Genomic DNA, 54,523 nt, shown 5'->3' on the forward strand with positions numbered 1-54,523 from the left:
ATTTCATAACGGGCTCCTGCATCTGCGCATTATGTAGCGCGCAGCGCATTATGAGGGAAGGGGAGAGGTTTTTTGATTATGTTAGGGTATAACGCGTAGCGAAGTTTGTTTTTACAAAATTAAATGAATGGTAAATTTTTTTTGTTATACTTTTAATGTCCGTTAGTATCCTTCTGATAATCACTCTAATAAGAATGTATAATTGGGGGTAAATATGAATTTTCTTAGTGCTTCAGTTGTTTTAACATTAACACTATCATTTAGCGAGCTAGCGATTGCCCAGACAAATTGGGATGCCATTTTTGAAGAAGCCAGCCTAAGTCATTTGTCTCCCGATGATCAGGCAAAAGTAATTAAAATGTTAGGTCTAGCATACGCCGCCGGCCGTCAAGATAGCGCCCCGACCAGCGCCAACTATAAGTCAAACTCGACATGCCCAACGAGCACCCGCAAGTTAGTGGAAACAAGGATAGATGGTGAATTCGAGGGTTGGGATGGTGAAACAATTTTCAAAATGTCAAACGGACAAATCTGGCAACAGTCGGAATATAATTATCATTACCGCTATGCTTATCGGCCAGAAGTATTTCTGTTTAAAGATAATGGACGGTGGAAGATGAAGGTTGATGGAGTAGATAAAGCGTTAGGCGTGGAATGTCTCCAATAGTACACTAAACGCATAGCGGCAACGAGCTCTAGCCCTACCCGGCATTCATGCCGTAAATTTTGGTCCACTGGATCAGAATTTTGGCCGTTGGCCATCCGAAGCTCCGCAGGAGCGAAGAATGGTGCGCGATACTGGGATTGAACCAGTGACCCCTACAATGTCAATGTAGTGCTCTCCCGCTGAGCTAATCGCGCTTATCCATTCGATAATTTCCATCTGGCGCAATACCAGCCGGAAAGTGAAGCGGTGATATATCGCCGCGCGCCGGAGGGCGCAAGACAAAATGACCCTTGTTTACAGTGTAAATCTAGCGCGCCAGATAAGTCTAGGCCGCGATAACGCGGTCAATTTCGCCGACGAGTTGGCGCAGATGCACGGGCTTGGATAATACCGTCGCGCTTTGCGCCGTCTTGGGATCCTGCATCGCCACAGCGGCAAATCCGGTAATGAACATGATCTTGATACCCGGAGAGAGAATCTCAGCCTGTTTGGCCAGCTCAACGCCGTCCAGACCGGGCATCATGATATCGGTCAATAAGAGATCAAATGCGCCGTCGGCAAATTTAAGCGCGCGCAAGGCCCGCTCGCCATCGCTACAGGCAATGACATGGTGACCGGCTTTCTCCAGCGCCTTTTCAAAAAAGCGCCGCATAGCGTGATCATCTTCTGCGTATAATATGGTGGCCATAATCCCCGTTTGATCCCTTCACGTAACCTCAAGCTACCTATTACGTTCCACCAACGCTATTAAATTGTGCCGCACTAGAACATTAGCGACTGTTGGTTAGACAGTTTGCAAATGCCTCGCCAGTTGACGGGACTATCACGGGCGAGCATGAATAATTTATGACCAATTTGCACTTAACGCCTCAAAATGCGCGATGCAGCAAGAGGATTGCCGCCCGTTTGGTCAAGATTGACCGCGGCATTGACCCGGTGCTTGAAATCACGTCGCCGCAGAGCGGGTCCGGCCCCGTTGTTTTCGCCGCGCCGCATAGCGGACGATGCTATCCTGAGGCTTGGCTGCGCAGTTGTAAGCTTTCTGTGGACAGATTGCGCAGTGTTGAGGATGCCTTCGTAGACCGGCTTTTTGCCGGTGCGCCATCACACGGCTCGGCGCTGCTGTGCGCACGGTTTCCCCGCAGCTATGTTGATGTAAACCGCGCGCGCACCGACCTGTCTCTTGGCCAGCGGCGTGATGGGCATGGTCCCGAGAGCGCCCGCGCGCGCGTTGGTCTTGGCGTTATTCCGCACTCCATCGGGGCTAATACGCCGATTTACAATATCCAGCCCGCCGAGATGGAAATCGAGCATAGGCTGGAGCATTATTATGATGTTTATCACCGCGCACTTGATAGGCTGATGGGCGATACATTGCGCGCGCACGGGCAGACGCTTCTAATTGATTGCCATTCCATGCCCGATAGCGGCGCCATGAATGGTCGCCGCGCAGATATTGTACTGGGCGACTGTTTCGGCACGTCCTGCGCGCCGCATATTATTGGACATGCCGCACAGATACTGCGCGAAATAGGATACAGCGTTGCCATTAATCATCCCTATGCAGGCGGATATATTACCCAGCGCCACGGCCGGCCACATGAGGATTGCCACGCGCTGCAGATCGAGATTAACCGCGCCTTATATATGAATGCGGTGACGCTGCGCGCGACGCGCGGCTTTGGGATTTTGTCGCAAAATCTGGAGCGCTTTATCGCCGCGATGACCTCAGATTTTCGACATGTAATTCATCCTATTGCCGCAGAATAAGGACGCAAACTGCGAAAACTCTCTTAAAAAGCGAACAACCCTGACCCGTTTGGCACGGCGCTTGCTCCCCCAAGAGGCGAAACACTCATTTGGGACATAGCTATGACAAGCGATATTGATCTACATGTTGGCAAGCGCCTCCGCCGCCGTCGCAGATTGCTGGGCCTAACCCAACAAAATCTGGCTGGCGAGGTTGGAATTCGGTTCCAGCAAATCCAGAAATATGAATGCGGCGCGAACCGCGTTTCTGCAGCCCGTCTGTTCGAGCTCTCCGAAGCTTTGCGCGTGCCCGTGCAGTATTTCTATGAAGGCCTATCCGAATTTGCGGCCCATGATGCGGACTTGGATCCGGAGATATTAGCCCCGGACGTCTTATCCAAAAAAGAGACCATGGATTTGATTCGCGCCTATTACGGTATGGGTGAGGGGCCGCGTAAACATCTGCTCGACCTCGCCAAGTCGTTATCCCAAAAAAGCGCGGGCGTGCCTCTGCTCTCAAGCGCGGTTTAAAATATATGATAACGCAATTAAAATTGATGAGTTTTAAGGGCGTATTGATGCTGGTTTATGGCGGGCTGTGCGTGTTAAGCGCCGCCTATGGAGCTTTATACTACACCCGATTATAGCGTCCGCCTTGATTTAGCCCGCAGACTGGCCGACCGGGCGCGGGAGTTGACGCTGCCCCTATTCGCGAATCCCGGCGCCGCACAGAATAAAGGCACAGTTTCCGATTATGATCCGGTCACGCAGGCTGATATGGATGCTGAGCGGATGATGCGCGACATGATCCGCACGGATTTGCCGGATGACACCATCATAGGCGAAGAATTTGACGATCATATCGGCAGCGGCACGTGGAGCTGGACTCTCGACCCGATAGACGGCACGCGCGCATTTCTGGCCGGCGTCCCGGTGTGGAGCACGCTCATCGCGGTCAGCTATAATGACACACCTGTTATTGGTCTTATCGATCACCCCGCTCTGGCGCAGCGCTTCGTCGGTCATGGTGGTAAAGCTTACCGCGAAGACGGGAGCGGCACGGCGCAAATAAGGGCGCGGCCCTGTAAAGATATTCGCGACATTGTTCTGGGCTGCACAGAGCCGCTGGCCATGTTCAGCGCGGGTGAGCGCGCCAGCTATGAGATGATCCGGCGCACGGCGCGGTTCTCGCGGCTGGGGCTGGACGCTTATGGCTATGCAATGCTGGCCAGCGGCCGGATGGATATGATCCTAGAAGCGCTTCTCAAACCTTGTGACGTTCGCGCCCTTATTCCGATTGTCGAGGGCGCAGGCGGCATTATCACAGGCTGGCACGGGGAGTCGCCAATTCATGGCGGACGCGTTGTTGCGGCGGGTGATCCGGATATCCTGGAGCAGGTCTATCCGTATTTACGCCGGGCGATGGACAGCTAAGTTTAAATCCGCTGCTCGGACAAAAAGACGTCAAAGGCTTCGAAGAACTGATCGCGGAACTGGTCCTGCTCCAGCAGGGTTTCATGCAGCGCGCCTTGAATCATCAAAAACTCTGCCCCGGCTTTTTCAGCGAATTTTTTTATATCCTCGGCAATGACAATTGGGTCTGCACCGGGCTGTACGATAAGCGTCGGGGCCTGCAATTTACGGGCATTGGACACAACCTCGCGCATGGCGCCAACCGCGCCGCGTATCCAGCCATAGGTCGGTCCGGCCACCCGCACATTATCGTGCAGATCAAAATAGCTGCGCCACAGCTCGTAGCGTTTGCGATCCGACGTCAGCTTATTACCCTTAAAATCAATCGCGATACCGCGGCTTTGCGGCTGCATCGGGATAGGTCGCTTGGACAAACCGATAATGGATAAAAATGATAAAATCTCAGGGACGCCCGGCTGTTCCAATCCGGCCAAGCTTAACATAGGCGCGTTCATAATCGCGGCGTCAGGATGAACCATGCCGCGCAGCATGGCTTGCAGTCCGATACACCCGCCCATGGAATGACCGAGCATCACATGCGGCCGGGGGAGCTCTTCTTTGTAAGTGCCTAAAAGCTCGACTAGATCGCGGGCATAGTCACCGAATTTGCGCACGTAGGATTTAAGCGGATCCTCCAGCAGCCGGGTCGATAACCCCTGTCCACGGTGGTCCATAATAAAGACGCAAAACCCGCGATTACGCAGGTCTTTGATCGTCTCTAGATATTTTTCAATGAATTCCGTCCGGCCCGGAACAAGAATAACCGTCCCGCGAGGCTGAGGATTAAAGCTGGGAAAAACGGCCGTGCGGATATCCAGCCCGTCAACCCGCGCAAAGCTAAACGCCGCGTCTTCGGGAATGACAACGCCGGGGACGTCAACTCTAGGGGCCGGGGTCACGCGCATGGCGTAATGGCCGGGCGAAAGAGCCGCCCGGCGCGCGGATTACATACCCGCGAAAAGAGATTGCAAGCCCATGGCCACAGACATATCGCCTGCCACTTTAAGCTTACCGGACATGAAGGCCATCATCGGGTCAAGTTCGCCCTCAGCCAGTGCAATGAAATCAGCTTTGTCGACGCTGATCGTGCAATCGGCGTCAAGGTCTTCGGTTGAAACTTCGGTTCCGGCGGCATGAACCTGCCCGTCATCACCAAAATCAAACTTCACAGATTTGTCAAGTCCGCCGGCTTTAGCGACAGCTTCGCGCATTTTCACGGCGATTTCTTCAGTAGTCATAGATCCTCCAATTTAGCAATTCGTCTGCCTGTGTGCTTGGCGTGAATATGGTCATCTTGTCGGCAAAAGCAATGGGGCCTGCCGACAGAAAAATGAAACCTGCCTATTCAGCTTTGCGAAATTTCAGCGTCATACGGTCAGATTCGCCAATCGCTGCGTATTTTGCGTGATCAAATGCTGGATCGGCTTCTTCGCCGCGACCGGCGTTTCGTCCGACAGGGGGCAATGTCCAGACGCCAAAGGGGTGATCCGCCGTGTCATTTGGATTGGCGTTAATGTCTGATCTTTCGACCAGTTCAAATCCGGCCTCTTTGGCCATGGCGATCACATAATCTTCCTGCACATAACCACTGCGCGCCCGCGGATCCTGTTCCAAAGTGGCGGGCAGGCGATGCTCGACAATGCCCAGCGTGCCGCCCGGTTTCAGACCGGCATAAAATGTTTCAAAGGCTGCTTCCGCATAGCCGCCACCCATCCAGTTATGGACGTTACGAAAGGACAGGATCATGTCGGCTTGAACCGCCGTGCCATCGGCGTTCATTAAAGGGCCGATATCTTTGCCGAATGTCACGGTCGAAGCATCCGGATATGAGGCGCGGAAATTTGCGTTACCGCTTTTGGCGTAGTCGCTGGTTTCAGGAAATAATGCCGCCGTATATGTTCCGCCTGTTTGCGCCGCATATGGCATCAGAACGGAGCTATACCACCCCCCGCCGGGCCAGATTTCAACAACATTCATGCCCGGCTTCAAGCCCATGAATTCAAGGGTTTGCACCGGATTGCGCCACGCATTTCGCTCTGTGAATTCGCCTCTTGTCTCGTCCATAGCAATGGTCTCGAGAACGCTGAGCTGCACGGCCTCCGGTGTTTCAATTTCTACTGTCTGCGCAGGTTTTACGTCAGGCGTTTCGTCTCCGCCACACGCCGTTAAGGTCATGGCGCAAGCCGTCAGTAATGCGGCGCTTAATTTTGATGTTAAGGTCATAAATATCTCCCGATTTGGCGTGTTTTAGCGCAACGCTATATCAAACCCTAGCGTTAATTTTGGGTTTAGTTGTCTACAGCTATTGCCCTTGAAACCCGAAATTGATCTCCCATTTTAAGTTATGCAGAGGCCGCATTGTGCGGATCTGCGCCGCGCAGCACGGGTCGCTTTTGGGCCCGATATGCGTAAGGCCCAACCCGCCGGGGTCTTATGTTGGCGGGATGTGAAATTGCTAAAAAGGATATCACAATGCGTAACACTTATGATTTTTCACCCCTTTACCGTTCATTTGTCGGGTTCGAACGTATGGCCAATATGATTGACCAGGCGTCCCAGGATAATTCGCCCAGCTACCCGCCTTATAATATCGAGCAAATCGACGAGGACAGCTACCGTATTGAGCTGGCCGTCGCTGGTTTCGGTCAGGACGAGCTGAAAATTGAAAGCCATAAAAATGTGCTGACAATCTCTGCATCGCGCGAAGGCGATGAGTCTGATGCCGAGCGTAAATTCGTCCATCGCGGTATTGCCGGACGCGGTTTTGACCGTCGGTTCCAGCTCGCCGACCATGTTATTGTAACGGGAGCCGACTTGGTTAATGGCCTTCTGGTTATCGATCTGCGCCGCGAGCTTCCTGAAGCGATGAAGCCGCGCACAATTGCGATCGGCGAAGTGGCGGCCAATGACAAAAAATTAACCGGCAAGACACCTTCTGGAAAGTCCAAAGCTGCTTAATTGACTCAACAGCGTGATTAAGCGCCCTTCCCCCGGGCAGCACCGCTGATTGAAGACGACCCCGCGCTCCCTCCCGCGCGGGGTCGTCGCATATTTGGGGGTTCACTTTCGCGTCCATCTCCGTGGTGCGGGATGTTAAGTTTGTTTTTTATCTCACTCTTTTGTCTCTTATCTTGTTATTAGAAGGGCGTCTGTGCGGGACTTTGAAAAACAGGATTACCTTTTACGCGTTAGTGTTGTTTCGTTTATCAAAGTCCCTGCCGTCCCTCCGGATGTGACCCCGCAGTTTCGACATGCGCCCTTTTTCACAAAGACGCAGCACAGCAATGTCTTTGCCAGCGGCTATGAGCCGGGGTTTGCCGTTCTAGCTCTCACTGGCGGGAGTCCGCGCGGCACGTTAAGCCACAGATCATCCCAACACCGCCTCATCTCCAGCCAGCCAACGTACGCTTGCCTGCCCAATGAGATAAGAACAGCTTAAAGATAGGGGCAAAGTGAGAGGCGGGGATTGTTTTTTGTTTATCCACGAAATTGGAACGCCCAATTCTCCATACCGTCATCCTCGCTGGGCACCAGCGAGGATGACGGTAATTGGAAGAGCGGCTCGAGATTCATCCCCGCTCAGACCGTGTATTGCGCAAAATTTAGCCAAATGATTTCGCTTTGCTCTATCTGACAGGCGTCAGCCATTACGTAAGAAATTATAACACATTTCGTATAGTCAAATTTCAGAAAACTCTCGACTTCCTTTGACGCTGCGCGGCTTCCCGCCTAAGAACAGTGGGAATAATTTCGAGGAAATAATCATGACCAAACTTGCCCTTATTCGTCACGGACAGAGCGAATGGAATTTGCAAAACAGATTTACGGGCTGGGTCGATGTTGACCTGACCGAGAAAGGCGTCGCTGAGGCGCAGCTCTCCGGAGAACTGCTTGCCGCAGAAGGGATTGACTTCGACGCCGCCTATAGCAGTGTCCAGAAGCGCGCCATAAAAACGCTGTGGTACACGCTCGAAGCGCTGGACCGTTTATATCTTCCTGTGACGAAAGACTGGCATTTGAATGAGCGTCATTATGGGGGTTTGACCGGTCTGAATAAACAAGAGACGCGCGACAAGCACGGCGACGAACAAGTCCATATCTGGCGGCGTAGTTTTGATGTTCCGCCGCCGCAAATCACAAAAGAATCCGATTATCACCCCATTCACGATCCGCGATATGCGGGAATTCCCGAAGCTGATCTGCCGACGGGAGAGAGCCTGAAACTGACGTTGGACCGCGTTCTGCCTTATTTTGACGCCCACATCGCGCCGCAGATTAAAGCTGGTAAAAACCTGATCATAGCCGCTCATGGGAACTCGCTTCGCGCGCTGCTTAAAAGTTTATTTGACGTCGCGGATAATGATATTCCCGGATTTGAAATTCCCACAGGAAATCCGCTTTTGATCGATATCGCTGATGGCACTCTAAAGGTCACCGCGGCGCGCTATCTGAATGCGGAGCGGGCGAAAGACTTGCCGCCGATCAAGTGAGCCCGGATTATTTGAAGCCTGCCGATCAGGACTTTATGAATGCTGCCATCGCGGCCTCTCTCTCGCAAGCGGGCCGCACGGGCGAAAACCCCAATGTCGGTTGTGTAATAGTCAAAAACGGCGTCATTATTGGCCGCGGCGCCACAGCTGATGGCGGGCGTCCACACGCCGAGACGCTAGCCCTCGCGCAGGCCGGCGCGGCGGCGCGCGGCGCTGATGTCTATGTCACTCTGGAGCCTTGCTCTCATTTTGGACAAACGCCGCCTTGCACAGATGCGCTTATTCAAGCGGGCATACAGCGGTGCTTTATTGCGCTGATAGACCCTGACCCGCGCGTTAATTTTCAAGGCGCGGCGAAATTGCAGGAAGCGGGTATTGATACCTCAATCGGCCTCTGTGAAATATCCGCTAAAGAGGCCATGTCTGATTGGCTCAAAAACCGCGCCTAAGCGCCCGCGTTAACTATTTATTAGGCGCATCATCCCAAATGTTTAACGGAATTTAAGGATTTAGGGGAGGGCCGCCTGTGCGCGTGTCATGGTTAGTCGGGACAGCTATCGTCATCGGGGGTGTGTCCACGGTTGGGTTTGCGCAAAACGCCGGACAAAGCGGCAAAACAGACGACCCTTATAAAGCCTATTATGCCGGTCCGGCGCCGGCTGACACACAAGCCCTGCAGGGCGGTCCGCTCGCGCGGCCCATGCCGGCGCAAGTGCAGCGCGATATGGGATATCAAAGCCCGCCAATTACTCCCGCGCCTGCGCCGCAAACCTCCGGTGGATGGATGCCAAGCTCCGCCGCGCCTCCGCAAGTCTCCGGGTCCGCTTCAGCATCAAGCTCTTCCGGCACTTCATATACTGGTGGCGGCAGCTATATCCCGCCCGCTAAACCATCGTCCCCGTATTCAGGACAGGCCGCCACAGGCGGCACATATTCAGGACAAACCACATATGGCGGTTATCCGGCAGGAGTCACGACGCAACCAGCCCCCGCGTCCAATTACGGGGGGCCGAATTACGGGCGCCAGACAAATGGAGCGCAAAATTATAATTCCGGCCCTCAATATGCAGGTCAAAATTCAGGTCCTATGCAGGCCCCGCCGCCCATCCGCTCACAGCCGCGCTGGTGGAACCGCCTCGGTTTTGGCAATGTGCAGGTTAAGACGGACGGTCATCTGAAAATGGGTCTGGCGGGCGTATCGCGTGATGAGACGACATCGGAGTTGACCGCGGACGGTATGGTGCGCACGGAAGTGTCCGCCATAACCCAAAGCGGCATTGAATATGGCGTAAAGCTTAAACTGCGCGGGCAGCGTGACCGCTATCGCCGCGGGTTTGGCGGCTCGACAATGGTGTTTGGCACAAATGGGTGCCAGCCGGGAATTCCGGGATGCGCGACTGTGACACTTGCGGGCACGCCGCGCGCCGCGCGCGGGCATACCAGCCAGCTTTATACATTTGGTCAAAATGAGCAAAAAGAGCACACTCTGGCGCTCGAAGCCGCTAATCTGTTTGTGCGTACGCCTTATGGCGACTTTACCGCAGGGCGTGATGACGGCGCAGCCGCGCTGTTTAGCAGTCAGGCTCCATCGCTTATGCCGCTGGCGCGCGTCTCTAACCGCCGCACGGATTATTCCGGTCTGGATATGACCAAGACTGTCAATGATGCCTCCGGATTTGCCGAAAAAGTGACCTATACCAGCCCGCGTCTGCTCGGCGACACTATCGGCGTTGGCGTACAAATCGGCCTGTCTTACGCGCCCTCTACAGAAGCTTGCGGCGTTGATTATTGCGTGCGCGGCAATGACAGCAATAATCCCAATGCGCCTCTCTCGCCGCAACTTGATGACGCGGTCGAAGCCGGTATGGCGCTGTCGCGTAATTTTAATAATGGGCTCAGCGTCGAGGGCACAGCCAATTACGCAAGAGCCAAAGATACATCCGGAATCTCAGAATTTGACGATTTGCAAAGCTGGGGGCTGGGACTGACGGCCAGTTACGGACAGTTCGCGTTCGGAACATCGTATCTATCGTCCAATAATGGCTGGGCCGCGGACGGGGATTACCGCGCCGCAGATGTCGGTCTGACATGGAAGCCGTCAAATTGGGGCGTAACAACCGGCTTTGGCTATGCCGAAGATGATCTGACCGGAGTGACCGGACGTTCGGCTTTGCTGGGCGTGTCTTATGATTTTGACCGCTACACCATCGGCACGGGCGTTCAATATACGGACCGTGATGTTCCGGTCTCCACCGGATTTGTTGTTAGCCAAGAGACGCAGGATGCAACATCTGTCTTCATTGAGGGTGCGGTTAAGTTTTAGTCTGCGTCATTTAAAAACATAGACACGCCGGCGTAACCGGCGGCTCCCGATCCCGACATATGCGGCAGGGTGGCACGGTTTATACCGCCCAAAGCGATCACCGGATGTGAAGACAGGCTGGCGAGGTTTATAAAGCCGCTAACCCCCAGCGGCGTGCCTGCGCTCGGACTTTCACTTTGAAAAACAGGCGACAGGATGACCGCGTCCAGCGGGGCAGCATTGGCTTCAATAATCGAGTCCATATCGTGCACAGCGCAGCTTAGAAACCACTCCGGTATGCGCTCTTTCCAGATATGGGCGTCGGCCACATCATTTTGCGGGAAATGCACGCCGTCCGCGCCGCACGCTATGGCAAGCTGTGGATCCGCGCCAACTAGAAAAAGGTGGTCACCGCCAAAGGCAATTTGCCGTAGGTCGTCAGCTATGGCCGCGCGGTCCGCATGTCCAAAATGACGGTAAATAATTGCGGACTGTGAAGGCAGGGCGCGCGCTATAGGACGCACGTCGCCAATACGCGGATCCGTCATAAAAAAGAGCGGCGGCGCAGACGACCCGGCCGTCACAGTCTTCAAGAGCGTTTGAGTAATGGGCGATATCATAAGGCTGTGATAGCGCCACGCCCGGAAACATACTACCCAGTGATTGAGCCTATAAACCGCATATCGTGGTCTGAAAATCAGCTGTGATATGCGGTTATTATTAAGCTTAAGGCTGAGATTGCTCGGCCAGCATCTTTTGAGCGGCCGCAAATAGCATATCGTTAACGGCCCCGTAACTTTCGCAATATTTCATTTTTTCCAAGCTGGCTGGCGCTAAGATCTGCTCGCCTGGATACATCGCAGCATAAACTGACTTTTTTGAGGCGACTGACTGTGTAACAGTATCAGAACCGTAAGTTTCGGAATCCAGAAGTGAACCTGTTATCATACTGGAAATTTGAAATTGCCGGCCTATGGATTGGATAATTTTAGCCTGCTGTCCTGCGTCTCCGTCTTGGGGTAAAGCTTCGGAAAAATGGTCAAGATAACCGCTGCAATCCACTAAATCATTATATGAATTAGAAAGATTTTTGGTTTTAATATCAGCTTGGAAAGTTTGTGCGCGGGCCAATTGTTCAGGCGTGTATTTGCTGGCCTCTTGAGCCACAGCAACGCCGGCTACTCCGGTGAGCAAAACGGCCGATAGGGCGAGAGTGTTGAAAAATTTAGTCATAGAAAGGGCCTATAGGCTGTTAAATTTATAGCCCCGTCTATACAAAAGCGTTCCTGCATGAAAGATGAACAGCAGACATTACGGATGATATATGAAATCGTTAAAACAGCGGGCTGAAAACATTGACGCGGTCATGAAAAAGGCGGCGTCCAAAACGCCCTGCCGCCTCATCGCTGTCTCCAAACAGCAGCCAGATGAGAAAATTGTGCAAGCGCTGGACGCCGGTCTGAGGATTTTCGGGGAGAACCGCGTGCAAGAGGCGGCCGCGCGGTGGGGGGAGCGGTTCGTCCAGCATAGAGATGGCTTGGAGCTGCATCTCATCGGCCCGCTGCAAAGCAATAAAACCGCCGATGCGTGCGCGTTATTTGACGTCATTCATACGCTGGACCGTTCGAGTCTGGCTAAAGCGCTGGCCAAATACCGTGACGGTGGCGGCAAACTTCCGCGCCTGCTCGTTCAGGTCAATACAGGCGAGGAAGAGCAAAAATCAGGCGTGATGCCCGCTAAATTGAGCGCATTTCTAAGATCGATGGATCAGGATTATGGTCTCACTATCGAGGGTCTGATGTGCATTCCGCCTGTTGACGAAGCCCCGGGCGCGCATTTTTGGCTCTTACGCACACTGGCTGCCGACCACGGGCTTTCCGAGCTCTCCATGGGGATGAGTGCAGATTATGACACAGCGGCCAAATTAGGGGCCACATATGTGCGCGTCGGCTCTGCGCTGTTCGGCGCGCGCAGCTAGATGATTTCAATATAACTGTCGAGGCTGAGATGAGGTAGAATTGTCGCCATCGCGTCCGGCGTCACCGCAATACATCCTGCGGTCGGGCGCTGATCTACCCGCGTAATGTGCAAAAATATAGCGCTGCCTTGCCCGGCAATTGGCGGGGCATCATTATGACCTAGCACGATGATAACATCATAAGCACAGTCATCGCGCATGAGGCGCTCGGCGCTGGCGGGGTAGGGGAGCCGGACGGGCTGATTATAGGCTGCGTCACCGCGTTCATCGCACCATCCATCATCGCTGCGAATGGCGTGAAATGTCAGGGGGCTGGACGGGGCAGGCAGGCGGTCGGCGCGGTAAAATCCGTATCTTAATCTGTAACGGCCCAGCGGCGTTTTAAAATCGCCCTCGCGGCCCTCGCTTTGCGGGATCGCGCCCTTCCGCCCGATGACGCAAGCATAGCTCTGCCCGTTGCATAATAGCTGTTTGTTTCCGGTATTAACGATCATATCCATCTCTCAACCGTACTTCACGGCTTCGCGAGTGCAAACGCTTTACCTTGTTTTTTATGGTGCGGGGATTATTGTCCGGACAAACAATCCAAGGACAAGTCCATGAGCGTCAAAAAACGCCTGCTGATTATTGATGATGACGAAGATTTGCGCGCAGAACTGTGCGAGCAGTTCAGCCTCTATGACGAGTTTGAAACGACTGATGTCGGAACGGCAGGCGAGGGAATTAAACAAGCTAAAGAAAATGCCTTTGACCTGATCATTTTGGATTTGGATCTGCCGGACATGCTCGGCACGGAAGCCTGCGGCCTAATGCGCAAAGCCGGGGTGGCTGCGCCGATTGTCATGCTGACGGGGAATGAAGGCGAAGCGAATGAGATTTTGGGCCTCAATAGCGGCGCGAATGATTATGTCACCAAACCGTTTCGTTTCGCCATTTTGATGGCGCGTATGCGGGCCCATTTGCGCATTTTTGAACAAAGTGAGGATGCCACGTTCCAGCTCGGGCCATATGAATTTCATCCGGCAAATAAAAAGCTCATTCCATCGGAGGGGCGCGATATCCGTTTGACCGAGAAAGAAACCAATATCTTAAAATATTTGCTTCGGGCGGGGGGCAAGGCTGTGGCCCGCGAAGAGCTTCTGCACGAGGTTTGGGGCTATAATAGCGGCGTCACCACCCACACTCTGGAAACCCATGTCTATCGCCTACGCCAGAAGATCGAGCCGCAACCCGGTACGGCGACCTTGCTCGTGACAGAGCCCGGCGGTTATCGTCTGGAGCTTGGATAATTTGGAGTTTGCCGCGATAGAGTCGCGCGGCGCGCCGACGCCTGATGAATTTGCGCAGCTACGCCTTGCCGCCAAACCCGTTATTTTTCGCGGTCTGGTCACCGATTGGCCCGCCGTCAAACGCGGGAAAATCGGCGCGGCGGAGCTATTTGATTATCTGCGGTTAATGGATAGCGGCAAGATGCAAAACACATTACTCGCCGCGCCTGAGCTGGCCGGGAGGCTGAATTATAATGCTGATTACTCAGGTCAAAATTATTCAGAACAGGCGGAAACGGTCGGCGTCGCGCTTGACCGGCTACTGACCTATGAAAACAATAGTTCGGCCCCGGCCGCCTTTATCCAGTCCTTGCCGCTTAATGACTATATGCCGGAATTTGCCCGCGCCCATCCTATGACGCTGCCGCCAGCAGAGACGCCGCCGCGCGCGTGGATCGGTAATCAAACGACGGTGCAGACGCATTTCGATGTCAGTGAAAACATGGCCTGTGTGGTGGCGGGGCGGCGGCGTTTTACCCTATTTGCGCCGGATCAATTGCCCAATCTGTATATCGGGCCGCTTGAATCCGCGCCGGGCAGAACCCCTGTCAGTACAGTCGATCTGGATAATCCCGATTTTGAGGCTCACCCTCATTTTAGACGCGCGTTGGATAATGGATATCAAGCCGGGCTTGACGCCGGCGACGCCATTTACATCCCTATGGGGTGGTTTCATCATGTGCGCGCGCTGTCTCCGGTCAATATGCTGGTCAATTATTGGTGGAGTGCGCCCGGCGCGCAGCTTAAGCAGCCTTGGGCGGCGCTTCTTCATGCGGTGATGGCCTTTCGCAATCTGCCCGACGCGGACCGTCAGGTCTGGCAGGGTCTGTTCTCGCATTTTGCGTTTTTGGACAATGGTGAGCCAATGTCACATTTGCCACAGGATCGTAGGGGTTTTTTAGGCGGCGTACCCGATATGCATCGCGGCTCTCAAATTTATGAAATTCTAGCTGCACTCGGGCCTGAAATTGGGCTGGATCCGCCCCCGCGAAAATGATGTCGATTGTCCTTAGCCTTTACGCGCTGTGCGTTTTCGCGCTGCTTATGGCTGAGCTGCGCGGTCAAATGACGGCGCAATATATTTCCAAAACGCTAGCGGGCCTTGGGTTTTTGAGCATTGCCGTTTTAAGCGGAGCGATGGACTCAATTTACGGACAGTTGATTCTTGCCGCGCTTGTTTTCAGTTTTATTGGCGATCTTTGCTTGCTTCAACGCGGCACAGGCCGTGCCTTCCTCGCCGGCATGGCGGCCTTTGCTGCAGCGCATATCGTCTATATTTTTGCTCTGGCGCAGTGGGGTTTTGAGCCGTGGTGGCTTTGGACATTCCTTCCGGCTGTATTGATCGGGCTTGCGGCCTATATTATAATGAAGACGGACATACCGGGCAAACTTCAGGCCGGTACATTATTATATTCGGTTGTGATCGCGCTCATGGGCGCATTCGCCATTCTGGCAACACGCAGTAGCGGGCATGGCTTATTCGTTATCGCAGCAGCGTGTTTTATTCTGTCGGACATCTTCGTCTCGCGGCACCGCTTCAAACCTGTTGCGAAACAAACACTGTTAGCAGGGCCGCGCAATTACTTGGTCATCACGCCATTTTATTTTTTTGCGCAAGTGCTCTTTGCGCTTAGTGTTGGTTTGGCAGTTTAGGGCAGATTTAAGTCTAAAACGATGGGGGCATGGTCGGATGGACGCTCCCAGAAGCGGCAATCCCGATGCACTTTAAACCCATCGCGTCCGCCGCAGAGCGCCGCATCTTTGAGCGCCTGACTGACCCAAATATGATCCAGCCTCCGTCCGCGATCGGATTTGTTAATGTCGCGTGAGCGGTATGACCACCAGCTAAAGAGCTTTTCATCATCGTCAATCAGCGCGCGGGCGACATCGATAAAGTCGTGACTGTCTTGCAAGTCTTTCAAGATTCCGACCTCGAGCGGGGTATGGCTGACGACTTTTAAGAGCTGTTTATGTGACCAGACATCATTTTCATGCGGCGCTATATTGAAATCGCCGACCAGAACCTGTTGGTCATCGCCAATGGCAAAGCGCTGGGTAAAATAGGCGTTCATCGTCGCCAGAAAATCCAGCTTATGTTTGAATTTAAGGTTCTCTACGGGATCGGCAATATCACCGCCTGCAGGAATATAAAAATTGTGAAGCTCGAAATCGGTTTTACCGACAACAATGCGCGTACTGACATGACGGGCTTCTTCGCGCGGACAAAAGGCGGTGGGGAGGCGTTCCAGCGGGATTTTACTGACCGTTGCCGTGCCGTGATAACCCTTCATGCCGGAGACTTCGATATGCTCATACCCCGCCTCGCGAAATGGATCATAGGGAAATTGCGGCTCTTCGCATTTAATCTCTTGCAGGCATAGAACGTCAATGTCCTGCTCTTTAAGAAAGCGGATGACCTGTTCAATACGAAGGCGGACGGAATTGATATTCCATGTGGCGATTTTAATTGTGCTCATTGGCGCCGTCTAAGGCGATTCGCGCGCGCAGATAGCGCGCGCTTGTGGATGAAGGCGTGTTAGCGCCGTCGTCCGCCGCTACCGACGCGTGAATTGCGCACGATAAACAGGCGCGGGTTTAAGTCTTCATTATAGCGCAGATTGGACAGGACAACGCGTGTCGTCTGGCCAAATTCATCGACGACAACCCATTCTTTAAGAGCTAAATTCGGCTCGTTAAAGACCAAGGTCATTTGCCCCGCCTGTTTGCCGTCTTTATCGGCAATGGTCACGGCGGTGCGATCTTGAAATTTTTGCAACGCCAAGACTTTGGTGTCGCGGGCCAGGTTCATATCCGTTTTTAAAAACGCACCCAGCGGCGTTGCGCCCAGCGGGATGCGGTCTGACGTGCCCAATTTTGTATTTTGCTGCGTGATAAAGCTGCCATCCGAGACGATGAGCAGGTTCGCGGGTGGGGCATATTCAAAGCGGATTTTACCCGGACGTTGCAGCGCAATTGTGCCGCTGGCCTGGCTACCATTTTGGTTATATTGCACGAAATCACCGGTTAGCGTGCCGGTATTGTTCAGCGCGAGATCCAGACGGGCCAGATCTTGCTGCAGGCTTTGCGGATGGGTGAAGGCCGGAATTTGCGCTGTGGTTTGCGCAGGCGTCGTTGGCGCGGTTTGGGCGCTGGCGATCATGGCCGCGCCGCCCAATAGGGCGCTCATCGCTGCGGTGATTAGAATGTGTTTTTTCATGGCGGCTGTTTACCCCATTAAGAGTGAATATAATCTGACACTATAAGGGCCGCGCCTGAGCGCAAGCCGAATACTGCGCTCACATACGGTTCACCTTGATTAAATTGTGTACACGCGCGATGACGTCCTGAACTCATGGAGAAAATTATGCGTCCCAATGACCGCGCGCTGGATGCCTTGCGCCCCGCCGAAATTACCCCCCACGTTTCGCCTTATGCCGAAGGCTCGTGCCTGATCAAAATGGGCAATACCCATGTACTGTGCACGGCCAGCGTTGACGAAAACGTTCCGCGCTGGATGAAGGGCAAAGGCAAGGGCTGGGTCACGGCGGAATATGGCATGTTGCCCCGCGCGACGCATTCACGTAATTCGCGTGAAGCCGCGCGCGGCAAACAGGGTGGCCGCACGGTTGAGATTCAGCGCTTAATCGGGCGCAGCCTTCGCGCCGTGGTCGATCTGGAAAAGCTCGGTGAGCGCCAGGTCATTCTGGATTGTGACGTGATGCAGGCTGATGGCGGCACGCGCACTGCATCAATCACCGGCGCTTATGTCGCGCTGTCGATAGCGATAAATAAATTGGTCGAGCAGGGCTTAATCGCTGAGTCGCCTATTTTTGCGAAAATGGCCGCTGTCTCTTGCGGGATTGTGGACGGGACCTGCCGTCTGGATCTTGAATATGTTGAAGATAGCGCCGCGCAGGCCGATTGCAATTTCGTGCTGACAAATACGGGCGGCATTATCGAAGTTCAGGCCACCGCCGAAGACGAGCCCTTCACCGCTGATCAAATGGCAGAACTCACGCGTCTGGGCACCAAAGGCGTTGCCGATCTTTGCACGCTGCAAGACACTGCGATTGAACCCTAACCCGTCCCACGTTTGCTTTCGACGTCCATGCCGTGTTCGCGCACTTTGCGGTACAGCGTGGAGCGGCCAATGCCGAGGCGGCGGGCGACTTCGCTCATATGGCCGGAATAGGTTTCTATAGCGAATTGGATGAGATCACGTTCAATGTCCTCAAGGCTACGCAAATGCCCGTTACGGTCCAGTATTTCAAATGTGTCGTCTGACGTTTCGATATCAGTTTCCGGCGTTATAGCTTGGGTTTCGGCGCGCGGTATGATCGGTGTCAAACCGCTGATTTGCGGGAAGTCTTCGGGCTTTAGCATATGGCCGTCAGATAAAATCACGGCGCGGAATATCGCGTTTTCGAGCTGCCTTACATTTCCCGGCCAGCCAAACCCGCGCAGCATTGTAAGCGTTTCAGGTGATGCGCCGCGCACGCTGCGGTTTTCCTGTGCATTAAAACGTTTGACGAAATGCTCTAAAAGGGCCGCAACATCTTCGCGGCGCTCACGCAATGGCGGCACGTCGATTGGAAATACATTAAGGCGGTAAAACAGATCTTCGCGGAACCGGCCTTCTTTAACTTGAACGGATAGATCCCGGTTTGTCGCGCTGATAATGCGCACATCAACTTTGACCGGGCGTTTAGATCCGATAGGGTCCACTTCGCCTTCCTGCAGGACACGCAGCAATTTGACTTGCATATCCAGAGGCAGCTCCCCAACTTCATCGAGGAATAATGTACCGCCATTGGCTTCCTGGAATTTACCGAAATGCTTAGCATTGGCGCCTGTAAAGCTGCCTTTTTCGTGACCGAATAAAATACTCTCGACCAGATTTTCAGGAATAGCCCCGCAATTAACCGTAATAAACGGCCCGCCGGAGCGCTCTGAAGCGCCCTGTATAGCGCGCGCAACGACTTCTTTACCAACACCGGACTCACCTGTGATAAGGATCGGAATATTGGCTTTGGCCCCGCGCTCGCCCATAGCGACTACGCTGCGCATAGACGGGGCACTGCCGATCAAATCGTCAAAGGTGAGCGTGTTCTGGCTGGTTTTATTGAGGCGTTTGACTTCGGTGGACAGCGTGTTGATTTCCAGCGCATTGCGGATAGAGACGATCAGGCGTTCAGGACTGGCGGGTTTAACGACGAAATCGCGCGCCCCTGCTTGCATCGCCGCAACAACGGCGTCGATGCTGCCCCGGCCTGTCAGGACAATTACCGGAAGCTCGGGCCGTATTTTCTGCAGCTCGGCCAAAGTATCCATGCCGCCGAGACCGGGCATGATCAGATCGAGCATGACGACATCTATAAAGCCGCCATTGGCGCCGGCGATTTTATCCAGCGCCGCGTCCCCGCTCTCGGCTTGAAGTGTTTTAAATCCGCTTTTTTCAATGACCGCTTGGAGCAATCTGCGCTGCGTCGGGTCGTCATCGACAATTAAGACTGTTTTGGACATCCCGATACCTTATTATTAGGGCGCGGCTCTTATGGCGCGCGTCAAATCTGCACGTCTCATAGGCGCTTGGCGTAAATTTTCCCTTCAGAGGCAAGGTTAACATGGTGTTGAGAGGCCCCAATCGGTTGCGAAACAGCAAAATTTTCCAGCGCGTCTTGGCGCAATAGATGTCCCATGCTAAGGCGGGCCAAATTGACTCTTACAGGAGGGCGCTATGGCGCAATCTGACTATAAACGCGGTAATATGATCGTTGAGGATCATAAGGGAACTTTTGGCGGTTTTGTTGCTGTCTCTATATGGGCCACCGGCCTGCTTGTGATAATTGTTTTGATGGCGACCTTAATTTTTGCCGCAAAATTTGCTTTTCTCCCCTCATTGATCGCAACATTTATTGTCGGCGTGATTTACGGCCTAGTGCTGAAAATGAGCTTGCGGTGGTATGCTATTCTCTTCTTTTTTGCGATTTTTGCTGTGATCGTCGCCGCGATCGGTGCATTGCTCTAATTTATAGCCGTTTTCACAGCGTTTAGAGCGAATTGGTCATATCAATACCCAAAAAAGTCCTATTTTGATAAAAAGCGGTCCCTTGGGGCCGCTTTTTTATTGGCTTGCGCAGGAATTAAACGCTAACCAAAACGCTAAACTGCCATAAGAATTGGATTCGACGTGAAAATAGCTGTCCTCAATGATCAAAGCGGCGCGGAAGCCCGTGTTAGCGCCTCTCTAGACAGTGTGAAGTCCTACATTGCTGACGGACACAGCGTTGCTGTTGTAAAAGGGGCGGGCAAAGCCGCAAACATCTCTGATGCCGATTATAAAGCTGTGGGCGCAACCATTGCCGCGACGAACACAGCCGCTGTCAAAACAGCCGATCTGGTTATGTCAGTGGTTGGCGGCAATGCTAAACTGGTTGCCGGTATGAAAAAAGGCGCCGGTATTTGTGGTCTGATGAATCCGGCCGATAGCGCCGCATATGTCAAAGCCTGCGCGGACGCAGGCGTCGACGCATTCGCGCTGGAATATATCCCGCGTATTTCACGCGCGCAAAGCATGGACGTGCTGTCCAGCCAATCTAATCTGTCAGGATACCGCGCCGTGATTGAAGCGGGCAGCGAATATGGCCGCGCCTTTCCCATGATGATGACGGCCGCCGGCACGGTCGCTCCGGCCAAAGTGTTTATAATGGGCGCAGGGGTGGCCGGTTTGCAGGCCATTGCCACGGCCCGCCGCCTTGGCGCAGTGACAACGGCAACTGACGTGCGCCCCGCCGCCAAAGAGCAGGTGGCCTCATTAGGCGCGAAATTTGTGGCCGTTGAGAATGAAGAATTTAAAGCCGCAGAAACGGCGGGAGGCTACGCCAAACAAATGAGTCCAGAGTATCAAAAACTGCAAGCCGAGTTAACCGCGACCCATGTGGCCAAACAGGACATCGTCGTCACCACGGCGCTGATCCCCGGACGCGCTGCGCCCGTGCTGATTACCAAAGAGATGGTCGCGTCGATGAAGCCGGGCAGCGTGCTCATTGACCTCGCGGTAGAACGCGGCGGCAATGTGCAGGGCGCAAAACCGGGCGAAGTTGTGACCACGAAAAATGGCGTCAAAATTGTCGGGCATCTGAATTGGCCATCACGCATGGCGGGCGATTCCAGCTCGCTCTTTGCGCGCAATCTTAAAAACTTTTTGCCGCTGCTGACAGCCGAAGGCGGGGTATACGGCCCCGATTATGACGACGACATTATCATAGGCTGCCTACTGACACATGGCGGCGCGGTCGTGCATGAGCGCCTGACAGGAGAAAAATCATGAGTATGATGTTACCGTTAATGGCGAGCGCGACAGGCGCGACGCCGATCATCTATCTATTTGCGATTTTCATCCTCGCCATATTTGTTGGCTATTATGTGGTCTGGTCAGTCACGCCCGCATTGCACACGCCGCTAATGGCTGTGACCAATGCCATTTCCTCCGTCATTATCGTTGGCGCGCTGGCCGCGATTAGCGCGAATAAATTAGGCATGGGCTTCGGTATTGCTGACGGCTTCGGATTTGTCGCAACGGCGCTTTGTGCGGTCAATATTTTCGGCGGCTTTCTGGTGACCCAGCGCATGCTCGCCATGTATAAAAAGAAAGAGAAGTAGGATGACCCTTTCTCCAAATGTGGCCGCTATGGCCTATATCGTCTCGGGCGTCCTGTTCATCATGGCGCTGCGCGGGCTTAGCTCACCGGAGACGTCGCGGCGCGGCAATACTTACGGTATGGTCGGGATCGGCATCGCCATTGTAACCAGCCTATTATATTTCGGCATGCTGGGCAGCGGCCCGCTCGTCAAAGTCGGCGGCGCCTTAATAATTGGCGGCGGTATTGGCGCAGTGATTGCCAAGCGCATCGCTATGACGGCTATGCCGCAACTGATTGCCTTTTTCCACAGTCTTGTCGGTCTGGCTGCCGTGCTGGTCGCCTGCGCGGCCTTCTTTTCGCCCGAAGCTTTCGGCATTGGCGAGCGCGGATTTGTGGCAGGCTACAGCCTGCTTGAGCTGTCCCTCGGCGCAGCGATTGGCGCGATCACCTTTACCGGGTCGATCATCGCGTTTTTGAAACTCAATGGGAATATGTCCGGCTCGCCCATCCTGCTTCCGGGCCGTCATTTTATTAATCTGGGTCTCGTGCTCGCCGTCGCCGTGCTCGTCGGCATGACCATGGCCAGCGGGGGAGCATCTGCCCCCGTCTTTATCGTCATTATCGCGCTAACTTTGATATTGGGCGTGACGCTGATCGTGCCGATTGGCGGCGCGGATATGCCCGTCGTCATCTCTATGCTGAACAGCTATTCGGGCTGGGCGGCAGCGGCGCTCGGCTTCACGCTGGGTAATCTGGCGCTGATTATTACCGGCGCATTGGTCGGCAGTTCCGGCGCAATCCTGTCTTATATCATGTGCAAAGGCATGAACCGTGGGTTCCTGTCAGTCATTCTGGGCGGGTTTGGCGCGGTCGCGTCCGAGGCTGCTGCGGGCGGCGGTGAGCAAAAACCGTTTAAACGCGGCAGCGCCGAAGACGCGGCCTTCATCATGAAAAACGCCTCGAAAGTCATCATCGTGCCGGGCTACGGCCTCGCCGTCGCGCAGGCGCAGCACGCCACTCGCGAAATGGCGGATGCGCTCAAAGCTGAAGGCGTGGACGTGAAATACGCCATCCATCCGGTTGCAGGCCGTATGCCGGGTCATATGAATGTCCTGCTCGCGGAAGCCAATGTCCCCTATGACGAAGTCTTCGAACTTGAGGATATCAACAGCGAATTTTCCACCGCCGAAGTCGCTTTCGTGGTCGGCGCCAATGACGTCACCAACCCCTCAGCCAAGACCGATCCGGCCTCGCCAATCTTCGGCATGCCTATACTGGACGTGGAAAAAGCGGGCACAGTTTTGTTTGTCAAACGCTCTATGTCATCGGGTTATGCCGGCGTCGATAATCCGCTCTTTTACGCCGATAATACGATGATGCTTTTGTCCGATGCCAAGAAAATGGTCGAAGAAATTATTAAAGCGCTCTAGGCCGTAATAAGGCCGCCATGTTTCAACCAAAGCGCCGCGTCCTCGCCAAGTTCTTCAATCATTTTATTTTCATAGGCGGCGTTTTCGTCGTCTGTGAGAACGTCTTTCCACCGGCCATTTATGCCCTTGTTGATGAAGACCTTTGCCCCGGCGTCCCAGAATGCGCCGCCGAGTGGAACGCTTTTCATGGCGTTTTCCTTCATCCATTCAAAGCTACAATATTCGACGATTCTGTCCCAACGGCTCTCGTTAATCTCGATAGATAAAAAATCTGCAATCCTGCGCATCGCTTGCGGCATGTCCTTTTTCATATCGCTAAAATGCAGGAACATCACATTAGGCAAATTGCGGATATTCCACCAGCTGCGCACATTGTCCCAGAACGACCAGAACGGATAGCCGTCCTTGTCCATCCAATCGTGCCAATATTCACGAATATCTTCGGGTGGAGGATCAATCGGCGGTCCGATACGGCCGGGTGTATTGTTCAGAGCGTCATACCAAACGTTATTAGCATTTGAATGATGATTATAGAGGCTCCAGACTACATCGCGTCCATCTCGTCCAATATAGATATATTTTGCTTGAGGTGAAAATTTTAGCGCGTCCACGGGCAGATGAGTTTTCATAAAGCGCCGGTGTTTTTGGGCTTCGATCTCGGGAAGTTTGACGGCCTTTGGCGGCACGCGAAGATCGACCCATGGCGACATTTCAGCAACAGACAAATCCGGATCTCCCCCGAAAATCATTTGAGCAATCATCTGCTGTGTCCAGGTCGTCCCGGACTTTCCATAGGTCGAGATGATAATGTCGTCATCGCGAATCTTTAGATCATTCCAAATCGTGGAGTCAAAATGATGATTGCAAAGCTCACGTGATTTTTTGGGCCAAGAAAGTGTATCTGCCATACCGCCCCCATATTTTGGCACGGCTAATAGCATAAAATTCGCAAATTTTCAAGATTTTAGAATTGCCTGATCAAAGCAGACCGGAATGTAGAGACATGGCTTCATCAATTTCAATCTTCTGGTACCACCTTGAAGCGCTTTAGGCGTTTTTTCTCTCCCGCTTATCCCTCCTGCGCGAAGCGGTCTTTGACGCGATAGACAATATCCGCTAGGCGCGGTGTTGATTTAAAAACCCTACACCAAGTCAAAGACACAAGGTCGCCTTATGCAAAATATAATCGGATTTCATTATACGCTCAAAGATAAAGACGGCGCTGTGCTGGACAGCTCTGAAGGGCAGCCGCCTATGTTGGTCATGACCGGCGCGCAGCAGATCATTCCGGGACTGGAAAAAGAGCTGATGAAAATGAAAAAGGGAGAGAAACAGACGGTCGTTATTGCGCCCGAGAATGCTTATGGCCCCGTCCAAGAGGATATGAAACTGACCGTCAAACGCGAGCAATTCCCCGAAGGCGCGCAGCTTCACGTCGGGCAGCAATTTAAAATCAATCAAGAGCCGCAGGCGCCCGTCTTTACCGTCACGGCGATTAAAGACGACAATATTCACATTGACGGCAATCACCCCATGGCGGGCAAAGAGCTACATTTCGATGTTGACGTGACTGAAAAACGTATGCCGACACCGGACGAGCTGGCCCATGGTCACGCTCACGGCCCCGGTGGCCATCACCACTAAAATTAAGCGGTAATAACCACCCCTAAATATTATTTCATTCTCTGTGACAGGTTTAACGTGTAGACCGTCTATTATGGATAAACCTTACGTGAGAGACAGATGAAAGCCTTATATTTAACCGGCGTAGCATGTTTTTTTATGGCGGCATGCGGCGCCCCGGGTAATGACCCTTCAGAGGACGCCGCAGAGATATCGCCGCAAGCAATTCTGTCAGCACAGAACGCCGCGCAGTATTTTGACCGTGACAGCTTAGCCGCCGATCCTAAAATTGTGGACTGCACATTATCCGGCGGCGCGACGGCGAAATGTTTGTCGATCACGTTAAAGCCAGCGCCGGAGAGTTTCACTATCGGCCCGTGGTGTCCGCGCAATATCAGTGACGGCCCGGATGTGTCGGGTATCTGGCTGGAGGGCGGCAAAGTCTATGACGCCGATGGGGCGTTTATCCAAAATATGTCGACATTTTACGATGATTCTGATTGGCAAATGTTTGACCCGGCAACAGGCAAGATTAATATCACAGATAGCAAGATTTCCTGCGCAGCGGCGGCGCGCCCCGATGTCGACCCGCAATATCAAAACCACTGCGTTGAATGTCAGATATCGTATCTGGATGAAGGCCTAAGCCCGACTTATGTTATTCCGCTTCACCCCGTGCCCGCCTTAAACATTGCGCCGCGTGTTGATCATGGCGGGGTCGGCGTCGCCTTTAGCGGCGCGCGGCTGGACGCCTCTGCGCCAACTGATGCCATTTTAGCTGCGCATACTGTGGCGCCATTTGATGATTGCGGCGGTCATGTGAATTTGAATGCGGGCTATCACATTCATGCGGTGATGGATTGCCTGACCGAAGTGCCCGGTGCAGGGGGCCACGGTTCGCAAATCGGTCTCGCCATGGACGGCTATGGCCTATTTGCGCGATATCTATCCGGCGGCGTTGAGCCTACGGATTTAGACCAATGCCGGGGCCATGAGGTTGACGGTATCGGCTATCATTACCACGTGAATGCGCCGGGTGAAAACGCAATTATCGGCTGTCATAGCGGACAAACGGGCTGCACGTTGGAGGATTCCGGCGCGGTGTGTGATTCCAGTCAAGTGCAAGGGCGACCGCCAAGAGGTAATGTCCCGCCGCCCGGGCGAGATAACCGCTAAGCGCTGTGCGCGCCGTCCGCGAGGGATTTGACCAAGGCTAGAGCCTCTTCCTCGCCTTGCTCGTGCAGGGCTTTGACGATGGCCGTGCCGACGACAACGCCGTCCGCGATTGTGCCGATTTGCGCCGCGCGCTCCGGCGTTTTTACGCCAAAGCCGACGACAACTGGCAGGCCGGACGCTTTACGCACGGCGGCGACTTGCGCGCTAATATCGCCGCTACCGTCACCCGATAGCGCCGTGCCCGTCACGCCCGTCATAGAAACATAATAAACAAAACCCTTCGTGCCGCGCACAACGTCGGGAAGGCGCGCCGCATCGGTTGTCGGCGTGGCAAGGCGGATTAGCGCCAAATCATGAGGCTCAAACGCCTTGCGCAATGGCGCGTCTTCCTCGGGCGGGAGGTCAACAATAATCGCGCCGTCTACGCCGGCCTTGTGGGCCGCCTTGGCAAATTCCGCTTCGCCCATTTGGTGGATAGGATTAAAATATCCCATCAGGATGATGGGAGTATCGCTATTCGTGCGGCGAAAATCGGCCGCCATATCTAATATCGTTTTCAGCGTCGTGCCGGACTTGCGCGCGCGAATGCCCGCCTCTTCAATTACGGGGCCGTCCGCCATCGGGTCGGTGAACGGAATGCCCAGCTCGATAATATCCACGCCATAGGCGGGCAGGGCGTTCATCACGCGCTGACTGGCTACGCGGTCAGGATCCCCGCCCATAATATAAGCGACAAAGACGGTGGAGGTTTTAGAGAAAGTAGCGTTAAGGCGTTGGGTCATTGCTAATATGCTTTTCTTGTGACATTTAACCTATGCTTTAGGATGGGTTCGAGCGTTTTGAAATTAGTATTTATAGATTATTTAAATTCAATTGACCTTGACCGTACTGCTTCTGCATTTGCGATATGCATCTCTTTAGTAGCACTTTTATTTTCGTTTCTAAATTATAAATTACGGCGGCAAGATCGGAAATCTCATATGCCGGCGCTTGAGGTATATTATGAGACAGGAACAAGATTTTCTTCAGAAGAAGAACAATATGATAACGCAAATTACTGTTGGTCATTCAGAATAATGATTACAAACACGTCAAGATCGCACAATTCAATTCTCGGTGCGCAATTAAAAATTAGTTATATTGGATACTCAGGAGACGAAGGCGAGCTTGTTCTAGACAATGTGAATTCAAGAACCGACGACTTTAATACCCCTGTAAGTTTAACACCGATGGAGAGTGTGTCTGGATGGTTCACATTCTCCACGACAGTTAATATCTATAATGACTTGAAAAACCTGACTTACGAAATAGAAATCATGGATGCGGCAAAACTTGGCAAGAAGGTTGAACCAATCGTAATTTTACCAATGAGATTAAAGAACGATGAGAAAAAAAGTTAGGCTAAAAAATATTGTTCCGTTAATGAACGTTGGTCTGGTTAGCATGCCAAATGTAGCTGATGGTAAAATGGTGGCTAACTTAGTTCTAGATTTGCAGAAATATCCAAGTGTTCTTAAATACATTCAAGCACACACTCCAGACATGAGTGGAGATGCAAATACACAGTGGTTCATGTCTAATAAAGGTGCCGCATATCTACTTATTGAGGCCTCTAAACCCGCTAAGGTCGAATTTACTATACCCTTTTCAATGAAGTCGCATGCACTTAGCGCTGACCATATAATGCGCACGAGATGTGCATATCTACAAGGCTCAAATCTGCTGCTGGGAAAGAGCACTAACATTGACGCCCCCAGCATCCTTGTTGAAATTCCTGCTCAGCCGTTAAAAAGTCGTTGGGAAAATCATCTCCACAAATATTTTGAAAAGAGATTTCGAAAAAGGGGCTTTAATAAAGCTGAGGCAAAAAAATTCTCCAAAAAACATATAGAGGAATTTAGAGAGTTTGGATCAGTTAGGCAGAAGTAATCTCTATAATACTTTTCAGTTTCACCTATACCTACTTAATAAGCCTTCGTATTCTCGCCGTCTGTCCCTGCCGCGATATCTTCGCCGAGCGCTTCGGCGATGGTGAAGACGTCTTTGTCGCCGCGGCCGCACATATTCATGATGATAAGTCCGTCTTTGCCTAATTCTTTGGCGAGATCGACGGTGCGCGGAATGGCGTGGCTGGGCTCCAATGCTGGCAATATACCTTCAAGGCGCGCGCATTCTTGGAACCAGTGCAGCGCTTCCTCGTCTGTGGCACTTACATATTCGGCGCGGCCAATATCGTGCAGCCAGGCATGTTCCGGCCCGATGCCGGGATAGTCTAGACCCGCAGATATAGAATGCGCGTCAGCGATCTGGCCGTGCTCGTCTTGTAATAAATAGGTGCGGTTACCGTGCAGCACGCCCGGCGAGCCGCCCGTCAGCGAGGCCGCGTGCAGCCCGCTATCGACGCCGCGCCCGGCCGCTTCGACCCCGATCAGGCGCACGGATGCGTCCGGAACAAAGTCATGGAAAAGCCCCATCGCGTTTGATCCGCCGCCAATACAGGCGACCGCCGCGTCAGGCAGGCGGCCTTCGCGGTCCAGAATTTGCGCTTTGGCTTCGCGGCCAATAATGGCTTGGAAATCGCGCACCATAGCGGGGTAGGGATGCGGGCCCGCCACTGTGCCGATACAGTAAAATGTGTCGCCGACATTGGTAACCCAGTCGCGAAGGGCTTCATTCATCGCGTCTTTTAATGTCGCAGTCCCGCTATGCACAGCGCGCACTTCGGCCCCTAAGAGACGCATACGAAACACATTGGGTTTTTGGCGCACAATATCCGTTGCGCCCATATAGACGATGCATTTCAGGCCAAACCGCGCCGCGACGGTCGCGGTGGCGACGCCGTGCTGGCCCGCGCCGGTCTCCGCGATGATGCGGGTTTTGCCCATACGCCGCGCCAGCAGAATTTGGCCCATACAATTGTTGATTTTGTGCGCGCCCGTGTGGTTAAGCTCGTCGCGTTTAAAGTAGATTTTTGCGCCGCCCGCATGCTCCGTCAGACGTTCTGCGAAATAAAGCGGGCTGGGGCGACCGACATAATGAGCGAGAAAATCATCAAGCTCGGCGATGAAAGCCGGGTCGACTTTGGCCTCATTATAAGCCTGCTCCAGCTCCAAAATCGGCGGCATTAAGGTCTCGGCGACATACCGCCCGCCAAATTCACCAAAGCGCCCGCGCTCATCGGGATAGGTCATATTATCGAATTTATTCATGGCGAGACTGCCTTCATTAGAGCCTTGATTTTCGCGGCGTCTTTTATGCCAGCGGCCTTCTCAACACCAGAGCTTACGTCTAAAATTACTGCGCCGGTTGCGACCGCCGAGGCCGCGTTATCGGGGTTTATGCCGCCCGCAAGCGCCCAGATTTTTGGCATGGGATTGCCGGTAATCATAGTCCAGTCAAAAGCCGCGCCATGTCCGCCCTGTACGGTGCTGCCTACGGGCGGGGCGGCGTCATAGAGAATAAAATCGACAATGCCGGAAAATGTCTCGGCCTGTTTGAAATCCGCTTTATTACGAATTTTTACGGCCTTGATGATTTTTGCGCCGGAGAGTTTTGCGACCTTAGCTGCGCGCTCCGGCGTCTCGTTACCGTGAAGCTGGATATAATCCGGCTGCATAATGGCCGCGATATCGCCGATCAGGTCATCATCGGCGTCTACGGTTACGGCCACGGTTTGCGCCGCGCTTTTAGCGGGCCGTGATAAGCGGGCCGCGTCTGTCACGCTAAGCCGTCTGGGGCTTGCCGCTTCGACGATAAAGCCGAGATATGACGCCCCCGCGCTAATGGCGGCCTCGATATCTTCAGCGCGGGTTAAGCCGCAAATTTTTACGTGTGTTTGCACAGGCTGTGTCATGGGTCTTGCTTACGGGATTGCCCCTGTGCGGGATAGACCCTAAAGCGGTGCTATGAATGATTTTGCATTTGATATCTGGTATTTCGCCACCTTGTCCGGAGACATTAAAACGGGGCAGCTTATCCGTATTGAAATTGCGGGGCAGCCGATAACATTGGGCCGTAAACGTGACGGAAGCGTATTTGCCTTGCGTGATATTTGCCCGCACCGCGCTGCGCCGCTCTCGGCCGGACAGATGAAGGGCGACACGGTTGAGTGTCCTTATCACGGCTGGCGCTTTGACGCGGATGACGGGAAATGCACCGAAATTCCGGCGCTGTGCAGTGATCAGGATATGGACGTTGAGCGCATTGGCGTGCGCAGCTATCCGGCGCGAGAACAAGGTCATTTGGTTTGGGTGTATATCGCCGCCGATCCCAAATCCACCGCGCCGCCCGCCGTGCAGCCGCCATATTTTGCGCTCGCAGAGCTAAAGCCCGTCATGCGCGACGGGGTGCTCCTGAATTGTCATGTCGATCACGCCGTAATCGGATTGATGGATCCCGCCCACGGCCCCTATGTGCATAGCCAGTGGTGGTGGCGGTCTGAAAAATCCATGCATGAAAAGGCCAAAGCGTTTGAGCCGCGCGAGCTGGGTTTTGCCATGGCGCGCCACAGTCCGTCATCGAACAGTTTTGCCTATAAAATTCTTGGCGGAAAACCCGAGACAGAGATCACATTTCGCCTGCCCGGAATACGCACCGAGCATGTTCGCGTGGGCAAGAAACAGCTTTTGTCCTTCACCGCCGTGACGCCCATTGACGAGAGCCACACGCAAATCACACAGGTCTTTTTCACCGATATCGGCTTGATAAAGTGGCTGCGCCCTGTCGTGGCCCGGTTTGCGGCGGCGTTTTTACGTCAAGATGCCAATATGGTGGATTTGCAACAAATGGGCCTCAAACATGATCCGCGCCTGATGCTGGTCGATGACGCGGACACACAGGCGAAATGGTATCACGCTATTAAACGCGAATGGGCCAAGAGCCGCGAAGAGGGCCGGGATTTCGTCAATCCGGTCAAAGCGAGGGTGTTGCGCTGGCGGAGTTGAAGTGCCCCCATCCCCCTCACTGCGTTCGGGTACTTCCCCCGCAAGCGGGAGAAGGTTTCCGCGCCAAGAACTGTTAATCTTCCCCTGTTTACGGGGGAAGTGGGCCGCGCAAAGCGCGGGTCGATGGGGGCATTCCCTAACACCCAACCCTCTCGACTTAACCCCGCTCCCATGTTAGCCCGCGTCCATGGTCAAATTGATACCCATAATTCGAATTATCAGCCCGTCCCGCTAGATATTATCGCGGGCCGGGATAATGCCAATTTGCTGTAATTCGAACACCGACCACCCTATTTCCAGAGATGACATATGAGCACTGATGCCCAAACAGGTCGCGATTACCGCGAGACCCTGTTTCTTCCCCAAACTGACTTTCCGATGCGCGCCGGGCTGCCCAAAAAAGAGCCGGAATGGCTGGAGCGTTGGGAGCGGATTGGTCTGTATCACAAGCTGCGCGAGGACGCCAAAGGCCGCACCCCTTATACGCTGCATGACGGCCCGCCCTATGCCAATGGTCATATCCATATGGGCACGGCGATGAATAAAGTGCTCAAAGATATGGTCGTGCGCGCCCATCAAATGAGCGGCTTTGACGCCAATTATGTGCCGGGCTGGGATTGTCACGGCCTGCCGATTGAATGGAAAGTCGAAGAGGAATTTCGCGGTAAGGGCCGCGCCAAAGACGATGTCCCGGCTAGCGAATTTCGCGCGCGATGCCGCGAATATGCGGCCAAATGGGTCGACGTTCAAAAGGCCGAATTTAAACGTCTTGGCGTCATCGGCGATTGGGATAATCCGTATTTAACGATGCGCTTTGAGAGCGAGGCGCGCATCTGTGACGAGCTTTTAAAAATTGCCAAAACCGGACAGCTTTATCGCGGCTATAAACCCGTCATGTGGTCACCCGTTGAGCAAACGGCGCTCGCCGAAGCCGAGGTAGAATATCACGACCGCCGCGCCACGCAGATTTATGTGCGCTTTCCGGTCTGTGCTTTCACATTGGGCGTGTCTTATTCTGACAAAACCGCACCTGCGCCTGAACTGGAAACGATGCATCGCGTGCAGTGGTCAGAAAGTGAGGCTATCGACACTGCCGATCAAGACTTTGAAGACACATATATTAAGGATGTAAGTGTCGTTATTTGGACAACCACACCGTGGACTATTCCTGCAAACCGAGCCGTTTGTTTCTCACCTAGTATTTCATACGGGCTTTATAAAATAGAAGCTCTTGGTGACCCTGGCTTCCCCCTTGGTCAAACTGTCGGCGACAAATTGATTGTGGCTGATAAGCTTTGGGACAACGTGGCTAAGGCAGCTCATATAACAGAGTTTACAAGACTTTCGGATGTTTCGTCTGAACTTCTAAAGCATGCAGATCTCGACCACCCGCTCAAAAATATGGAAGGTGCAGACGGTAAATTCGATTTCGCCATACCAATGCTTGTCGGCGACCATGTTACTGCCGAAGCGGGTACGGGCTTTGTCCACACCGCTCCGAGCCACGGTGAGGATGACTATATGGTCTGGTTTGCTAATAAAGATAGGCTGGAGGCGCGCGGTATTGATGCCAGCGTTCCCAATACAATGGACGATTCAGGCTGTTATACCGATGTGATGCCGAGCCGCTTTGAAGGCCTCGATGTTATCCGCACAAGCGGTAAAAAACGCGGCCAAGACGGTAAAGCCAACGCCGAAGTTCTTAAAGCGCTTGTCGAATGCGGTAATCTGCTGTCGCGCGGGATTATGACCTTGCGCGACGCCCATAGCTGGCGCTCCAAAGCGCCTGTAATCCGCCGCGCCACGCCGCAATGGTTTATCTCTATGACCGCAGATCACGATGGTAGGGGCGGGCTGCGCGAGAAAGCCAAAGCCGAGATTGCCAAGACAAAATTCTGGCCGGAGCGCGGGCGTAACCGCATTGGCACAATGGTGGCGGATCGTCCTGATTGGTTGATCTCACGGCAGCGCTCATGGGGCGTGCCGATTACGTTGATCGTTCACGAAGACGGGCGCCTGCATACCGATCTTCCCGACGCGGACGCAATCAACGCCCGCATCCTCGCGGCTGTGAATGAGCATGGCGTCGACGGTTGGTTTGACGCCGATATTGCCGATCTGATGGGCGACGATAGCGGAGGATGGACGAAAGTCACCGATATTCTCGATGTCTGGTTTGATAGTGGCTGTACTCATGCGTTCTGTTTGAAAGAACGTGATGATTTGCCCGACCGCGCTGATCTCTATCTTGAAGGCAGCGACCAACATCGCGGTTGGTTCCAAAGCTCGCTGCTGGAAAGCTGCGCGGTTTATGGCGAGGCCCCGTATAAAGGCGTGCTGACCCACGGATTTGTCGTCGATGAAAAGGGCTATAAAATGTCCAAATCTCTGGGCAATACGATCAGCCCTGAAGATTTAAATAAACAATATGGCGCGGAAATTGTGCGCCTCTGGGCGGCGTCGTCCGACTTTACCGAAGAAGTGAAAATCGGCAAAGAAATCATCCAGACCAGCACGGACGCCTACCGTAAACTGCGCAATACTTTGCGCTATATGATCGGCGCGCTGGACGGATATTCTGAGGCTGACGCGATTGATATCGTCGATATGCCCGCGCTGGAGCGCTGGGTTTTACACCGCCTGCATGAACTGGACGCTGTGGTGAAAGACGGCGTAGAAAATCACGATTATAAAAAGATTTTCAGCACATTGTTTAATTTCTGTACGGTCGATCTGTCGGCGTTTTATTTCGATATTCGCAAAGACGCGCTGTATTGCGACCCGCTGGGCAGCACGCGCCGCCGCGCTTGCCGCACAGTTATGAGCTATATTTTCGAGCGTCTGACTTTATGGCTCTCGCCCATATTGTGCTTCACTATGGAAGAAGTCTGGCAGCAGCGCTTCCCTAGCGAGGATGGCAGCGTGCATATGGAGCAATTCCCCGATACGCCGGACAGCTGGCATGACGCGGTTTTGGCAGAAAATATTAAAAGTATGCGAAACTTACGGGATTTGGCAAATGAACAAATTGAACCCATGCGTAAAGATGGAACAATTAAATCCAGTCTAGAAGCTATTATTTCGGTTTTTGCGCCTGTAACAGAAATTGCCGACGATTTAAGACTAGATGAAAATAGTTGGTACACAGATCCGAGTAATCCAACGGACTCCGTGGCTGACTACTTAATTGTAAGTCACTGCATGTTTGTACCACAAGACAATTCTGGTATTTTCCTTCAGGTTAAAACTTTATCTGAAAACGCGGCCTACACGAAATGCCCGCGCAGCTGGAAATATTTCAAAGCCGAAAACGGCGCGGATATTACGCCGCGTGACGCGGTTGCCGTTCAGCAATGGGATGCATCATAATGGCGACTAAAGATACCAAATGGCGACGCTTTATTGAAGCGCCGCGCAAGGCCGGACAGCTCTGGATTTATCTGGGGCTTATTCCCGCGCTGGGCATCGCGATTGATCAGTTTCTAAAATGGAAAGTGCTCGATTTTTTCAATAAAACCTACGGCGTTCCCGTTGATCTTTGCGCGCGGCCTAATGCGCCGCATACTTTGCATGAACTGCCCGGCCTGATGGATTTGAATCTATCATGTAATTACGGGATTAGCTGGGGCATGCTGGGCGGCGCGAATGAGTTTAAACGATGGGGCCTCGCGGCTTTTGCGATTATCGTCTCAATCCTGTTGGCGTGGCTTTTGGTTAAGACCAAAGATCGGCTGAGCAGTCTGTCATTTGCGCTCATTCTGGCCGGCTCTATCGGTAATGTGATTGACCGCGTGCGCTATGGCGCTGTCGTCGATTTTATCGATTTTTCAAGCTTGAAATTTAATTTCATTTTTAATCCCGCAGATGTGTTCATTACAATGGGCGTCATCGGTATGCTTGCCGCCGTTTTGCTCGGCGCCGATACACAGGCGGGCAAGCCCGCCCAAAAATAATGCCGGAGCTTGTCCCGCTCACCGCAACGCCGCCTGCGCAGCTGGATTTTTCGCGTAGCGGCACGCTCGCCAGCACGACCTTTGATGATATATATTTCTCAGTCGATGGCGGTCTGGAAGAATGCCGCGATGTTTATCTGCGCGGATGCGGCTTGCCGGAGCGATGGGCAGGGCGCGACAATTTTACCATAGCCGAGCTTGGGTTTGGCACAGGGCTGAACTTTTTGGCGACAATCGAGATGTGGCAGGCGCATCGCCCGTCTGACACGGCGCGGCTGACTTATATCGCGGTTGAGGGCTTCCCGCTGTCTAAGGCCGAATTGCGCAAAGCTTATGCGCATGTGAAAACGCTTTCTCCCGATGTGAAGCGGCTTCACGGTTTATGGCCTGACCGGGTCAAAGGCGTGCATGTTTTGGATTTTGACGATGTGCGTTTGATCCTTATCCACGACCTCGTTGAACAAGCCTTAGAGCAAATTGATTTTGCGACGGATGCATGGTTTCTGGACGGCTTCACGCCGAGCAAAAATCCGGATATGTGGGCGCAGAACGTTCTCAAAAAAGTCTACGCCCTATCCGCGCCGGGGTGCCGTGTCGGCACATTTACGGTGGCGGGTGATGTGCGCCGAAGCCTGATGAATGCGGGATTTTCTGTGTCGAAACAGCCCGGGTTTGGCCGTAAGCGTGAGCGCCTGGAGGCGGTGAAAGCGGGCGAGACACCTGCGCCTAAAACCGCCCCGCGCGTCGCTATTATTGGCGGGGGCATTGCGGGCCTTATGACTGCGCTGCATTTGCGCGCACATGGCGCGCAATCCGTAATCTACACTGATAAAGGCGATAGCCCGGCAAGCGGCAATGCGAGGGCAATCGTCAAGCCGCGCCTTGATATTTTAGACCGCCCGGAGTCGCGGTTTTTCAATGCGGCCTATCTTTACGCGGTTAGGGCTTACCCGGCAGAGTTCATTAATGACTACGGCGTCTATCATATCGCGAAGTCAGATAAAGAGCGAAAGCGGTTTGAAAAACTGGCCGGTAATCAACAGCTTCCTATGGAGCATATGAAATTCATTGCCGCGCCCGATTACAGCCTCGATGCGCGATTTGGCGCGCTCTATTTTCCGCAAGCTCTTGTCATTGATCCCGCGTCATTGACGCAGTCTTTGATGTCAGAGTTTGAAAATTATGAGTCCCAAGTGCTGAATATTCACACGACAGAGGATGGCGTGGACTTAAAATTCGCAGACGGCAAGTCCGAGCGCTTCGATCACGTCGTCATTTGCGCAGGGCAGGGCGTGCGTCACCTTTTGCCGGATATGGATGTGCGCTTTCAACGCGGGCAAATTACCCAAGTTAAAACCGGTGCCGCATTGGACAATGCCGCGACATATGGCGGCTACGCTATTCCGGGTCAGGATGCGGTCTGGCTGGGCGCGACCCACGCCCCGCATGAAAGCCGCGATAATGCTGCGATTTTAACGTCTGAAGATCAGGAGAATATAGATAATTATATCGCGCGCGGTGGACAGGGCGGCGAAATTGTTGATCATCGCGCCTCTGTACGCGTGACGACGCCTATCACCCTGCCGATCGCGGGGCTACTATCCGAGCATATTCATATTTTCAGTGGTCTCGGCGGGCGGGGATTTGTGTTTGCACCTCTATTGGGCGCGCATATTGCGGCCAAGATTTGCGGCGCGCCGGATGTTATTGCCAAAGACGCGGCCGTTTTGTTTAAGCCGCGCATGAAAACGCCTTGACCAACGCGCGAGAGCCGCTTCGATCAAGGCGCCATAACTGCGCCGCCCAACCTTTTTACAGGCAGGACGGCGCAGCGATTCACAAGGGGTGACGCGGTCTAATCGCGCTTATCAATGTCGATATCGGCTGATCCGCTTTCGCGTTGATCCACTGATCCGGTGACGTGATGAACATAAATATCTGCCGCTCCGGTGGCCCGAAGGTCGGCATCCTTAGCCGTGCCGCCATACTCAATTGTCGAAGACCCAGAGGATGAAATATAGAGCATGTCTGTGTCTCCGTCATCGACTTCAATATCGCCTGATCCGCTGGATTCCAGACGGGTCGGTCCGGAAATAGAGTCAATTTCAATATCTCCGGAGCCTCGCATAGAGGCCTCGGCGCCGCCGCTGACATTGCCGACAGACACATCACCTGAGCCGCGCAGCGACAAATTGAGCTTTCCGGTCACGTCTTCTAATTCGATATCACCGCTGCCGCGAAGGCTAATATCGGCATTGGCTACATTGCCTGTGACGATATCGCCGGAGCCGGATAAATCCGCCCGTAGATCGCGGGCATTTTTAATACTGACATCGCCGCTACCACGAAGGTTTAGATCCGCGTCGTGGACATTTCCGGCCATAATATCGCCGGAGCCGGATAACTCGACACGCAGATCGCCGTCCAGATCACCCATATTAATTTTGCCGCAGGCCTGAACCTCGACATTAGCTCCGCCCAAATCCCCTGTCTCGATAAAGGGGATGGAGTTGCGGACAACCAGGATGGTGTTTGATGGTGCGCTGATTGTCAGCTTGGGATAATCTTCAATATCCTCATAGCCGCCAATAGTGCCGGACTTTTTCTTGCTCCAGCTCCAATTACCGTAATAGCCTTTACATTTATCGCCATCAGGCTTGCGGATGCCGCCATCAATCACGAGGTTTTCGCCATCATTATGCTGCGTCATATCTTTTTTATTCGTGACAGAGGCCACGGATAAGGGGGCCGTATTGTCGGTGATGAGCGTCACTGTGCCGACGAAGTTTTCGATGACAAGCTCGGGGCCGTCTTCTGCTTGCGCGCTCATGGCGAATGCAGAGGCTAATAGCGGCAATGTCGCGGCGGTAATCAGAAATTTAGTCATAGTGTTTTCTCTCTGTATTTTCAGGCGGTTTTAAAGGGCGAGCGCAAGTTGACGCCCGCTTTGGAAGCCAATGACAATCTGCGTTCGAGCCGTTTTGGCTTCGCGGATAAAGGCGCCGCTTTCAAGGCTTGCGCCGAAGGCCATTGGCCCCGCGGTAAGCTCTACGGCGATCGGCTGGACGGCAAATGTTCCGCCGCCTATGGCAGATAATGCCAGGGTTGATGCGATTAAGGTTTTGGTCAGCATGGTCTCTCTCCTCCTTGCCGGGTGGACAGGCTAAGCCTGTTTAGGGCCTTCCGGAGGCGGGCGTCGGGGGTGACGGCGCGCACTCCGGAAGGAATTTGGCGAGGCGTTTAAGGGGGACGCCTGCCGGGGGTTGGCTGGGTGTCTAGCGCAGGCTAGTTTTCCAGATCACGGAACTGGCGGCGAAGCTGCCATTCCGATGAGGTGATGGATTTTTCCAGATCCGCCAGACGGGTTTCGACGCTACGAAACTTGCTTCTGACATCTTTGAAAGTGGCCGTTGATTTAACCGGTTGCGTAATATTTAGATCTGCGCGCTCTGCCCGGCGGGCCTTGCGGGTTTCGTATTTTTTGCGGCGGTATGGTGCGCGATTATCGCTGGGAACAAATATCCACAATCCAAAATAAATTGCAAAAACAAGCGGGCCGAGCAAAAAGAAGAAAGCCAGCACAAAGAGGAGGCGGACAATTACTGGGTCAATGCCGGAGTAATCTCCGATGCCTGCGCATACTCCGCCCCAGACGCCGTCGATTTTATTACGGGTTAGGCGCTTGGGAACATCGTCGACATATTCAACGTCTTCGTGCTCTCCGGTGCCCCAATTCGTATCGTTCATGGCGCGGTGAAAGCGGTTTTTATATCGTTTTGTCATTTCTCTCTCTCCAGTTTGGAACTTCGTCATCCAAAATGCGCTCTAGAACCTGAACGCGTTGGTCGAAAATATCGGCCAGTTTTGACATGCGTTCCAATTCAGCGATTTGGTCGCCACTCATATGATCCATCATGCGTTCTTTATGGGAGAAGTAGCTTTTTAACATTGCGCTACCCACGCCCATCACGATCGCGATAATCGGTATCATGAATACTAGGATTTCAGGTCTCATTTAGGTCTCTCTCTCGTATTTTTGCCACTCAGTTTAAGGTCTGGCGGCTATATTTAGGTTTGGCCTGCGCCGGCGGGGCACTACTCCACCTCTCTCATATGGGGCCAGGGTTGAACGGGTCAACAACCCCGCGCCGGACGCAGGTCCAAAGTTTACGGCTTATTTAGTCGCCGCTTTTTTCGCTTTGGGTTCAGATTTGGTCATCCGCGCCTTGAGTTGTGACAGTTCGTCCTCGACGGCTTCATTAGATTCAATCTCGGCAAACTGGCTTTCCAGACTCTGACCTTTACCAAGGTCAAAGCTCTCAACCTGGGCTTCCAGATCATCGACCTTGCGCTCAACACGCTCGTAGCGGGCCAAAGCGTCGTCAACTTTGCTGTCAGTCAGCTGTGTGCGTACACGGATACGGTTCTGGGCCGTTGTGCCGCGCATCATAAGCGATTTGTGCTTGGCTTTAGCTTCATTAAGCTTGGCTTGAAGCTTTTGTAGGTCGGAATCGGCTTTCTCGACATTTTCGTCCAGAATTTGGATCTCGCGGCGGACAACTTCCGCCATTTGCTCAGCTTGCTGCTTGGCGCCAATTGCGCCCCGGGCCAGATCTTCGCGCTCTTTAGAGATAGCGAGTTCGGCTTTTGACGCCCATTCATCTGAGCGGGCCTCATAGCTTTCCGCTTTGCGCTGTAATTCTTTACGCTCAGCAATAGAGCGGGCGGCTTCAGTCCGCACTTCGACAAGAGTGTCTTCCATTTCCTGAATAATCAGGCGTGCGATTTTTTCGGGATTTTCGGCTTTTTCAATCATAGAATTCAGATTTGAATTTATGATGTCGCCCATGCGTGAAAATATTCCCATGATAATCTCCTTAGATATTAATGCGGTTTAGGGGTGGGGTGGGGGTTAGAGGAAAAATCCACCGATCATCAGACCGGCAACGAAGAAGCCCCAGGACTCCGTCGGACGTGTCGACAGATAACGGGTAAAGCGCCGAAATGTGCTGCTGGCTTCGCTGCGGTGACTGCGGCTTTCAAATTCATTTTCAAAATCAGTGTTCATGTTCATTTCCTCGTCGTCTTAAATGGGGGAATTTCGGCCCGTCCCTCAATTTTATGCGGGGACGGGGGTGGCCGGTTTTGACTAGATGCCAAAACCGGCAATGTGGGATCCGCCAACATAGCTTGATACGGCGGCGATGTGACGGCGGCGGCGTGAATTGCGAACCCGGTGGGACGCTAAAGATGTGCCGATATTTTTCTCGTCAATCATATGTGTTGAATAAGTCATTGCGTTTTCTCTCTCTCTCGTAACCGTCGGGGCGGGATGTCCCTTTCGGTGTGACCCCAGTATGCAATATAAGAGAGCGGAAAGTCACGATATTCTAAATCATTGATTTATATAGATTAAATAAGATTTTTGCGCATGACCGTAATTTGCAATAGTAATTATTGCCTATAAATGGTATTTAAAACTAATAAAAGTAGTTTACAGGACTAATTATGAGCAAATTACAGACTCAACCCATCGGTCAATCGCCAGCCTTTTTGGCCACGCTAGACCGGATATCGCATTGCGCGGCGCTGGATCACACGCTGTTAGTGGTTGGGGAACGCGGTACGGGCAAATCCATGACAGCGGGACGGCTTCATTTCCTGTCGCCCCGATGGGAACAAAGTTTCAATGCGGTCAGTTGCGCCGCTTATGATGACGAACAGCTCGAAGCTCATATTTTTGGAGAGGATATAAGTGCGGGTCTGATTGAGCGCGGTGAGGGCGGGACATTATTTCTGGACTCTATAGAGAGTATGAGCCCTCGTGTGCAGGAAAAGCTCCTGCGCCTCGTTGAAGACGGTGAGTATGAGCGTCTGCGCGGGGATGATGTCTACAGCGCTAATATTCGCATTATCGCGACCAGCGGTATTGACCTGCCCGCCGCGGCCGGAGCCAAGGCCTTCCGGCAGGACTTGCTGGATATCCTGTCTACCGACGTGATTACTCTGCCGCCGCTTCGACGCCGCATCTCTGATATCGAGGCCTTGGCCAATTACTTTGCGCGGGAGCGCGTTAAGGCGCTCAAGGCAGAAAGCTTCCCGGGATTTACGCCCGAGGTGATCGCATTTTTGGAAGGGCAGGACTGGCCCGGTAATGTACGGCAGCTTCGAAGTGTGGCGATACGCGCAGTCAATAATGCTTTTCTGGATGATAACAGTTTTGATGGCCCGATTGGCGATGTCCGCATGGATCCCTTTGAGGGGCCGTGGCGACTTGCCGTTCTCCACGATGCACCTGTGCAGACGATTCTGCCACCGGATCAACTTCATGCACCGCAACCGGGCGCGCCGCAGTCAGCCCCACCGCAAAATATCGCGCCAAAATCTGAGGGTGATTTCTATGAGCGGGTTAATGCGTTTGAAAAAACGCTGATCGTGCAGGCGATGGACACACAGGGGCAACATCAAAAGAAAGCGGCCGCATTCCTTGGTCTGACCTATCACGCCTTTCGCGGGCAGTTGCGAAAGCACGGACTACGCAAATAATACGCTTAGCTATTCTGACTGAGGCAGCGGAGGACCGTCTGAGCGGCGGATAAGCGCCTTATCTTCAGTCCGGCGATATTTATCGGGGTCGGTATCTGGGGTAACAGTCTGACTATTCATGCCGAGGGGCTCAACGGGCGGTATCTCGCGCTGCGCTGTTTTTACGGCATTTGACGGGCCGGGCTCTGCGCCGTTTAACGCTGCTGACTGCTGCGCGCCAATGGCGCGGCGGGCGGCTTCTATCTTGGCCTCGCGGGCCAGACGTGCCTCTTCCGCTAGATCGATAACGGGCTGCGGCGGAGTCTCCACGACGACTTCAGGCTTAGGCTGACAGCCGCTAAGCATAGCCACGCCTAATAGGCTGAATGCGGCCATTCTAAAAAGAGGACGATGTGACATAAAGGTCTCCGTGAATTAACACGAAACATGACACGAATTGTTTAAAGTTACGCTAAGGCAGCAGCCCCGCTGCCACGACGATACGGGCGTAGAGCGTTTGTTCAATATATCCGTCAGCAGCGAGCCCGTTTGCGGCCTGCCATGCGCGAATGGCTTTGCGGCTATTCGGGCCGATCTGTCCGTCCACGCCTTGCGTATCATATCCTAGTGCCGTCAGCGCGGTTTGCATATTTTTCTTTTGCGACAGCGATAAAGGCTTGTCATCTTTTGGCCACGGCCGCGAAATTAAGCGCTGCCCGGACAGTCCAGTCGCTAAGCTGGTAATGCCTGTCACATAGCTGGATGAATTATTATACCGTTTGATAGCGTCAAAATTCTTAAACGTCAGGAATGCCGGGCCGCGTGACCCTGCAGGCACGTAGAGCCGTGCGGGCATATTGGCGTAGCTGGACGTAAACGCGCCGCCGCCAACAGGAGATACGCCGAGAGCCCGCCATTCGCTGACGGTCATTTTACGTCCATCTGATAATGCGAAATTGAAATCCGGCGCGAAGATGATCTCTGTCATTACCGGCTCGCCGCGACGCCAGCCGGATTTGGATAGATAATTAGCTGCGCTGGCGAGCGCGTCCTCGGGACTGTTCCACAGGTCAATATTGCCATCGGCATTATAATCCACGGCGTAGTCGCGGAATGTGGACGGGATAAATTGTGTCATGCCCATGGCTCCTGCCCATGACGAAACAAGCTGGTCTTGGCGGACTTTGCGGTTGGCCAGAAGGTCCAGGATTGCAAAAAGTTGGGTTTCACCAAATTTTTGACGCCGCCCGTCAAAGGCGAAGCTGGCTAATGCACTAATTGCGTCATAATTACCCTGAATGTCGCCATAAGCTGATTCCAAGCCCCAAATGGCCGTCAGCGTATGACGATCAACGCCAAAATCACGTTCAATATTGTTAAACATTTGTTCATGAGCTGTTAGCTGAGCCATACCGCCGTTCAGACGCCGCTCATTCATGGCATTATCAATATAACTCCAAACCGGTTTCGTAAATTCGGGTTGGCTGTCATTAGACGCGATGGCGTCCTCGCGCAGCTCTGCCGGGGCGATGACGGCGATAACAAGAGCGGGGTCATAGCCTTTGGCAAGGGCGCGATTGGTAAAATCCGCTTTCCAAGCGTCGAACTTTACCTGCGGGGTCGTGTCCGGATTTATAATTTTGACCTCAGACCCACGTACATCATTTGCGGCAGTGTTGGCTGAGCTCATTGCGCTTTGCGGCGCAGCTGCGCAGGCAGAGATGAGAAGGGGTACACAAAGTAATAAACGCCGCATGTCGTATCCTTTATATATATTAATTACATACCAACATTAGACGCGATCCGGCCTAAGTAAATGTTACAACATGTTAAAAAGCAGAACGGGGGCTGTCATCTCGTTGGCATTTCAATGTGCATGGACTGATATTTGCGGTGGAATTGATGTTGACACACCCCGCCCTCATCCATAGATAACGCGCTTACCTCAATTGAGAACAAAATCGAGTCCGTCATGAAAGTCCGCAGTTCATTAAGATCACTGAAGAACCGCCATCGCGATTGCCAGGTCGTGCGCCGCAAAGGCCGTCTTTACGTTATTAACAAGACCGATCCGCGTTTTAAAGCGCGCCAAGGCTAATTCAATCTGCCCTACGGCAGGTTTACGAAAATTTACGTGTTGTTACCGCTTGCGCCGTCCGGCGTAGAGCGGCATTCTGCGCGCATGTTAAAAGCTTTTTCCCTCTCACTGATAATGTGTTTCGCAGTGATATTCAGTGCGGTCACAATAAGTGCGCAAACGGTTGATCCCGACTCTATCCCTTTGCCGGAACTTGCGCCGTTGCCGGATGCCCCACAGCGTGATGAGGGGTCACAAGGCGGCGAAGAGCCGTCTCTTGACGGAGCCGCTGAAAATGCCCGTCCCGACGTCTTCATACTCTCCCCTGAAGACCGCCAGGCGCAGCTTGATGATTTGTTCGCAAAACTGGAACGTGAAAAAGACCCAAAAAATGCTGAGCTGATTGCTGAAGAAATTTGGGCGATCTGGCTTCAATCTGGCAGCCCGTCTATTGATTTATTGCTCCGCCGCGGCGTTGCCGCGCAAATGGCTGGCGATCTCCCCAAAGCGCGACGTTTTTACGAACACGTTATACGCTTGCAGCCGGACTACGCCGAAGGGTGGGCACGCTCTGCCCGCTTGGCGTTAGAACAGGGCCGGGTTGCGGACGCGCAAGCGGATACCGTTCAGGCCCTGATTGTTGAGCCGCGCCACTTTTACGCGCTGTGGACTTTGGGCAATATATTTGAGCGTACCGGACAGCCGACCGCCGCTTTTGAGACGTATTCTCAAGCTCTGTCACTTTATCCGGCGCTGGAGCAGGTTGAGAAGCGGGTCGATGCTCTGCGCGGTCAGGCCGAAGGTCAGTCCCTATAGGAATATTTACCGGACCATATTTTTGCTATGTCTCCGTAAATAGGGTCTCGAAAACATCATCCGGCAGATCATCATAAGATTCGACGATATGTACTGGGATATCCAACTCACCGAATTTCGCGATAGCGGCCTGATCTTCGACGTCGTCAATAGGCCCTGCGCGGCGGAAAATAGCTTGGCTGATGCGGCCGGCATGGCGGATTGCGGCGGCGGCGTAGACTTGGGGATCATGCTGTCCGGTATCGCCGATTAGAACAAAATTCAACTCCGGATTAGATCCCAATATAAGATCAATAGCTTCGCCCTTATGATCGCCATGGGTGCCGGTGACGAGCTGGTTTTCGCCAATGCCAAAATCCCTTAAGAATTTTGGGCCGCGTGGCAGGCCTGCGCGCTCAAAGATAGTGATCAGAAATTTATGCAAATTCCACGGCGACGAACTCACATAAAATACGGGCCAGCGGCGCGCTTCAAAACTGTTAAATAAACGAATGGCATCGTCAAATATGACCCGGCTATCCACATTTCCCGTGAGGGTCGTGATCAAATTTTTCGGTAATGACCACGCATCGGTTTGCAACACTGTGTCGTCAATATCGCTGATAATACCGACGCGTATATCATGTGGCGGCACGAAGATAGGGAGCGTAGCGCGGGCATCATATTGCGGAAGATAAACTTCAACCTCATGCCATCCTGCATCCGCGCGGGGAAGCTCAAGCGCGAAATAGCCCTCATCATCGGTGCGCGTTGTAAACGCTCCGGATTGCACTTCTACATCAGCCAGTTCATCTGTTAAAAACCGCGCGGCCATGGATTGTAGATTGTCCCAGACCGAAGGCTCTTCATCAAAATTTTCCTTGCGATAGGTCACCAATCGTCCGCGCGCGACCATGCCAGTTGGCGTCGCGTAGCCGATATGGGGCAATATATGTGCCGGCTCCAAACTGTCGGAAATATGGATTTTATCCCATAGGCTTTCTGCGCCGATGAGGGCTTTCAAAATTGTTGATTTTAAAGTTCCGCTCATAATGTGTCTTTCAAACCCAGGCTGATAAAGATCGGAAAATGATCGGAGCCGTATTTTGGTAGTCTTTGCATCGTAATCAAGCCGAAATGATCCGAGTGGAATATATGATCCAGCGGCCAGCGCATAAAGACATGTTTTGCATTATAACTGTTAAACAGCCCCCGACCCCGACGCGGGTCCAGAAGTTTGCTGACTCTTAGGAAGTTTTGCGTTGTGCGCGACCAGCCGACATCATTTAAATCGCCCGTGACAATAACCGGCCCGTCATAATTATAGGCCTCGCGCGCAATAATTTGTAGTTCCTGATCCATGTCTGCAGTATCATCTTCGGGACGCGGCGGACGCGGGTGGACTCCGAAAAATCGAATAATTTTCCCGTCCAAATCCAAATCCATTGTTAACGAAGGGATATGATCCTGTACCAGATAGCGCTCCTTGACATCTTTTATCGGAAGCTTGGAGTAAAACAGCATGCCGTTATAATCATTCAATGGCAGAAGGTAAGTATGAGGATAATCGCTCTCGATTTCGGTTAGATAGCTTTTCCATTTTTCATCCGTTTCCACGAGAAAAATAAGATCAGGATTCTTATCTCGTATTGAGGCAATTAAACCTTCGCTCTGCTCATTATCCATGAGGACATTGCCGACAAGAATTTTAAGCTCTGTATCGACCTTGCCGGGTAATATTGTCGGGCTATCAATTTTGGCTATAGGCGTGAACGGGTAGATACTGGACAGGCAGTATATGATTGATCCCATCAGGCCCAGCACAAGCAGGATTGTCCACGCATTGACATGACCGAAAATCATGATGGCGACAATCATGACGGCATTAAATATGGCGATTTGAATGCGCGGATATATCCAGCCACGCATCCACCAAATCTGCGTGTTGAGAACAGCGCTGAACGCGGCGATTAATCCGGCAAATGCAAGAAGGTATAAAACCGAGTACAGTAAGAACATAAATACGGCCTGTTATTAGATGAAGTCAATCCCTGTCATTTTAACGAAGCGAATGGAAGAGCGTTCCATAACAATTCACGGTCGCTTCGGATGTTAGCTTAGGGCCGCCTTCATTTCCCCAGATTTTCGCTGAAAAACCGTACCGCGTTCCCACCCATAACTTTGGTTATAACGCGCCGCTCCATGCCTTTTTGCATTAGAGCTTGGGTTATCGCGGCCAGCTCCGATGTGTCCAGCGTTGTCGTGACTGTACCGTCGAAATCGGACCCCAAAGCAACCGCGTCAGCACCTAAAATATCCACTGCGTAGATGACCGCGTCAGCAATCCCGCCCGGCGAGATATCACATATAACACCGTCGAAATATCCAATGCCGATAATGCCGCCACGTCCAGTAATTTCGAGTAGCAGCTCATCGGGTAGGTTCCGGTTTGCAGTAGCCGGGCAGGCGCTGCGCACGCCGCCATGAGAAATAATAAGCGGTGTATCGCTCATCGCCAGCACGTCGCGCACGACCGCCTCGCTGCTATGGGCAACATCAATGATAATGCCCATGCGGCGCATCTCGATCACGGCGTCGCGTCCAAACGGCGTTAGACCGGACTTGCTTTTGCCATGCATGGATCCGCCGAGTTCATTATCGAAAAAATGCTGCAGCCCCATAATGCGGTAACCTTTATCATAAAGCCGCTCAATATTCTCGATCTTGCCTTCCAGCGGATGCGCGCCTTCGGTCAGCAGCAGCGCGACTAATTTGTCACCCGCCATCGCAGATTTAAAACTTTGCGCGTCACGGGCAATGACTAGATTTCCGTTATCTTCAAGCTTTATCAAACGTTCGGCCTGATAAGCGGCGCGCTCATAGATGCTGCTCCACGAGCGCGGCGGCCAGAACTGCACCTTCGCCAGCAGGGAAATATCATCTGCACCTTGGCCGTCATTTTCATCAAAATTCAGTCCGCGCGGACTTTTGGTAACAGCGGAGAACACCTGCAATTTGACATTTCCTTCGACTAACCGCGGAATATCCACATGACCGCGATCATTGCGATTAGCGAGGCTTCGCGCCCATAACAGACTATCACTATGAAGGTCAGCGACAGTCAGCGTATCGTGAAAAGCTTGCGCGTCCTCGCTAATTACATAAGGCGCGTGATCAATAACAACATTCATTTTGGCGTCTTGCTGTGGAACAATATAGAATGTTAACGCGGCGACCCCAATGACCAACAGAATAGCGGCGATTAGAACACTCCATTTTAATGCGCGCATTATTTGTCCTCACCGCTTTCATTGAGCTCGAAAATCTCAACCCGCATCACGCCTGTGGATGTGGCTGCGCCGCGATACATGCCTTTGGTGTTAAAGCTGAACCCGACCGAACCGTCCGCGCCGACGCCGATAATGCCACCGTCACCGCCCAAACCGTCAAGTTCTGTATGGATCGCGTAGTCCATAGCGGTTTGCAGCGGCTCGCCTATATATTCCATGCGCGTGCAGACCAGTTTGGAAATACCGCCGCGAATGAAATACTCCCCGGTTCCTGTTGCGCTAACCGCGCAATATTTATTGTCGGCATATGTGCCTGCGCCGATTATTGGCGTGTCGCCTACGCGGCCAAATTCTTTGGCCGTAAGCCCGCCCGTTGATGTCGCAGCGGCGAGGTCTCCGCAACCATCTTTGACGACAGCGCCGACCGTGCCAAAGCGTGTTTCGGGTGTGTTATAGGCCTGTTTTTGCGCGAGTTTCTTCTCAAGCTGATCACGCCGCCGCTGCGTCTGGAAATATTCGCGGGGTACAATTGTAAGACCTTGCGATCTTGCAAATTGCTCCGCGCCTTCGCCGGACAACAGCACATGACGCGAATAATCCAGCACAGCACGCGCGGCCAAAATGGGGTTACGCACGACCGTGACGCTGCTGACCGCGCCCGCATCACGCTGGCGTCCATCCATGATCGAGGCGTCCATTTCATTGATACGCGCGGCGCTGAAAACCGCGCCTTTGCCGGCATTAAATTTCGGATCATCTTCGAGACCCATAATCATGTGCTGCGCCGTATCCAGCGCGCTATGCCCGCGATTAAGCATATCGCGGCCGGAAGACATGACATCCGTTAGGGTTGCGCGGTAATCGGCCTCGGTCTGCGCGCTCATGCTCTCGCGCTGCATCACGCCCGCGCCGCCATGGATGGCCAGTGACCAAGCCACATTTGCGGGGCAACGGGCCTCATAGGCAATGACAGACATGCCGGGATCGACAAAGCCTTTGGCCATTATTTCCGAGCCTGCGTCTTGCGCTGTTACGCATCCTGCCAAAAGGGCGGCGGTAGCGCAGCCAGTGATAAACCGTGTCATAAATCCTCCCGAAATATCTCATCCACATCTTTTGTGCGGGCTTTGATTGCGCTTATGGCATGACTTGACCTATCAGTCAGGCCAAATTCTAAATTCGACACGTCTGAGTGTCAGCGACAGGACATATTATGCTAAGTGACGAGCAACGCGCCGACCAATTGGGTCAGGCGACACAGGAAAAACTTCGTCAATACGTAGCCCGTATTGAGCGTTTGGAGGCTGAGAAGGCCGAGTTGGCGGCTGATGTCCGCGAGGTTTACGCCGAGATCAAAACCTTCGGCCTTGACCCTAAAATCATCCGTAAAGTCGTATCTTTGCGTAAAAAAGACGCCAATGAACGCGCCGAAGAAGAAGCGCTGCTGGACATGTATCTAGAGGTCGTTGGCGAGAGCTAAAAGTGCCGCTATAGTCCGCAAATGGACGAGAGTGATCAAGACCACGACGATGCGCGCGACAAACAGCGCGACAAAGAGCGGCGCGCCAAAGCCCGTAAGGCGCGCGCGGCTAAGCGTAAGCTCGAGCGTCTATCCAAATCCTTGGAAGAGGTTGACGATCTGACCGACTGGGAGGCCGAATTTTCCGAGAGCCTGTCTGAGCGTCTCGAAAAATTTGATAGCGGATTTGTCGATCCAGAAAAAGGCGGCCGGAATGAAGCCCTGTCCTACGCGCAAAAAAAGATATTTTCCCAGCTGCGCAAGAAAGACAAAGATCATAATAGCGGTAAGGGCTTGCGGCGAAGCAGCTTCAAATCCAAAGGCCCTAAATTTTCGCCGCGCGTGCGACAATTGGATGATGATTTTGAGGACGCCCCCGTCAGCGAGCGAGCCCGTGCCAAAGCCCCTCCGGTGGCTATGCCGTCTGCGCCGCCGCCGAAAGGAAAGCCCTTTTTGCGTATCGTTAAACCGGATGAACAGGATTGAGCCCAAATCCGGCAGTGTTATGATAACTTAACTTGGCCCGCGCAAATCTTCGCGCTAAGAGACAGGCGATTATTAATGAACAGGCGAGTCGAGATGTCACAGAAAATTATAACAGGTTTGATTATTGGGGCCGTTCTGGCCACGTCGGGTTGCGCGTCAATTGCGCGGGCCAGCGGCGCGACCAAATCTGCACCGAATGAATTTAACATCCTGACCAAGCCGCCGCTTGTCGTACCGCCGGAGTATAATTTGCGGCCGCCAAAGGCCGGAGAGTTCCGCGCCGAAGAGGCCTATAGCTCCAAGGTTGCCCGCGAAGCGCTTCTGGGCGAAGTTGACGATGCCAAGCCCAGCCAGGGTGAAATCCTGCTGATGACGCAAGCCGGAGCCGGCCGCGCCGACCCTGCAATCCGCGTTGCGATTGACGGGTCTAACCAAGTCGAGAAAAAGCCGAGTGGATTTTCGCAGCGCATAATGAGCTGGCGTGACGGCAAAGCCGTCGACGCAACAGGCGCGCCGCTGGATCCTGAAACCGAAGCCCGGCGTTTGGAAGCCATCCAATCCGCCACAGGAGGCGGTGACGTGCGCATTCGTAAACAGCCCTCCGGCGCAAAACTTCCGGGGCTATAACCTCCGGCCTGCGGGGCCGATATGAGCCAAGACATCATTTTTCGACTTCCGGCGCAAACGGTCAACCGCATTGCCGCCGGAGAGGTGATTGAGCGCCCTGCCAGCGCGGTCAAAGAATTGGTTGAAAATGCGCTTGACGCCGGCGCGACCTCCATTGAAATCCGTATTGAAGGCGGTGGCCGCGAGGCCATCATTATCACCGATAACGGCCAAGGCATGAGCCGCGAGGATTTATGCCTCGCCGTAGAGCGCCACGCCACATCCAAGTTACGCCCGTCTGAGGACGGAGAATGGGACCTTCTCAATATCGCCACTATGGGATTTCGCGGTGAGGCCCTACCGTCCATCGGCTCTGTCTCGCGGTTAAGCATTACGACCCAGACTATAGACAGCCCCAATGCGTGGGAATTGTCTGTTGAAGGCGGAGAGATCAGCGGCCCCAAACCCGCGCCGCGCCTTGGCGTCTCGGGCACGCGCGTCGCCGTACATGATCTGTTTTTCGCGACCCCTGCGCGGCTGAAATTTCTAAAAACCGAGCGCTCCGAAACCATGGCGATCACGGATATTGTCAAGCGTCTGGCCATGGCCCGCCCCGACGTGACGTTTCATATGTCGCATGGCGAGCGCGCTAATTTCCGCGCTAGCGCCGAAGCTCTGTCCGATGACGGTCGTCTGGCGCGTCTGTCGGGAATATTAGGCAAAGATTTCAGTGCCAATGCACTGGCGATTGACGCCCAGCGCGAAGGCATTCGTCTGTCGGGGTTTGCGGGTCTGCCGACTTATTCGCGCGGCGCCGCGACCCATCAATATTTATTCGTCAATGACCGCCCTGTGCGTGACCGTTTGTTGCACGGCGCGCTGCGCGGGGCTTATCAGGACTTTCTGGCGCGGCAACGTCATCCCGTGGCCGCACTTTATCTGGATCTGCCGCCTGACCTTGTTGATGTAAATGTCCATCCGGCCAAAACTGAAGTGCGGTTTCGCGATCCGTCGCTGGTGCGCGGATTAATTGTCGGCGCGCTGCGTCACGCTCTGGCCGGAGCGGGGCATCGCGCCAGCACAACTGTGTCGCAATACGCGCTGGGGAAAATTCAGGCGGGCGGCGGTGGTCACAGCATTGGGCAAGACGCGATGCCGTTCCAGCAAAATTACGCGCCGCGCTCCGGATTTGGCAGCGGGTATAATCCGCAAGCTTATGAGCCCAGCCTACGCCCTTTAGTTGATGGCATGTCGGCGAAGGTGGAAGAGGGCGCAGAGATTTACGGGCAGGCTTATTCGCAGCAGGATCATCCCAATGCGCCGCAACACGATCAAGACTATCCGCTCGGCATGGCCCGCGCGCAATTGCATGAGACTTATGTCGTCGCGCAAACGGCGGACGGCATTGTCATTGTCGATCAACATGCGGCCCATGAACGCCTTGTCTATGAACGCATGAAAAAAGCTATGGACGGTAAGGGCGTCGAGCGCCAAGTGCTGCTCATTCCCGATATTGTTGATCTGGGAGAGGACGAGGCTGCGCGCCTTCTCGCGCGCTCAGATGAGCTGGAAGAAATGGGCCTGGTGATTGAAAGCTTCGGCGCAGGCGCGGTCGCCGTGCGCGAAACACCCGCGCTGCTGGGTGAGATGAATATCCAAGGGCTGATTCGTGATCTGGCCGATGATCTGGCCGAGCATAAGCAGACTTTATCTTTGCGCGAGCGCTTTGAACATGTCTGCGGCACCATGGCCTGTCACGGCAGTGTCCGCGCGGGCCGTCGCCTGAACGGTCACGAGATGAACGCGCTGCTGCGGCAAATGGAAGACACGCCCCATAGCGGGCAATGCAATCATGGCCGCCCGACCTATGTCGAGCTTAAACTCGCAGATATTGAACGGCTCTTTGGGCGGCGTTAGCCACAAAAAAGCCCGCTACGGGAGCGGGCTTTAGGTTCAATATTTGCGCCGTTTACAAAATGCTTTGGCCGGTTTTTTCCCAGTCTTTGAGGAAGGCGGCGAGACCTTTATCGGTCAGCGGATGCTCGGCCATTTTGCGGATCACCTCCGGCGGCGCGGTCATCACGTCTGCGCCGACAAGCGCGCAGGCTTTAGCGTGGCCGCCATTGCGAATCGAGGCTGCGAGGATTTCAGTCTCATATCCGTAATTGTCAAAAATGATGCGGATTTCTTCGATCAATTCCATACCGTCAACGCCGATATCGTCCAAACGCCCAATAAATGGCGAGACGAATGTTGCGCCGGCTTTGGCCGCCAGAAGCGCTTGGTTGGCTGAGAAGCACAACGTCACATTGGTTTGCGTGCCTTCACCCGACAAAACCTTACAGGCTTTCAAACCATCCAGTGTCAGCGGGAGCTTGACGCAGACATTTTTCGAGATCTTGCGCAGTTTGCGGCCTTCGGCGATCATAGCATCGGCTTCGGTGGCCGTGACTTCGGCGCTGACGGGGCCTTCAACCATGGCGCAAATCTCTTTGATGACTTCGATGAAGTCGCGGCCGGATTTGGCAATAATAGATGGGTTGGTTGTGACGCCGTCCACAAACCCTATATCATTAAGATAGGCAATCTGGTCAAGATCAGCACTGTCGACAAAAAATTTCATATTCGCTCTCCGATTTACAGGCGATTTCGTTGGCGCGTCTGTTAGCATAGATTTTCATGATTCACAGCGTTTCAGTTTTATTTCCTGTCGGCGTCCCGCGCCCGTTCGATTATGGCGTGCCGCATGGTCTGCCGGGCGGAGAGCAGCTGCGCGCGGGGAGCTTTGTCTATGCCCCATTGGGGCAGCAAATGAAGCTGGGCGTTGTTGTCGCCACACACGACGCGCCGGACACTGAGCGCAAGCTCAAAGATATTGCGCAGGTCAAAAACTGCGCGCCGCTGACCACCGCCATGATGGAGTTCATCGCTTTTACCGCGCGTTATAATTGCGCGCCGCCGGGCATGGTGTTGCGCATGGTTTTGCGCAGTTATAAAGCGCTCGACCCGTCGCCCATGGTCACGCGATATGCGCCCAGCGGCAGCGTGCCTGTGCGTCTGTCGTCCGCGCGGCAAAAGGTACTGGACGCCGATATAGACTGGCCCGCCCGCGCCGCAGAGGCCGCGAACGCCGCCGGCGTGTCGTCCGGCGTGGTGAGCGGCATGGCCAAGGTCGGCGCGCTGCACGCGATTGAAGAGCCTCTGGATCCACAGTTCGAGACGCCCAATCCTGATCTGTCAGGCCTGTCTCTGACGCCCGGACAGGCGGCGGCGGCGGCGCAGCTTGAACGCCTTGTTGCGGGCGGGCGATTTGAAGCGGCCTTGCTGGACGGCGTGACGGGGTCGGGCAAGACGGAGGTGTATTTCGAGGCCGCCGCGCAGGCTTTACGGGACGGTAATCAAGCTCTGATTCTTGTTCCTGAAATTGCTCTGACCCAAGCAGGCCTCGCGCGGTTCAAACAGCGCTTCGGCGCAGAGCCTGCCGCTTGGCATAGCCAGATGGGAGACGCCGCCCGCCGCCGCACATGGCGTGAAGTCTATACAGGCCGGGCGGGGCTTGTCGTCGGGGCGCGCAGCGCGCTCTATCTGCCGTTTAAACGGCTTGGCCTGATCGTGGTCGATGAGGAGCACGACACAAGTTACAAACAAGAAGAGGGCGTGATTTATAATGCTCGCGATATGGCCGTGGTGCGGGCCAAATTAGAGCGCGCCACCGTCGTGCTGGCCAGCGCAACGCCGTCGCTTGAGGCGCTGACCAATGCGCGCAGCGGGCGGTTTCATCATATCATCTTGCCCGAACGTCCGGGCGCGGTGACTATGCCGGATGTGGCGCTCATCGACCTCAAAGAACACAAACCCGAGCGCGGCAAATATCTGTCACAGCCGCTGATTGACGCGGTCACAGAGAGCCTGTCACGGGGTGAGCAGGCCATGCTTTATCTGAACCGGCGGGGCTATGCGCCGCTGATTATTTGCCGCGAATGCGGCGCGAAATTAAAATCCCCTGATACGGATAGCTGGCTGGTGCAACACCGCCGTACGGGCCGCGCCATGTGCCACCATACCGGATTTTCCATGCGTATGCCGCGCGCCTGCCCGACCTGCAAAGCCGAAGACAGCCTGTCTCCCGTCGGGCCGGGCGTCGAGCGGGTGGAAGAAGAAGCGCGGCTCTTATTCCCCGATGCGCGCATTGAAGTTTTGTCCTCGGACACGGCGGGCGGGGCGGAGCATTTGCGCGCCCGTATGGCCCGTATGGCCAGCGGCGAGATCGACATCCTCGTCGGCACGCAAATGGTGGTCAAAGGCCATAATTTTCCTAAGCTGACCTTTGTCGGCGTCGTGGATGGCGATTTAGGATTATCGGGCGGCGATCTGCGCGCGGGCGAGCGGACTTATCAGACTTTGGTGCAGGTCGCGGGCCGCGCGGGCCGCGCCGATAAACCGGGACGCGCGCTGATCCAGACGCATCAA

At 53.7% G+C, this 54,523-nt stretch carries 62 protein-coding genes and 1 tRNA gene (2 of these 63 running past the window's edge); 33 read left to right on the plus strand and 30 right to left on the minus strand.

All coding sequences use genetic code 11. The features are described 5' to 3' along the window. On the minus strand, positions 1-7 hold the 5' portion of the coding sequence (locus H142_RS0107615) for a TolB family protein (protein WP_169331825.1). Its footprint begins 926 nt before the window's first position; 7 of the gene's 933 nt are visible here — the first part of the coding sequence; the start codon lies at positions 5-7; the stop codon falls past the left edge of the window. A 207-nt stretch (positions 8-214) separates the two neighbouring features. Between H142_RS0107615 and H142_RS16275 the strand changes: the two genes are divergently transcribed. Then, complete coding sequence (locus H142_RS16275; RefSeq protein ID WP_017931523.1) at positions 215-667, plus strand: hypothetical protein; 453 nt, start codon at positions 215-217, stop codon at positions 665-667. 119 nt (positions 668-786) lie between these two features. Here H142_RS16275 and H142_RS0107625 read toward each other — a convergent pair. Both H142_RS0107625 and H142_RS0107630 read right to left on the minus strand, forming a co-directional pair. Then, positions 787-861 (minus strand) — tRNA-Val (locus H142_RS0107625). Between the two features lie 131 nt (positions 862-992). Then, a complete protein-coding gene (locus H142_RS0107630; protein WP_017931524.1) occupies positions 993-1,355 on the minus strand; it encodes a response regulator in 363 nt (120 codons plus the stop codon). Between the two features lie 158 nt (positions 1,356-1,513). On the opposite strand from H142_RS0107630, the gene H142_RS0107635 reads away from it, so the two are divergent. The 3 genes from H142_RS0107635 (at position 1,514) to H142_RS0107645 (ending at position 3,850) form a co-directional block, all read left to right on the plus strand. Beyond that, complete coding sequence (locus tag H142_RS0107635) at positions 1,514-2,437, plus strand: N-formylglutamate amidohydrolase (protein ID WP_017931525.1); 924 nt, start codon at positions 1,514-1,516, stop codon at positions 2,435-2,437. A 102-nt stretch (positions 2,438-2,539) separates the two neighbouring features. Then, positions 2,540-2,947 (plus strand): helix-turn-helix domain-containing protein, encoded by a 408-nt coding sequence (locus tag H142_RS14860; RefSeq protein ID WP_017931526.1) that lies wholly within the window; start codon positions 2,540-2,542, stop codon positions 2,945-2,947. Between the two features lie 87 nt (positions 2,948-3,034). Next, positions 3,035-3,850 (plus strand): inositol monophosphatase family protein, encoded by an 816-nt coding sequence (locus tag H142_RS0107645; RefSeq protein ID WP_017931527.1) that lies wholly within the window; start codon positions 3,035-3,037, stop codon positions 3,848-3,850. A 2-nt stretch (positions 3,851-3,852) separates the two neighbouring features. On the opposite strand, the gene H142_RS0107650 is transcribed toward H142_RS0107645, so the two are convergent. The 3 genes from H142_RS0107650 to H142_RS0107660 form a co-directional block, all read right to left on the minus strand. Further along, positions 3,853-4,788 (minus strand): alpha/beta fold hydrolase, encoded by a 936-nt coding sequence (locus H142_RS0107650; RefSeq protein ID WP_169331826.1) that lies wholly within the window; start codon positions 4,786-4,788, stop codon positions 3,853-3,855. 45 nt (positions 4,789-4,833) lie between these two features. Further along, complete coding sequence (locus H142_RS0107655; protein ID WP_017931529.1) at positions 4,834-5,127, minus strand: SCP2 sterol-binding domain-containing protein; 294 nt, start codon at positions 5,125-5,127, stop codon at positions 4,834-4,836. Between the two features lie 103 nt (positions 5,128-5,230). Further along, complete coding sequence (locus tag H142_RS0107660; protein WP_017931530.1) at positions 5,231-6,112, minus strand: class I SAM-dependent methyltransferase; 882 nt, start codon at positions 6,110-6,112, stop codon at positions 5,231-5,233. Between the two features lie 249 nt (positions 6,113-6,361). Between H142_RS0107660 and H142_RS0107665 the strand changes: the two genes are divergently transcribed. From H142_RS0107665 to H142_RS14870, 4 genes are all read left to right on the plus strand, one after another. Then, positions 6,362-6,847: an Hsp20 family protein gene (locus tag H142_RS0107665; protein WP_033315128.1), complete on the plus strand. Its 486-nt coding sequence runs from the start codon at positions 6,362-6,364 to the stop codon at positions 6,845-6,847. 806 nt (positions 6,848-7,653) lie between these two features. After that, the gene (gpmA, locus tag H142_RS0107670; RefSeq protein ID WP_017931532.1) at positions 7,654-8,379 is read left to right on the plus strand and encodes a 2,3-diphosphoglycerate-dependent phosphoglycerate mutase; all 726 of its coding nucleotides are present in this window, start codon (positions 7,654-7,656) and stop codon (positions 8,377-8,379) included. After that, positions 8,376-8,828: a bifunctional diaminohydroxyphosphoribosylaminopyrimidine deaminase/5-amino-6-(5-phosphoribosylamino)uracil reductase RibD gene (gene ribD, locus H142_RS14865; protein WP_017931533.1), complete on the plus strand. Its 453-nt coding sequence runs from the start codon at positions 8,376-8,378 to the stop codon at positions 8,826-8,828. The genes gpmA and ribD overlap by 4 nt, the downstream gene beginning before the upstream one ends. An 83-nt stretch (positions 8,829-8,911) precedes the next feature. Further along, positions 8,912-10,702 carry a porin family protein gene (locus tag H142_RS14870; protein WP_156811954.1) on the plus strand — a complete coding sequence of 597 codons (1,791 nt, stop codon included), beginning with the start codon at positions 8,912-8,914 and terminating at the stop codon, positions 10,700-10,702. Here H142_RS14870 and H142_RS14875 read toward each other — a convergent pair. Beyond that, positions 10,699-11,301 (minus strand): thiamine phosphate synthase, encoded by a 603-nt coding sequence (locus H142_RS14875; RefSeq protein WP_017931535.1) that lies wholly within the window; start codon positions 11,299-11,301, stop codon positions 10,699-10,701. The genes H142_RS14870 and H142_RS14875 overlap by 4 nt on opposite strands. Positions 11,302-11,407: 106 nt before the next feature. Then, positions 11,408-11,914, minus strand: a complete 507-nt coding sequence (locus H142_RS0107685) for a hypothetical protein (RefSeq protein WP_017931536.1) — start codon at positions 11,912-11,914, stop codon at positions 11,408-11,410. Positions 11,915-12,005: 91 nt separating this feature from the next. On the opposite strand from H142_RS0107685, the gene H142_RS0107690 reads away from it, so the two are divergent. Continuing rightward, positions 12,006-12,659, plus strand: coding sequence for a YggS family pyridoxal phosphate-dependent enzyme (locus H142_RS0107690; RefSeq protein ID WP_017931537.1), 654 nt, complete (start codon positions 12,006-12,008; stop codon positions 12,657-12,659). On the opposite strand, the gene H142_RS0107695 is transcribed toward H142_RS0107690, so the two are convergent. After that, a complete protein-coding gene (locus tag H142_RS0107695; protein ID WP_233341642.1) occupies positions 12,656-13,153 on the minus strand; it encodes a L,D-transpeptidase family protein in 498 nt (165 codons plus the stop codon). The two genes, H142_RS0107690 and H142_RS0107695, sit on opposite strands and share 4 nt — an antisense overlap. A gap of 105 nt (positions 13,154-13,258) precedes the next feature. Between H142_RS0107695 and H142_RS0107700 the strand changes: the two genes are divergently transcribed. The 3 genes from H142_RS0107700 to H142_RS0107710 are packed head-to-tail and all read left to right on the plus strand — an operon-like array spanning position 13,259 to position 15,640. Then, a complete protein-coding gene (locus H142_RS0107700) occupies positions 13,259-13,948 on the plus strand; it encodes a response regulator transcription factor (RefSeq protein WP_017931539.1) in 690 nt (229 codons plus the stop codon). After that, the gene (locus tag H142_RS14880) at positions 13,941-14,984 is read left to right on the plus strand and encodes a cupin-like domain-containing protein (protein ID WP_017931540.1); all 1,044 of its coding nucleotides are present in this window, start codon (positions 13,941-13,943) and stop codon (positions 14,982-14,984) included. The genes H142_RS0107700 and H142_RS14880 overlap by 8 nt, the downstream gene beginning before the upstream one ends. Continuing rightward, positions 14,981-15,640, plus strand: a complete 660-nt coding sequence (locus H142_RS0107710) for a lysoplasmalogenase family protein (protein ID WP_017931541.1) — start codon at positions 14,981-14,983, stop codon at positions 15,638-15,640. Before H142_RS14880 ends, H142_RS0107710 begins: the two co-directional genes overlap by 4 nt. Here the strand turns inward: H142_RS0107710 and H142_RS0107715 are convergent. Both H142_RS0107715 and H142_RS14885 read right to left on the minus strand, forming a co-directional pair. Then, positions 15,637-16,464: an exodeoxyribonuclease III gene (locus H142_RS0107715; RefSeq protein WP_017931542.1), complete on the minus strand. Its 828-nt coding sequence runs from the start codon at positions 16,462-16,464 to the stop codon at positions 15,637-15,639. The genes H142_RS0107710 and H142_RS0107715 overlap by 4 nt on opposite strands. Before the next feature lie 59 nt (positions 16,465-16,523). Beyond that, a complete protein-coding gene (locus H142_RS14885) occupies positions 16,524-17,204 on the minus strand; it encodes a LolA family protein (protein ID WP_017931543.1) in 681 nt (226 codons plus the stop codon). Between the two features lie 147 nt (positions 17,205-17,351). On the opposite strand from H142_RS14885, the gene rph reads away from it, so the two are divergent. After that, on the plus strand, positions 17,352-18,068 hold the full coding sequence (gene rph, locus H142_RS0107725) for a ribonuclease PH (RefSeq protein ID WP_026147885.1): 717 nt from the start codon (positions 17,352-17,354) through the stop codon (positions 18,066-18,068). On the opposite strand, the gene H142_RS0107730 is transcribed toward rph, so the two are convergent. Further along, positions 18,065-19,510, minus strand: a complete 1,446-nt coding sequence (locus H142_RS0107730; RefSeq protein WP_017931545.1) for a sigma-54-dependent transcriptional regulator — start codon at positions 19,508-19,510, stop codon at positions 18,065-18,067. The genes rph and H142_RS0107730 overlap by 4 nt on opposite strands. 214 nt (positions 19,511-19,724) lie before the next feature. On the opposite strand from H142_RS0107730, the gene H142_RS14890 reads away from it, so the two are divergent. The 4 genes from H142_RS14890 to H142_RS0107755 all read left to right on the plus strand — a co-directional run bounded on the left by H142_RS14890 (position 19,725) and on the right by H142_RS0107755 (position 23,060). Beyond that, a complete protein-coding gene (locus H142_RS14890) occupies positions 19,725-20,015 on the plus strand; it encodes an aa3-type cytochrome c oxidase subunit IV (RefSeq protein WP_017931547.1) in 291 nt (96 codons plus the stop codon). 162 nt (positions 20,016-20,177) lie between these two features. Beyond that, the gene (locus tag H142_RS0107745; protein WP_017931548.1) at positions 20,178-21,317 is read left to right on the plus strand and encodes a Re/Si-specific NAD(P)(+) transhydrogenase subunit alpha; all 1,140 of its coding nucleotides are present in this window, start codon (positions 20,178-20,180) and stop codon (positions 21,315-21,317) included. Beyond that, the gene (locus H142_RS0107750; RefSeq protein ID WP_017931549.1) at positions 21,314-21,649 is read left to right on the plus strand and encodes a proton-translocating transhydrogenase family protein; all 336 of its coding nucleotides are present in this window, start codon (positions 21,314-21,316) and stop codon (positions 21,647-21,649) included. The genes H142_RS0107745 and H142_RS0107750 overlap by 4 nt, the downstream gene beginning before the upstream one ends. Position 21,650: 1 nt before the next feature. Continuing rightward, positions 21,651-23,060, plus strand: a complete 1,410-nt coding sequence (locus tag H142_RS0107755; RefSeq protein WP_017931550.1) for an NAD(P)(+) transhydrogenase (Re/Si-specific) subunit beta — start codon at positions 21,651-21,653, stop codon at positions 23,058-23,060. Here the strand turns inward: H142_RS0107755 and H142_RS0107760 are convergent. Next, positions 23,057-23,968, minus strand: coding sequence for a sulfotransferase domain-containing protein (locus tag H142_RS0107760; protein ID WP_026147886.1), 912 nt, complete (start codon positions 23,966-23,968; stop codon positions 23,057-23,059). The genes H142_RS0107755 and H142_RS0107760 overlap by 4 nt on opposite strands. Positions 23,969-24,233: 265 nt before the next feature. Here H142_RS0107760 and H142_RS0107765 point away from each other — a divergent pair, with 265 nt between their 5' ends. Both H142_RS0107765 and H142_RS14895 read left to right on the plus strand, forming a co-directional pair. Then, positions 24,234-24,704, plus strand: coding sequence for an FKBP-type peptidyl-prolyl cis-trans isomerase (locus tag H142_RS0107765; RefSeq protein WP_017931552.1), 471 nt, complete (start codon positions 24,234-24,236; stop codon positions 24,702-24,704). 99 nt (positions 24,705-24,803) lie between these two features. Continuing rightward, positions 24,804-25,859, plus strand: a complete 1,056-nt coding sequence (locus tag H142_RS14895) for a YHYH protein (RefSeq protein WP_017931553.1) — start codon at positions 24,804-24,806, stop codon at positions 25,857-25,859. Here H142_RS14895 and trpA read toward each other — a convergent pair. Next, entirely contained in the window at positions 25,856-26,641 is a 786-nt protein-coding gene (gene trpA, locus H142_RS0107775; protein WP_017931554.1) for a tryptophan synthase subunit alpha, read from the minus strand. The two genes, H142_RS14895 and trpA, sit on opposite strands and share 4 nt — an antisense overlap. Before the next feature lie 57 nt (positions 26,642-26,698). Between trpA and H142_RS0107780 the strand changes: the two genes are divergently transcribed. Further along, the gene (locus H142_RS0107780) at positions 26,699-27,259 is read left to right on the plus strand and encodes a hypothetical protein (protein WP_156811955.1); all 561 of its coding nucleotides are present in this window, start codon (positions 26,699-26,701) and stop codon (positions 27,257-27,259) included. Then, positions 27,243-27,788 carry a hypothetical protein gene (locus H142_RS0107785; RefSeq protein WP_156811956.1) on the plus strand — a complete coding sequence of 182 codons (546 nt, stop codon included), beginning with the start codon at positions 27,243-27,245 and terminating at the stop codon, positions 27,786-27,788. Before H142_RS0107780 ends, H142_RS0107785 begins: the two co-directional genes overlap by 17 nt. A 35-nt stretch (positions 27,789-27,823) precedes the next feature. On the opposite strand, the gene trpB is transcribed toward H142_RS0107785, so the two are convergent. Together trpB and H142_RS0107795 are read right to left on the minus strand one after the other, a co-directional pair. After that, positions 27,824-29,068, minus strand: a complete 1,245-nt coding sequence (gene trpB / locus H142_RS0107790) for a tryptophan synthase subunit beta (protein ID WP_017931557.1) — start codon at positions 29,066-29,068, stop codon at positions 27,824-27,826. Next, on the minus strand, positions 29,065-29,712 hold the full coding sequence (locus H142_RS0107795) for a phosphoribosylanthranilate isomerase (protein WP_017931558.1): 648 nt from the start codon (positions 29,710-29,712) through the stop codon (positions 29,065-29,067). The genes trpB and H142_RS0107795 overlap by 4 nt, the downstream gene beginning before the upstream one ends. A 52-nt stretch (positions 29,713-29,764) precedes the next feature. Here H142_RS0107795 and H142_RS0107800 point away from each other — a divergent pair, with 52 nt between their 5' ends. The 4 genes from H142_RS0107800 (at position 29,765) to mnmD (ending at position 36,512) form a co-directional block, all read left to right on the plus strand. After that, positions 29,765-30,802, plus strand: coding sequence for an aromatic ring-hydroxylating oxygenase subunit alpha (locus H142_RS0107800; protein WP_017931559.1), 1,038 nt, complete (start codon positions 29,765-29,767; stop codon positions 30,800-30,802). Between the two features lie 309 nt (positions 30,803-31,111). Beyond that, complete coding sequence (ileS, locus tag H142_RS0107810) at positions 31,112-34,171, plus strand: isoleucine--tRNA ligase (protein WP_017931561.1); 3,060 nt, start codon at positions 31,112-31,114, stop codon at positions 34,169-34,171. Further along, positions 34,171-34,755 carry a signal peptidase II gene (gene lspA / locus H142_RS16280; protein ID WP_017931562.1) on the plus strand — a complete coding sequence of 195 codons (585 nt, stop codon included), beginning with the start codon at positions 34,171-34,173 and terminating at the stop codon, positions 34,753-34,755. Before ileS ends, lspA begins: the two co-directional genes overlap by 1 nt. Then, on the plus strand, positions 34,755-36,512 hold the full coding sequence (gene mnmD / locus H142_RS0107820) for a tRNA (5-methylaminomethyl-2-thiouridine)(34)-methyltransferase MnmD (RefSeq protein WP_017931563.1): 1,758 nt from the start codon (positions 34,755-34,757) through the stop codon (positions 36,510-36,512). The genes lspA and mnmD overlap by 1 nt, the downstream gene beginning before the upstream one ends. Positions 36,513-36,610: 98 nt before the next feature. Here the strand turns inward: mnmD and H142_RS0107825 are convergent, their stop codons facing one another. The 7 genes from H142_RS0107825 to H142_RS16845 all read right to left on the minus strand — a co-directional run bounded on the left by H142_RS0107825 (position 36,611) and on the right by H142_RS16845 (position 40,051). Continuing rightward, positions 36,611-37,642 carry a GIN domain-containing protein gene (locus tag H142_RS0107825; protein ID WP_017931564.1) on the minus strand — a complete coding sequence of 344 codons (1,032 nt, stop codon included), beginning with the start codon at positions 37,640-37,642 and terminating at the stop codon, positions 36,611-36,613. 30 nt (positions 37,643-37,672) lie between these two features. After that, positions 37,673-37,888 (minus strand): hypothetical protein, encoded by a 216-nt coding sequence (locus tag H142_RS0107830; protein WP_017931565.1) that lies wholly within the window; start codon positions 37,886-37,888, stop codon positions 37,673-37,675. A gap of 152 nt (positions 37,889-38,040) precedes the next feature. After that, positions 38,041-38,538 (minus strand): PspC domain-containing protein, encoded by a 498-nt coding sequence (locus H142_RS0107835; protein ID WP_017931566.1) that lies wholly within the window; start codon positions 38,536-38,538, stop codon positions 38,041-38,043. After that, positions 38,522-38,770 carry an envelope stress response membrane protein PspB gene (pspB, locus tag H142_RS0107840; protein WP_017931567.1) on the minus strand — a complete coding sequence of 83 codons (249 nt, stop codon included), beginning with the start codon at positions 38,768-38,770 and terminating at the stop codon, positions 38,522-38,524. The genes H142_RS0107835 and pspB overlap by 17 nt, the downstream gene beginning before the upstream one ends. Positions 38,771-38,929: 159 nt before the next feature. Next, positions 38,930-39,622, minus strand: a complete 693-nt coding sequence (pspA, locus tag H142_RS0107845; RefSeq protein WP_017931568.1) for a phage shock protein PspA — start codon at positions 39,620-39,622, stop codon at positions 38,930-38,932. A gap of 45 nt (positions 39,623-39,667) precedes the next feature. After that, positions 39,668-39,823, minus strand: coding sequence for a hypothetical protein (locus H142_RS16840; RefSeq protein ID WP_156811957.1), 156 nt, complete (start codon positions 39,821-39,823; stop codon positions 39,668-39,670). 81 nt (positions 39,824-39,904) lie between these two features. Beyond that, on the minus strand, positions 39,905-40,051 hold the full coding sequence (locus tag H142_RS16845) for a hypothetical protein (RefSeq protein WP_017931570.1): 147 nt from the start codon (positions 40,049-40,051) through the stop codon (positions 39,905-39,907). Positions 40,052-40,263: 212 nt separating this feature from the next. On the opposite strand from H142_RS16845, the gene H142_RS0107860 reads away from it, so the two are divergent. Then, complete coding sequence (locus H142_RS0107860; protein ID WP_017931571.1) at positions 40,264-41,301, plus strand: sigma 54-interacting transcriptional regulator; 1,038 nt, start codon at positions 40,264-40,266, stop codon at positions 41,299-41,301. A gap of 9 nt (positions 41,302-41,310) precedes the next feature. On the opposite strand, the gene H142_RS0107865 is transcribed toward H142_RS0107860, so the two are convergent. Continuing rightward, complete coding sequence (locus H142_RS0107865; RefSeq protein WP_156811958.1) at positions 41,311-41,700, minus strand: hypothetical protein; 390 nt, start codon at positions 41,698-41,700, stop codon at positions 41,311-41,313. Between the two features lie 52 nt (positions 41,701-41,752). Then, the gene (locus H142_RS14905; RefSeq protein ID WP_083898980.1) at positions 41,753-43,036 is read right to left on the minus strand and encodes a lytic murein transglycosylase; all 1,284 of its coding nucleotides are present in this window, start codon (positions 43,034-43,036) and stop codon (positions 41,753-41,755) included. 216 nt (positions 43,037-43,252) lie between these two features. Between H142_RS14905 and ykgO the strand changes: the two genes are divergently transcribed. Next, positions 43,253-43,378: a type B 50S ribosomal protein L36 gene (ykgO, locus tag H142_RS0107875; RefSeq protein WP_017931574.1), complete on the plus strand. Its 126-nt coding sequence runs from the start codon at positions 43,253-43,255 to the stop codon at positions 43,376-43,378. Between the two features lie 36 nt (positions 43,379-43,414). Beyond that, positions 43,415-44,173 (plus strand): tetratricopeptide repeat protein, encoded by a 759-nt coding sequence (locus tag H142_RS0107880; protein ID WP_156811959.1) that lies wholly within the window; start codon positions 43,415-43,417, stop codon positions 44,171-44,173. A gap of 25 nt (positions 44,174-44,198) precedes the next feature. On the opposite strand, the gene H142_RS14910 is transcribed toward H142_RS0107880, so the two are convergent. From H142_RS14910 to H142_RS0107900, 4 genes are all read right to left on the minus strand, one after another. Next, entirely contained in the window at positions 44,199-45,203 is a 1,005-nt protein-coding gene (locus H142_RS14910; RefSeq protein ID WP_017931576.1) for a phosphatase domain-containing protein, read from the minus strand. Next, entirely contained in the window at positions 45,200-46,171 is a 972-nt protein-coding gene (locus tag H142_RS14915) for an endonuclease/exonuclease/phosphatase family protein (RefSeq protein WP_017931577.1), read from the minus strand. The genes H142_RS14910 and H142_RS14915 overlap by 4 nt, the downstream gene beginning before the upstream one ends. Positions 46,172-46,281: 110 nt before the next feature. Then, positions 46,282-47,442, minus strand: coding sequence for a dipeptidase (locus tag H142_RS0107895; RefSeq protein ID WP_017931578.1), 1,161 nt, complete (start codon positions 47,440-47,442; stop codon positions 46,282-46,284). Then, positions 47,442-48,527: an isoaspartyl peptidase/L-asparaginase family protein gene (locus H142_RS0107900; protein ID WP_017931579.1), complete on the minus strand. Its 1,086-nt coding sequence runs from the start codon at positions 48,525-48,527 to the stop codon at positions 47,442-47,444. Before H142_RS0107900 ends, H142_RS0107895 begins: the two co-directional genes overlap by 1 nt. 128 nt (positions 48,528-48,655) lie before the next feature. Here H142_RS0107900 and H142_RS0107905 point away from each other — a divergent pair, with 128 nt between their 5' ends. The 4 genes from H142_RS0107905 (at position 48,656) to mutL (ending at position 51,970) form a co-directional block, all read left to right on the plus strand. Further along, positions 48,656-48,922 carry a DUF2312 domain-containing protein gene (locus tag H142_RS0107905; RefSeq protein WP_017931580.1) on the plus strand — a complete coding sequence of 89 codons (267 nt, stop codon included), beginning with the start codon at positions 48,656-48,658 and terminating at the stop codon, positions 48,920-48,922. A 21-nt stretch (positions 48,923-48,943) separates the two neighbouring features. Next, positions 48,944-49,447, plus strand: coding sequence for a hypothetical protein (locus H142_RS14920; protein WP_017931581.1), 504 nt, complete (start codon positions 48,944-48,946; stop codon positions 49,445-49,447). A 93-nt stretch (positions 49,448-49,540) separates the two neighbouring features. After that, positions 49,541-50,074, plus strand: a complete 534-nt coding sequence (locus H142_RS0107915) for a DUF3035 domain-containing protein (RefSeq protein WP_017931582.1) — start codon at positions 49,541-49,543, stop codon at positions 50,072-50,074. A 21-nt stretch (positions 50,075-50,095) separates the two neighbouring features. Continuing rightward, complete coding sequence (gene mutL / locus H142_RS0107920; protein ID WP_017931583.1) at positions 50,096-51,970, plus strand: DNA mismatch repair endonuclease MutL; 1,875 nt, start codon at positions 50,096-50,098, stop codon at positions 51,968-51,970. Between the two features lie 52 nt (positions 51,971-52,022). Here the strand turns inward: mutL and fsa are convergent, their stop codons facing one another. After that, positions 52,023-52,676 carry a fructose-6-phosphate aldolase gene (fsa, locus tag H142_RS0107925; protein ID WP_017931584.1) on the minus strand — a complete coding sequence of 218 codons (654 nt, stop codon included), beginning with the start codon at positions 52,674-52,676 and terminating at the stop codon, positions 52,023-52,025. A gap of 56 nt (positions 52,677-52,732) precedes the next feature. Here fsa and H142_RS0107930 point away from each other — a divergent pair, with 56 nt between their 5' ends. Further along, on the plus strand, positions 52,733-54,523 hold the 5' portion of the coding sequence (locus H142_RS0107930) for a primosomal protein N' (RefSeq protein WP_017931585.1). 381 nt of this gene lie beyond the right edge of the window; only the first 1,791 of its 2,172 coding nucleotides appear in the window; it begins with the start codon at positions 52,733-52,735; its stop codon lies off the right edge, out of view.

Source organism: Robiginitomaculum antarcticum DSM 21748, from assembly GCF_000365025.1.
Lineage (GTDB): Bacteria > Pseudomonadota > Alphaproteobacteria > Caulobacterales > Maricaulaceae > Robiginitomaculum > Robiginitomaculum antarcticum.

What these genes read in the sequence shown, in the direction of transcription:
- H142_RS0107685 (WP_017931536.1), bottom strand. Translation starts at nt 11,914, where the DNA reads ATGACTAAATTTTTCAACACTCTCGCCCTATCGGCCGTTTTGCTCACC.
- H142_RS14890 (WP_017931547.1), top strand. Translation starts at nt 19,725, where the DNA reads ATGGCGCAATCTGACTATAAACGCGGTAATATGATCGTTGAGGATCAT.
- H142_RS14905 (WP_083898980.1), bottom strand. Translation starts at nt 43,036, where the DNA reads ATGCGGCGTTTATTACTTTGTGTACCCCTTCTCATCTCTGCCTGCGCA.
- H142_RS14910 (WP_017931576.1), bottom strand. Translation starts at nt 45,203, where the DNA reads ATGAGCGGAACTTTAAAATCAACAATTTTGAAAGCCCTCATCGGCGCA.
- H142_RS0107865 (WP_156811958.1), bottom strand. Translation starts at nt 41,700, where the DNA reads ATGTCACATCGTCCTCTTTTTAGAATGGCCGCATTCAGCCTATTAGGC.
- H142_RS0107795 (WP_017931558.1), bottom strand. Translation starts at nt 29,712, where the DNA reads ATGACACAGCCTGTGCAAACACACGTAAAAATTTGCGGCTTAACCCGC.
- H142_RS0107655 (WP_017931529.1), bottom strand. Translation starts at nt 5,127, where the DNA reads ATGACTACTGAAGAAATCGCCGTGAAAATGCGCGAAGCTGTCGCTAAA.
- pspA (WP_017931568.1), bottom strand. Translation starts at nt 39,622, where the DNA reads ATGGGAATATTTTCACGCATGGGCGACATCATAAATTCAAATCTGAAT.
- H142_RS14895 (WP_017931553.1), top strand. Translation starts at nt 24,804, where the DNA reads ATGAAAGCCTTATATTTAACCGGCGTAGCATGTTTTTTTATGGCGGCA.
- H142_RS16840 (WP_156811957.1), bottom strand. Translation starts at nt 39,823, where the DNA reads ATGAACACTGATTTTGAAAATGAATTTGAAAGCCGCAGTCACCGCAGC.
- mutL (WP_017931583.1), top strand. Translation starts at nt 50,096, where the DNA reads ATGAGCCAAGACATCATTTTTCGACTTCCGGCGCAAACGGTCAACCGC.
- trpA (WP_017931554.1), bottom strand. Translation starts at nt 26,641, where the DNA reads ATGACCCAACGCCTTAACGCTACTTTCTCTAAAACCTCCACCGTCTTT.
- H142_RS14860 (WP_017931526.1), top strand. Translation starts at nt 2,540, where the DNA reads ATGACAAGCGATATTGATCTACATGTTGGCAAGCGCCTCCGCCGCCGT.
- ileS (WP_017931561.1), top strand. Translation starts at nt 31,112, where the DNA reads ATGAGCACTGATGCCCAAACAGGTCGCGATTACCGCGAGACCCTGTTT.
- mnmD (WP_017931563.1), top strand. Translation starts at nt 34,755, where the DNA reads ATGCCGGAGCTTGTCCCGCTCACCGCAACGCCGCCTGCGCAGCTGGAT.
- H142_RS0107860 (WP_017931571.1), top strand. Translation starts at nt 40,264, where the DNA reads ATGAGCAAATTACAGACTCAACCCATCGGTCAATCGCCAGCCTTTTTG.
- H142_RS0107900 (WP_017931579.1), bottom strand. Translation starts at nt 48,527, where the DNA reads ATGACACGGTTTATCACTGGCTGCGCTACCGCCGCCCTTTTGGCAGGA.
- H142_RS14875 (WP_017931535.1), bottom strand. Translation starts at nt 11,301, where the DNA reads ATGATATCGCCCATTACTCAAACGCTCTTGAAGACTGTGACGGCCGGG.
- gpmA (WP_017931532.1), top strand. Translation starts at nt 7,654, where the DNA reads ATGACCAAACTTGCCCTTATTCGTCACGGACAGAGCGAATGGAATTTG.
- H142_RS0107835 (WP_017931566.1), bottom strand. Translation starts at nt 38,538, where the DNA reads ATGACAAAACGATATAAAAACCGCTTTCACCGCGCCATGAACGATACG.
- H142_RS0107635 (WP_017931525.1), top strand. Translation starts at nt 1,514, where the DNA reads ATGACCAATTTGCACTTAACGCCTCAAAATGCGCGATGCAGCAAGAGG.
- H142_RS0107715 (WP_017931542.1), bottom strand. Translation starts at nt 16,464, where the DNA reads ATGAGCACAATTAAAATCGCCACATGGAATATCAATTCCGTCCGCCTT.
- H142_RS0107825 (WP_017931564.1), bottom strand. Translation starts at nt 37,642, where the DNA reads ATGACTAAATTTCTGATTACCGCCGCGACATTGCCGCTATTAGCCTCT.
- H142_RS0107660 (WP_017931530.1), bottom strand. Translation starts at nt 6,112, where the DNA reads ATGACCTTAACATCAAAATTAAGCGCCGCATTACTGACGGCTTGCGCC.
- trpB (WP_017931557.1), bottom strand. Translation starts at nt 29,068, where the DNA reads ATGAATAAATTCGATAATATGACCTATCCCGATGAGCGCGGGCGCTTT.
- H142_RS0107915 (WP_017931582.1), top strand. Translation starts at nt 49,541, where the DNA reads ATGTCACAGAAAATTATAACAGGTTTGATTATTGGGGCCGTTCTGGCC.
- H142_RS0107710 (WP_017931541.1), top strand. Translation starts at nt 14,981, where the DNA reads ATGATGTCGATTGTCCTTAGCCTTTACGCGCTGTGCGTTTTCGCGCTG.
- ykgO (WP_017931574.1), top strand. Translation starts at nt 43,253, where the DNA reads ATGAAAGTCCGCAGTTCATTAAGATCACTGAAGAACCGCCATCGCGAT.
- H142_RS0107645 (WP_017931527.1), top strand. Translation starts at nt 3,035, where the DNA reads ATGGAGCTTTATACTACACCCGATTATAGCGTCCGCCTTGATTTAGCC.
- H142_RS16845 (WP_017931570.1), bottom strand. Translation starts at nt 40,051, where the DNA reads ATGACTTATTCAACACATATGATTGACGAGAAAAATATCGGCACATCT.
- H142_RS14920 (WP_017931581.1), top strand. Translation starts at nt 48,944, where the DNA reads ATGGACGAGAGTGATCAAGACCACGACGATGCGCGCGACAAACAGCGC.
- H142_RS0107895 (WP_017931578.1), bottom strand. Translation starts at nt 47,442, where the DNA reads ATGCGCGCATTAAAATGGAGTGTTCTAATCGCCGCTATTCTGTTGGTC.
- fsa (WP_017931584.1), bottom strand. Translation starts at nt 52,676, where the DNA reads ATGAAATTTTTTGTCGACAGTGCTGATCTTGACCAGATTGCCTATCTT.
- H142_RS0107760 (WP_026147886.1), bottom strand. Translation starts at nt 23,968, where the DNA reads ATGGCAGATACACTTTCTTGGCCCAAAAAATCACGTGAGCTTTGCAAT.
- H142_RS0107785 (WP_156811956.1), top strand. Translation starts at nt 27,243, where the DNA reads ATGAGAAAAAAAGTTAGGCTAAAAAATATTGTTCCGTTAATGAACGTT.
- H142_RS0107800 (WP_017931559.1), top strand. Translation starts at nt 29,765, where the DNA reads ATGAATGATTTTGCATTTGATATCTGGTATTTCGCCACCTTGTCCGGA.
- H142_RS0107700 (WP_017931539.1), top strand. Translation starts at nt 13,259, where the DNA reads ATGAGCGTCAAAAAACGCCTGCTGATTATTGATGATGACGAAGATTTG.
- H142_RS14915 (WP_017931577.1), bottom strand. Translation starts at nt 46,171, where the DNA reads ATGTTCTTACTGTACTCGGTTTTATACCTTCTTGCATTTGCCGGATTA.
- H142_RS0107750 (WP_017931549.1), top strand. Translation starts at nt 21,314, where the DNA reads ATGAGTATGATGTTACCGTTAATGGCGAGCGCGACAGGCGCGACGCCG.
- H142_RS0107630 (WP_017931524.1), bottom strand. Translation starts at nt 1,355, where the DNA reads ATGGCCACCATATTATACGCAGAAGATGATCACGCTATGCGGCGCTTT.
- H142_RS16275 (WP_017931523.1), top strand. Translation starts at nt 215, where the DNA reads ATGAATTTTCTTAGTGCTTCAGTTGTTTTAACATTAACACTATCATTT.
- H142_RS0107755 (WP_017931550.1), top strand. Translation starts at nt 21,651, where the DNA reads ATGACCCTTTCTCCAAATGTGGCCGCTATGGCCTATATCGTCTCGGGC.
- H142_RS0107695 (WP_233341642.1), bottom strand. Translation starts at nt 13,153, where the DNA reads ATGATCGTTAATACCGGAAACAAACAGCTATTATGCAACGGGCAGAGC.
- H142_RS14885 (WP_017931543.1), bottom strand. Translation starts at nt 17,204, where the DNA reads ATGAAAAAACACATTCTAATCACCGCAGCGATGAGCGCCCTATTGGGC.
- lspA (WP_017931562.1), top strand. Translation starts at nt 34,171, where the DNA reads ATGGCGACTAAAGATACCAAATGGCGACGCTTTATTGAAGCGCCGCGC.
- H142_RS0107905 (WP_017931580.1), top strand. Translation starts at nt 48,656, where the DNA reads ATGCTAAGTGACGAGCAACGCGCCGACCAATTGGGTCAGGCGACACAG.
- pspB (WP_017931567.1), bottom strand. Translation starts at nt 38,770, where the DNA reads ATGAGACCTGAAATCCTAGTATTCATGATACCGATTATCGCGATCGTG.
- H142_RS0107765 (WP_017931552.1), top strand. Translation starts at nt 24,234, where the DNA reads ATGCAAAATATAATCGGATTTCATTATACGCTCAAAGATAAAGACGGC.
- rph (WP_026147885.1), top strand. Translation starts at nt 17,352, where the DNA reads ATGCGTCCCAATGACCGCGCGCTGGATGCCTTGCGCCCCGCCGAAATT.
- H142_RS0107830 (WP_017931565.1), bottom strand. Translation starts at nt 37,888, where the DNA reads ATGCTGACCAAAACCTTAATCGCATCAACCCTGGCATTATCTGCCATA.
- H142_RS0107665 (WP_033315128.1), top strand. Translation starts at nt 6,362, where the DNA reads ATGCGTAACACTTATGATTTTTCACCCCTTTACCGTTCATTTGTCGGG.
- H142_RS0107730 (WP_017931545.1), bottom strand. Translation starts at nt 19,510, where the DNA reads ATGTCCAAAACAGTCTTAATTGTCGATGACGACCCGACGCAGCGCAGA.
- H142_RS0107690 (WP_017931537.1), top strand. Translation starts at nt 12,006, where the DNA reads ATGAAATCGTTAAAACAGCGGGCTGAAAACATTGACGCGGTCATGAAA.